General features: G+C 67.2%; 52 protein-coding genes and 2 tRNA genes (1 of these 54 only partly in view). 34 read left to right on the forward strand and 20 right to left on the reverse strand.

The genetic code is table 11. From position 1 onward, the window contains the following. Positions 1-344: 344 nt before the first annotated feature. The 6 genes from trpE to H4O10_RS19235 all read left to right on the forward strand — a co-directional run bounded on the left by trpE (position 345) and on the right by H4O10_RS19235 (position 5887). Positions 345-1820: an anthranilate synthase component I gene (gene trpE / locus H4O10_RS19210; protein ID WP_033833582.1), complete on the forward strand. Its 1476-nt coding sequence runs from the start codon at positions 345-347 to the stop codon at positions 1818-1820. A 66-nt stretch (positions 1821-1886) separates the two neighbouring features. Continuing rightward, positions 1887-2666 carry an SIMPL domain-containing protein gene (locus H4O10_RS19215; protein WP_049402337.1) on the forward strand — a complete coding sequence of 260 codons (780 nt, stop codon included), beginning with the start codon at positions 1887-1889 and terminating at the stop codon, positions 2664-2666. 2 nt (positions 2667-2668) lie between these two features. Continuing rightward, positions 2669-3256, forward strand: coding sequence for an aminodeoxychorismate/anthranilate synthase component II (locus H4O10_RS19220; RefSeq protein ID WP_005414697.1), 588 nt, complete (start codon positions 2669-2671; stop codon positions 3254-3256). A 16-nt stretch (positions 3257-3272) separates the two neighbouring features. Then, on the forward strand, positions 3273-4304 hold the full coding sequence (gene trpD / locus H4O10_RS19225; protein WP_005411320.1) for an anthranilate phosphoribosyltransferase: 1032 nt from the start codon (positions 3273-3275) through the stop codon (positions 4302-4304). A gap of 75 nt (positions 4305-4379) precedes the next feature. Continuing rightward, positions 4380-5174, forward strand: coding sequence for an indole-3-glycerol phosphate synthase TrpC (gene trpC / locus H4O10_RS19230; protein WP_005414695.1), 795 nt, complete (start codon positions 4380-4382; stop codon positions 5172-5174). Next, entirely contained in the window at positions 5171-5887 is a 717-nt protein-coding gene (locus H4O10_RS19235) for a haloacid dehalogenase-like hydrolase (protein ID WP_005411318.1), read from the forward strand. Before trpC ends, H4O10_RS19235 begins: the two co-directional genes overlap by 4 nt. Before the next feature lie 116 nt (positions 5888-6003). Here H4O10_RS19235 and H4O10_RS19240 read toward each other — a convergent pair whose 3' ends face one another. Both H4O10_RS19240 and crp read right to left on the reverse strand, forming a co-directional pair. After that, the gene (locus tag H4O10_RS19240) at positions 6004-6765 is read right to left on the reverse strand and encodes a sulfite exporter TauE/SafE family protein (protein ID WP_005411317.1); all 762 of its coding nucleotides are present in this window, start codon (positions 6763-6765) and stop codon (positions 6004-6006) included. Positions 6766-6827: 62 nt separating this feature from the next. Next, positions 6828-7517: a cAMP-activated global transcriptional regulator CRP gene (crp, locus tag H4O10_RS19245; RefSeq protein ID WP_012481435.1), complete on the reverse strand. Its 690-nt coding sequence runs from the start codon at positions 7515-7517 to the stop codon at positions 6828-6830. Positions 7518-7666: 149 nt separating this feature from the next. Between crp and speD the strand changes: the two genes are divergently transcribed. Then, entirely contained in the window at positions 7667-8461 is a 795-nt protein-coding gene (gene speD / locus H4O10_RS19250) for an adenosylmethionine decarboxylase (protein ID WP_005411315.1), read from the forward strand. 168 nt (positions 8462-8629) lie between these two features. Continuing rightward, positions 8630-8950: a quaternary ammonium compound efflux SMR transporter SugE gene (sugE, locus tag H4O10_RS19255; protein WP_005411314.1), complete on the forward strand. Its 321-nt coding sequence runs from the start codon at positions 8630-8632 to the stop codon at positions 8948-8950. Positions 8951-9038: 88 nt separating this feature from the next. Here sugE and coq7 read toward each other — a convergent pair whose 3' ends face one another. Further along, positions 9039-9683: a 2-polyprenyl-3-methyl-6-methoxy-1,4-benzoquinone monooxygenase gene (coq7, locus tag H4O10_RS19260; RefSeq protein ID WP_005411313.1), complete on the reverse strand. Its 645-nt coding sequence runs from the start codon at positions 9681-9683 to the stop codon at positions 9039-9041. Between the two features lie 198 nt (positions 9684-9881). Between coq7 and rplM the strand changes: the two genes are divergently transcribed. Then, complete coding sequence (rplM, locus tag H4O10_RS19265; RefSeq protein WP_005414692.1) at positions 9882-10310, forward strand: 50S ribosomal protein L13; 429 nt, start codon at positions 9882-9884, stop codon at positions 10308-10310. Between the two features lie 2 nt (positions 10311-10312). Further along, positions 10313-10705, forward strand: a complete 393-nt coding sequence (gene rpsI / locus H4O10_RS19270) for a 30S ribosomal protein S9 (protein WP_005411311.1) — start codon at positions 10313-10315, stop codon at positions 10703-10705. 322 nt (positions 10706-11027) lie between these two features. On the opposite strand, the gene H4O10_RS19275 is transcribed toward rpsI, so the two are convergent. Then, positions 11028-11102 (reverse strand) — tRNA-Gln (locus tag H4O10_RS19275). Between the two features lie 55 nt (positions 11103-11157). Beyond that, positions 11158-11234, reverse strand: a tRNA-Met gene (locus tag H4O10_RS19280). A gap of 121 nt (positions 11235-11355) precedes the next feature. On the opposite strand from H4O10_RS19280, the gene H4O10_RS19285 reads away from it, so the two are divergent. The 3 genes from H4O10_RS19285 (at position 11356) to bfr (ending at position 12907) form a co-directional block, all read left to right on the forward strand. Beyond that, a complete protein-coding gene (locus H4O10_RS19285; protein WP_005411310.1) occupies positions 11356-11976 on the forward strand; it encodes an RNA pyrophosphohydrolase in 621 nt (206 codons plus the stop codon). Between the two features lie 108 nt (positions 11977-12084). Next, on the forward strand, positions 12085-12294 hold the full coding sequence (locus tag H4O10_RS19290; RefSeq protein ID WP_005411309.1) for a bacterioferritin-associated ferredoxin: 210 nt from the start codon (positions 12085-12087) through the stop codon (positions 12292-12294). A 142-nt stretch (positions 12295-12436) separates the two neighbouring features. After that, entirely contained in the window at positions 12437-12907 is a 471-nt protein-coding gene (gene bfr, locus H4O10_RS19295) for a bacterioferritin (RefSeq protein WP_005414691.1), read from the forward strand. A gap of 1 nt (position 12908) precedes the next feature. On the opposite strand, the gene H4O10_RS19300 is transcribed toward bfr, so the two are convergent. From H4O10_RS19300 to H4O10_RS19310, 3 genes are read right to left on the reverse strand one after another with little or no spacing between them, the layout of a single operon-like run. Then, positions 12909-15143 carry an ATP-binding protein gene (locus H4O10_RS19300; protein WP_049454131.1) on the reverse strand — a complete coding sequence of 745 codons (2235 nt, stop codon included), beginning with the start codon at positions 15141-15143 and terminating at the stop codon, positions 12909-12911. A gap of 1 nt (position 15144) precedes the next feature. Further along, on the reverse strand, positions 15145-17031 hold the full coding sequence (locus tag H4O10_RS19305) for an EAL domain-containing protein (protein WP_049454129.1): 1887 nt from the start codon (positions 17029-17031) through the stop codon (positions 15145-15147). A gap of 44 nt (positions 17032-17075) precedes the next feature. Beyond that, positions 17076-17693, reverse strand: a complete 618-nt coding sequence (locus H4O10_RS19310; protein ID WP_005411305.1) for a DUF4126 domain-containing protein — start codon at positions 17691-17693, stop codon at positions 17076-17078. Between the two features lie 179 nt (positions 17694-17872). Here H4O10_RS19310 and H4O10_RS19315 point away from each other — a divergent pair, with 179 nt between their 5' ends. The 5 genes from H4O10_RS19315 (at position 17873) to ampE (ending at position 21556) form a co-directional block, all read left to right on the forward strand. Next, entirely contained in the window at positions 17873-18616 is a 744-nt protein-coding gene (locus tag H4O10_RS19315) for a DUF6776 family protein (protein WP_005411304.1), read from the forward strand. Between the two features lie 4 nt (positions 18617-18620). After that, positions 18621-19085 carry a polymer-forming cytoskeletal protein gene (locus tag H4O10_RS19320; protein ID WP_005411303.1) on the forward strand — a complete coding sequence of 155 codons (465 nt, stop codon included), beginning with the start codon at positions 18621-18623 and terminating at the stop codon, positions 19083-19085. A 31-nt stretch (positions 19086-19116) separates the two neighbouring features. Further along, the gene (gene erpA, locus H4O10_RS19325; RefSeq protein WP_005411302.1) at positions 19117-19509 is read left to right on the forward strand and encodes an iron-sulfur cluster insertion protein ErpA; all 393 of its coding nucleotides are present in this window, start codon (positions 19117-19119) and stop codon (positions 19507-19509) included. Between the two features lie 119 nt (positions 19510-19628). Next, positions 19629-20534 (forward strand): NAD(+) diphosphatase, encoded by a 906-nt coding sequence (gene nudC / locus H4O10_RS19330; RefSeq protein ID WP_033833575.1) that lies wholly within the window; start codon positions 19629-19631, stop codon positions 20532-20534. Positions 20535-20668: 134 nt separating this feature from the next. Beyond that, positions 20669-21556: a regulatory signaling modulator protein AmpE gene (ampE, locus tag H4O10_RS19335; protein WP_005414686.1), complete on the forward strand. Its 888-nt coding sequence runs from the start codon at positions 20669-20671 to the stop codon at positions 21554-21556. A 509-nt stretch (positions 21557-22065) separates the two neighbouring features. Here the strand turns inward: ampE and H4O10_RS19340 are convergent. The 9 genes from H4O10_RS19340 to H4O10_RS19380 all read right to left on the reverse strand — a co-directional run bounded on the left by H4O10_RS19340 (position 22066) and on the right by H4O10_RS19380 (position 36309). Next, positions 22066-22491 (reverse strand): DUF2752 domain-containing protein, encoded by a 426-nt coding sequence (locus H4O10_RS19340; protein WP_033833574.1) that lies wholly within the window; start codon positions 22489-22491, stop codon positions 22066-22068. 43 nt (positions 22492-22534) lie between these two features. Beyond that, entirely contained in the window at positions 22535-22813 is a 279-nt protein-coding gene (locus tag H4O10_RS19345; RefSeq protein WP_005411298.1) for a CD225/dispanin family protein, read from the reverse strand. A 34-nt stretch (positions 22814-22847) separates the two neighbouring features. Continuing rightward, positions 22848-23135: a CD225/dispanin family protein gene (locus H4O10_RS19350; RefSeq protein WP_005411297.1), complete on the reverse strand. Its 288-nt coding sequence runs from the start codon at positions 23133-23135 to the stop codon at positions 22848-22850. Between the two features lie 182 nt (positions 23136-23317). Then, entirely contained in the window at positions 23318-25207 is a 1890-nt protein-coding gene (locus H4O10_RS19355) for an MFS transporter (protein ID WP_033833573.1), read from the reverse strand. Between the two features lie 98 nt (positions 25208-25305). Continuing rightward, complete coding sequence (locus H4O10_RS19360; RefSeq protein ID WP_049454427.1) at positions 25306-26100, reverse strand: SDR family oxidoreductase; 795 nt, start codon at positions 26098-26100, stop codon at positions 25306-25308. A gap of 156 nt (positions 26101-26256) precedes the next feature. Then, positions 26257-28434, reverse strand: a complete 2178-nt coding sequence (yccS, locus tag H4O10_RS19365) for a YccS family putative transporter (protein ID WP_033833572.1) — start codon at positions 28432-28434, stop codon at positions 26257-26259. A gap of 168 nt (positions 28435-28602) precedes the next feature. Continuing rightward, a complete protein-coding gene (locus H4O10_RS19370) occupies positions 28603-31725 on the reverse strand; it encodes an efflux RND transporter permease subunit (RefSeq protein ID WP_005411292.1) in 3123 nt (1040 codons plus the stop codon). A 31-nt stretch (positions 31726-31756) separates the two neighbouring features. Then, positions 31757-34990: an efflux RND transporter permease subunit gene (locus tag H4O10_RS19375; RefSeq protein WP_049454423.1), complete on the reverse strand. Its 3234-nt coding sequence runs from the start codon at positions 34988-34990 to the stop codon at positions 31757-31759. A 74-nt stretch (positions 34991-35064) separates the two neighbouring features. Beyond that, the gene (locus tag H4O10_RS19380) at positions 35065-36309 is read right to left on the reverse strand and encodes an efflux RND transporter periplasmic adaptor subunit (RefSeq protein WP_012481427.1); all 1245 of its coding nucleotides are present in this window, start codon (positions 36307-36309) and stop codon (positions 35065-35067) included. Positions 36310-36497: 188 nt separating this feature from the next. Between H4O10_RS19380 and H4O10_RS19385 the strand changes: the two genes are divergently transcribed. The 11 genes from H4O10_RS19385 (at position 36498) to H4O10_RS19435 (ending at position 48347) form a co-directional block, all read left to right on the forward strand. Continuing rightward, entirely contained in the window at positions 36498-37817 is a 1320-nt protein-coding gene (locus H4O10_RS19385; RefSeq protein WP_111118630.1) for a M20 family metallopeptidase, read from the forward strand. Between the two features lie 552 nt (positions 37818-38369). Continuing rightward, complete coding sequence (gene queF / locus H4O10_RS19390; protein ID WP_012481425.1) at positions 38370-39188, forward strand: NADPH-dependent 7-cyano-7-deazaguanine reductase QueF; 819 nt, start codon at positions 38370-38372, stop codon at positions 39186-39188. Between the two features lie 285 nt (positions 39189-39473). After that, positions 39474-39767, forward strand: coding sequence for a LysM peptidoglycan-binding domain-containing protein (locus H4O10_RS19395; RefSeq protein WP_005411287.1), 294 nt, complete (start codon positions 39474-39476; stop codon positions 39765-39767). Between the two features lie 45 nt (positions 39768-39812). Next, the gene (locus H4O10_RS19400; protein WP_049452924.1) at positions 39813-40316 is read left to right on the forward strand and encodes a hypothetical protein; all 504 of its coding nucleotides are present in this window, start codon (positions 39813-39815) and stop codon (positions 40314-40316) included. Between the two features lie 342 nt (positions 40317-40658). Continuing rightward, positions 40659-42881: an NADP-dependent isocitrate dehydrogenase gene (locus tag H4O10_RS19405; protein ID WP_049452926.1), complete on the forward strand. Its 2223-nt coding sequence runs from the start codon at positions 40659-40661 to the stop codon at positions 42879-42881. A 314-nt stretch (positions 42882-43195) separates the two neighbouring features. Next, positions 43196-44158 carry a hypothetical protein gene (locus tag H4O10_RS19410; RefSeq protein ID WP_005411283.1) on the forward strand — a complete coding sequence of 321 codons (963 nt, stop codon included), beginning with the start codon at positions 43196-43198 and terminating at the stop codon, positions 44156-44158. Then, positions 44151-44699, forward strand: a complete 549-nt coding sequence (locus H4O10_RS19415) for an ATP/GTP-binding protein (protein WP_024957689.1) — start codon at positions 44151-44153, stop codon at positions 44697-44699. Before H4O10_RS19410 ends, H4O10_RS19415 begins: the two co-directional genes overlap by 8 nt. Continuing rightward, positions 44692-45108: a roadblock/LC7 domain-containing protein gene (locus H4O10_RS19420; protein WP_049452927.1), complete on the forward strand. Its 417-nt coding sequence runs from the start codon at positions 44692-44694 to the stop codon at positions 45106-45108. Before H4O10_RS19415 ends, H4O10_RS19420 begins: the two co-directional genes overlap by 8 nt. A gap of 53 nt (positions 45109-45161) precedes the next feature. Further along, complete coding sequence (locus H4O10_RS19425) at positions 45162-45521, forward strand: hypothetical protein (protein WP_005411280.1); 360 nt, start codon at positions 45162-45164, stop codon at positions 45519-45521. A 146-nt stretch (positions 45522-45667) separates the two neighbouring features. Continuing rightward, complete coding sequence (gene aceK / locus H4O10_RS19430) at positions 45668-47398, forward strand: bifunctional isocitrate dehydrogenase kinase/phosphatase (RefSeq protein ID WP_049452932.1); 1731 nt, start codon at positions 45668-45670, stop codon at positions 47396-47398. Positions 47399-47459: 61 nt separating this feature from the next. After that, positions 47460-48347: an energy transducer TonB gene (locus tag H4O10_RS19435; RefSeq protein ID WP_049403515.1), complete on the forward strand. Its 888-nt coding sequence runs from the start codon at positions 47460-47462 to the stop codon at positions 48345-48347. A gap of 34 nt (positions 48348-48381) precedes the next feature. On the opposite strand, the gene H4O10_RS19440 is transcribed toward H4O10_RS19435, so the two are convergent. From H4O10_RS19440 to trxA, 3 genes are all read right to left on the reverse strand, one after another. After that, positions 48382-49956, reverse strand: coding sequence for a sensor domain-containing diguanylate cyclase (locus tag H4O10_RS19440; RefSeq protein WP_049403516.1), 1575 nt, complete (start codon positions 49954-49956; stop codon positions 48382-48384). A gap of 209 nt (positions 49957-50165) precedes the next feature. Then, on the reverse strand, positions 50166-51911 hold the full coding sequence (gene rho / locus H4O10_RS19445) for a transcription termination factor Rho (RefSeq protein ID WP_005414668.1): 1746 nt from the start codon (positions 51909-51911) through the stop codon (positions 50166-50168). Between the two features lie 228 nt (positions 51912-52139). Beyond that, entirely contained in the window at positions 52140-52469 is a 330-nt protein-coding gene (gene trxA, locus H4O10_RS19450) for a thioredoxin (RefSeq protein WP_005411275.1), read from the reverse strand. Between the two features lie 511 nt (positions 52470-52980). Here trxA and rhlB point away from each other — a divergent pair. The 5 genes from rhlB to ung all read left to right on the forward strand — a co-directional run. Next, positions 52981-54705: an ATP-dependent RNA helicase RhlB gene (gene rhlB / locus H4O10_RS19455; RefSeq protein ID WP_049452102.1), complete on the forward strand. Its 1725-nt coding sequence runs from the start codon at positions 52981-52983 to the stop codon at positions 54703-54705. Positions 54706-54813: 108 nt separating this feature from the next. Beyond that, a complete protein-coding gene (gene ftsE, locus H4O10_RS19460; RefSeq protein ID WP_005411273.1) occupies positions 54814-55500 on the forward strand; it encodes a cell division ATP-binding protein FtsE in 687 nt (228 codons plus the stop codon). Positions 55501-55503: 3 nt separating this feature from the next. Then, the gene (gene ftsX, locus H4O10_RS19465) at positions 55504-56451 is read left to right on the forward strand and encodes a permease-like cell division protein FtsX (RefSeq protein WP_005411272.1); all 948 of its coding nucleotides are present in this window, start codon (positions 55504-55506) and stop codon (positions 56449-56451) included. Positions 56452-56458: 7 nt separating this feature from the next. Next, positions 56459-57301, forward strand: coding sequence for a response regulator (locus tag H4O10_RS19470; RefSeq protein WP_005411271.1), 843 nt, complete (start codon positions 56459-56461; stop codon positions 57299-57301). 9 nt (positions 57302-57310) lie between these two features. Beyond that, positions 57311-57501: the 5' end (the start) of a uracil-DNA glycosylase gene (gene ung / locus H4O10_RS19475; protein WP_005414662.1), read on the forward strand. The gene runs 523 nt beyond the window's last position; 191 of the gene's 714 nt are visible here — the first part of the coding sequence; the start codon lies at positions 57311-57313; its stop codon lies beyond the right edge, outside the window.

Raw genomic sequence — 57501 nt, forward strand, 5'->3', positions numbered from 1 at the left:
CGGGCATTTTTATGGTGGTTCATCCGGGCTCTTTGGGGACTGGATAGGTGTGGTAACCACCATTTTCCAAAGATGCCCCGGATGAACAACCTACCGAGAGATCACAACTAACAGTCGACTCTACCGGCTCCCGCGCCGGTCGCCGCCACCGGTCACCGTGGCCGGCCCCGCCCGTCCCGTGGTTCAGTTTTTTAGGGTTCCCCAGCCGTCCAAGCTGCGATACAGTCAAGGGGTGTCCAGCCTGACGACCCCGCATACCCTTTCTTCCGCACGCCGTTGGTGGCGATGGTGGCCCGTTGCCGTCGTCCGCCCCCATAACGCTGTGTCCCGGAAGGAAAGTCGTCTTGAACTCGCACGCTCAGTTTCAGCAGCAGGCCGCTGAAGGCCACACCCACATTCCCGTCGTCCGCGAAGTGCTGTCCGACCTGGACACGCCGCTTTCGGTCTATCTGAAGCTCGCCGACGGCCCCAATACCTACCTGTTTGAATCCGTCGAAGGCGGCGAGCGCTTTGGTCGTTACTCGATCATCGGCCTGCCGGCGCGCCGCGTGTACGCCTTCCACGGCCACACGCTGACCGTGCGCGAAGACGGCCAGGTGGTGGACACCCGCGAGGTCGCCGACCCGTTCGCTGAAGTCGAGGCGCTGCGCAGCGCCCACTCGGTGCCGAAGCTGGAAGGCCTGCCGGGCTTCACCGGTGGCCTGGTCGGCTGGTTCGGCTTCGAGTGCATCGGCTACATCGAACCACGCCTGGCCCCGCCGGCCGGCCGCGATGAGCTGGGCACGCCGGACATCCTGCTGCTGGATTCCAACGAGCTGGCCGTGTTCGACAACCTCAAGGGCCGCCTGTACCTGATCGTGCACGCCGACCCCCGGGTCGAGGGCGCCTTCGAGCAGGCCCAGGCGCGCCTGGATGCGCTGACTGCCAAGCTGCGTGCACCGGGCGCCGGTTATCCCGCACCGCTCAACAGCGATGTGCTGGACGAATCCGATTTCGTTTCCGGGTTCACCCGCGAAGGGTTCGTCGATGCGGTCCAGCGCAGCAAGGAATACATCCGCGCCGGTGACATCTTCCAGGTGGTGCTGAGCCAGCGCCTGAGCGTGCCGTTCAAGGCGCGGCCGGTGGATGTGTACCGCGCGCTGCGTGCACTGAACCCGTCGCCGTACATGTATTTCCTGGATGTCGGCGACCTGCAGGTGGTCGGCTCCTCGCCGGAAATCCTGGTGCGCCTTCAGGATGGCAAAGTCACCGTGCGCCCGATCGCCGGCACCCGCCCGCGTGGCGCCACGCCCGAGCAGGACCTGGCGCTGGAAGCCGAGCTGCTGGCCGACCCGAAGGAACGCGCCGAGCACCTGATGCTGATCGACCTCGGCCGCAACGATGCCGGTCGTGTGTCCAGGGCGGGCACCGTGGAAGTGGGCGAGCAGTTCGTGATCGAGCGCTACAGCCATGTCATGCACATCGTCAGCGAAGTGACCGGGCAGCTGCAGCCGGGCCTGAGCTACGCCGACGTGCTGCGCGCCACCTTCCCGGCAGGCACCGTCAGCGGCGCGCCGAAGATCCGCGCGCTGGAAGTGATCCGCGAGCTGGAACCGATCAAGCGCAATGTCTACGCCGGCAGCATCGGCTACATCGGCTGGCACGGCGATGCCGATACCGCGATCGCGATCCGCACCGCGGTGATCAAGGACGGCCGCCTGTACGTGCAGGCCGGCGCCGGCATCGTCTACGACTCGGACCCGGACAAGGAATGGGACGAGACGATGAACAAGGGCCGCGCGCTGTTCCGCGCCGTCGCCCAGGCCGCCAAGGGCCTGTAAGCCTGCCTCGCCACGGCGCCGCGCCGTGGTCGTTCCGCTGTTCCCGTTCAAGACAAGGAGTACTGCATGAAGCTGCTGAGCGCATTGCTGTGGTCGTCACTGCTGGCCACGATGGCCCCGTCTGCGTGGGCGCAGGCCAATACCATTCCGTCGCAGCCGCACCTGCTGGTGAAGGGCGAGGCGCGTCGCGTGGTGATGCCGGACCGGTTCGGCCTGCAGTTGAACATCGAAGAGACCGACATGGATGCCGACGCCGCGCGCCGCCGCGTGCAGGACAACGTTGCCCGCGTGCTGGCACTGTTCAAGCAGCACAAGGCGGTGGAAGGCAGCGTGCGCGCGGACAACCTGCGGGTCGGTCCTGCCACGCGCTATGAGCAGAACCGGCAGGTTTTCATCGGCACCCGCGTGTCACGCCAACTGCGCGCCAGCTTCGCCAGCGTCCAGCAGATGCAGGACGTGCTGGGGGCGCTGAAGGCCAACGAGAACCTGCAGGTCAGCAGCGTGGCGCCGATGTACTCGGGCGAAGTGGCGCTGCGCCGCGAACTCAAGGGTGAGGCGGCGGCCCAGACCCGCCAGTCTGCGCAGGGCCTGGCCAAGGCCTACGGCACCCAGCTGCGCGGGCTGTACAGCATTTCCGATGTAGCGCCGAACTTTGCCTATGGCGTGCAGGCGGGCAATTGGCCCAGCAGTGGGGATCTGGTGACGCCGCCCTCGCCGCCCGCGCCCGAGGCACCGATGAACAGCATCGAGACCACGGGCTCGCGCCTGCGCGAGTCGGTGGAGGCCGGCCCCATCACCTACACCGAAAACGTGTACGCCATTTTCCTGATAAGCGACGGAACCTGACCATGTTGTGGATGATCGACAACTACGACAGCTTCACCTACAACCTCGTGCAGTACCTGCAGACGCTGGGCGCCGAGGTGAAGGTGGTGCGCAACGATGCAATGAGCGTGGACGAGATTGCCGCGCAGAAGCCCGAGCGCATCGTCATCTCGCCCGGCCCGTGCACGCCCAACGAAGCGGGCGTGTCGCTGGAACTGATCGAGCGCCTGGGCCCGACCACGCCGATCCTCGGCGTGTGCCTGGGCCACCAGGGCATCGGCCAGGTCTACGGCGGCACGGTCATCCGTGCCGGCAACATCATGCACGGCAAGACCTCGCCGATCCGCCATGAAGGCAAGGGCGTGTTCGCCGGCCTGCCGGACCGCTACCAAGCCACCCGCTACCACTCGCTGGTGGTGGACAAGAACAGCCTGCCTGATGTGCTGGAAGTGACCGCCTGGACCGAGAACGACGACGGCTCGATCGAAGAGATCATGGGCCTGCGCCACCGCCAGTTCCCGGTGGAAGGCGTGCAGTTCCACCCCGAGTCCATCCTCACCGAACACGGTCACGCCCTGCTGCGCAATTTCCTGCAGCGCCCGGCGGCCTGATCCAAGGAGCATTCCCATGAGCTTCTCCCCCCAGGAAGCCCTGCATCGCACCATCGAACACCGCGAAATCTTCTTCGACGAAATGGTCGACCTGATGCGGCAGATCATGCGCGGCGATGTCTCGCCGATGATGACCGCCGCCATCCTCACCGGGCTGCGCGTGAAGAAGGAGACCGTGGACGAAATCGCCGCGGCGGCCACCGTGATGCGTGAATTCGCCCGGCCAGTGCCGGTGGCCGATACCTCCAACCTGGTTGACATCGTTGGCACCGGTGGCGATGGCTCGCACACCTTCAACATCTCCACCTGCGCGATGTTCGTCGCTGCTGCTGCAGGCGCGCGCGTGGCCAAGCATGGCAACCGCAGCGTGTCGTCCAAGTCCGGCAGTGCCGATGCGCTGGAAGCGCTGGGCGCGGTGATCGAGCTGCAGCCTGACCAGGTGGCCGCGGCCATCGACCGGACCGGCATCGGCTTCATGTTCGCGCCGATCCATCACCCGTCGATGAAGGTCGTCGCGCCGGTGCGCCGCGAGATGGGCGTGCGCACCATCTTCAACATCCTCGGCCCGCTGACCAACCCGGCCAGTGCACCGTCGGTACTGATGGGCGTGTTCCATCCCGATCTGGTCGGCATCCAGGCGCGCGTGCTGCGCGAACTGGGTACCGAGCGCGCGATGGTGGTCTGGGGCCGTGACAACATGGACGAGATCTCGCTGGGCGCCGGCACCCTGGTCGGCGAACTGCGCGACGGCAAGGTGCGCGAGTACGAGATCCACCCGGAGGACTTCGGCATCGCCATGTCGGCCAGCCGCAACCTGCGCGTGGACGGTCCGGAACAGTCCATCCAGATGCTGCGCGCCGTGCTCGACAACGAGCCGGGCCCGGCGCTGGACATCGTCGCGCTGAATGCCGGTGCCGCCCTGTACGTGGCTGGTGTGGCCAGCGACATCGGAGACGGCCTGGCCCGCGCCCGTGCCGCCATCGCCAATGGCAGCGCCCGCCAGCGCCTGCAGCAGTATGTGGAGACCACCCGCGCGCTGGTTGCCTGAGCGCGCGGTTCAGCCTCACCCTCTCGATGGCCGATAATGGCCGTCCTCACCGCCCCCCGCACCGACCCGAAGACGATGAGCGACATCCTGCAGACGATCCTGGCCCGCAAGGCCGAAGAAGTGGCCCAGCGCCGCGCCCAGCGCCCGCTCGAGGAGCTGCAGGCCGCCGTGGCCAGCGCCCCGCCGGTACGTGGCTTCGTGCGCGCGCTGCAGGCGGCGGTGGCCAATGGCGACCCGGCGGTGATTGCCGAGGTGAAGAAGGCCAGCCCCTCCAAGGGCGTGATCCGCCCGGATTTCCGCCCGGCCGACATCGCCGTCAGCTACGAGTTCGGTGGCGCCAGCTGCCTGTCGGTGCTGACCGACGTGGACTTCTTCCAGGGCGCCGACGCCTATCTGCAGCAGGCCCGTGAAGCCTGCACGCTGCCGGTGCTGCGCAAGGATTTCGTCATCGACGCCTACCAGGTGTACGAGGCGCGCGTGCTGGGCGCCGACTGCATCCTGCTGATCGTCGCCGCGCTGGACGATACCCAGCTGGCCACGTTGTCCGAGCTGGCGCTGTCGCTGGGCATGGACGTGCTGGTGGAAGTGCATGACATCGACGAACTGGAGCGCGCGCTGCAGGTGCCGGCGCCGATGATCGGCATCAACAACCGCAACCTGCGCACCTTCGAGGTGTCGCTGCAGACCACGCTGGACATGCAGCAGGCGGTGCCGCGTGACCGCCTGCTGGTCACCGAGAGTGGCATCCTCGGCCCGCAGGACGTCGCGCTGATGCGCGATGCCGGCATCCATGCATTCCTGGTCGGCGAGGCCTTCATGCGCGTGGAAGAGCCGGGCGAGGGCCTGCGTCAGCTATTCTTCGCGGCATGACAACGCACTATCCGACGCCGCGCGACGATGCGCCGCTGGTGGTCTTCGATTTCGACCACACCCTCTACGACGGCGATTCGGGCACCCATCTGTTCGCCTCGCTGATCAAGCGCAACCCGCTGCGCATGCTGGCCGCGCTGCTGGTCACGCCGATCGCCGGGCCGTTGGTGGCGATGCTGCCGACCCGCCGAACGGGTATTTCGGTCTACGTGTGGATCGGCAGCTTCGGCCTGCACCGTGCGCGCGATTTCAACAAGGTGATCGATGCCTACGTGCTGCGCAACGAGGCGCAGATGCGCGCCAAGCTGCTGCCGCAGGCGCTGGAGGTGTTCGCTGCGCACCGCGCCAAGGGCGACCGTGTAGTGGTCGCCACCGGCGCACCGCCGGAACTGGCCCGCGCCATCCTGGCGTTCGTTGCCCACCAGGACGTGCCGGTGATCGGCACCGAGGTCGGCCCGCGACTGGGCGGCGTCGGCCCGACCCGCCACTGCCACAACGAAGAAAAGATGCGCATGCTGCGCGAGCGCGGCTACGGCAATATCGACATCGCCTACTCCGACAGCACCGCCGACCTGCCGTTGCTGCTGGCCGCCAAGGCGCCGGTGGTGGTGAACCCGAAGCGATCCAGGGTGGACTTCTTCCGCCGCGTGCTGCCGGCCGGCACCCGCATCCTCAACTGGGGCTGCGTGGACCGCGGCGGCGACAAGGCGTAGCCCGGGGCCGGATCCCGTCCGGGGCCTGACCCCATCGCACGATGACGGATCTGCCGGCCAGCGGCCGGCACTACCCTCCTCCGTCCCGGTAGTGCCGGCCGCTGGCCGGCAAACGCTCAATGCCCCAGGTACCCGTACACCGCATGGCCGATCTGGAACAGGCTGATCCCCAGCACCAGCACGCCCACGGCCACCAGCACCCAGCGCTCCTTCACCCGCTTGACCAGGATCGCCGCCACCGGCGCGGCCATCATGCCGCCGATCAGCAGGCCGGCGACGATCTGCAGGTGCTGCACGCCCATCGACAACAGGAAGGTCGCTGACACCGTCAACGTGACCACGAACTCGGCCGCGTTGACCGTACCGATGGTGGTGCGCGCCTGGCCGCCACGGGCGAGCAGGGTGGACGTGGCGATCGGTCCCCAGCCGCCACCGCCGCTGGCGTCCAGCAGGCCCGCGAAGAAGCCCAGCACCGGTACCCGGCGGATCTCGCCCTTGGGCATCCAGCGCCCCGCGGCGCGCGCCAGGATGATGATCGCCAGCACCAGCAGGTACAGGTAGATGAGGGGGCGGATGATGTCGCCGGGGATCTGGGTGAGCACGTACGCGCCCAGGGCGCCGCCCACCGCACCGGGCAGGGCCAGCCGCAGGAACAGGCGTTTATCGACATTCCCGGCGGCGAGGTGCGACACGCCCGAGGCGCCGGTGGTGAACACTTCAGCGGTGTGGATGCTGGCGCTGACCTGCGCCGGTGGCAGGCCCATGCTCAGCATCACCGACGAGGACACCAGGCCGAAGGCCATGCCCAGTGCGCCGTCAACCAGCTGCGCGCCAAGGCCGATGAGGATGAACCACCAGAATTCGCTGCTCAGTTCCATGCAACGAGCCTAGCGCGCGAAGGAGTGCGGACCAAGGTCCGCACCCACCGGGTGCTCAACGGTCAACGGGTGCCGTACAGCACCACGGTCTTGCCGCGGGCATGCAGCAGGCCGTCGGTCTGCAGCTTCTTCAGCACGCGGCCGGCCATTTCGCGCGAGCAGCCGACCAGGCGCGCCAGTTCCTGGCGTGACACGCGCAGCTGGCTGCCCTGCGGATGGCTCATCGCTTCTGGTTCCTGCGCCAGATCGTGCAGTGTGCGCACGATCCGATCGGTAACATCCAGGAATGCCAGGCGACTGGCCTTGCGGCTGGTATCGAGCAGGCGCTTGGAAATCTGCTGGCCCAGCGCATACAGCAGGCGCGGGGCGTCGGCCGACAGCGGACCGAGGAACAGCTGGTGCAGGCGCTCGTAGCTGATTTCGGCCAGTTCGCAGGCGGTACGGGTCCGCAGGATCACCTCGCGGCGGTCCGATTCGACGAACAGGCCCATTTCGCCAACGAACTCGCCGGCACCGAAGTAGCCCAGCACAAGCTCTCGATCGTCATCTTCCTCGGCCATGATTGAAACCGAGCCGCTGACAACGTAGTACAGGGTTCCCGCCGGGTCACCGGGTCGGAAGACGTCGGTACGGGTGGGATATCGCCGCCGGTGGCTGTGCGCCAGGAAACGATCGATGGTGGCGATATCCAAGGCCAGTGGACTGCTAGCTAGGCGCACGGTTGACACGATAGGGGCGCTCCCTCTGCGCATGAACGGATTCACGGGGTCGATAGCGGAGCTTAACCAGCGCAATTGTTAAGGGCAAACAGTGTGCCAGAACTCTTGCGTCTTCACGTTCCCCCCGGGGGCAGTTTGCCCCATAATTCCCCCTTTCCCTTCTTACACAGGAATCGACCGCCGTGGTCAAGCCGTTGCCTCGCCTGAGGCTGCAGGGTTTCAACAACCTCACCAAGGCGCTGAGCTTCAACATCTATGACGTGTGTTACGCGCGCACCGAAGAGGAGCGTCAGCGTTACATTGAATACATCGATGAAGAGTACAACGCCGACAGGCTGACTCAAATCTTGACCGATGTCGCCGAGATCATCGGCGCCAACATCCTGAACGTGGCCCGCCAGGACTACGACCCGCAGGGTGCCTCGGTGACCATCCTGATCTCCGAAGAGCCGGTGATCGACAAGAAGCTGGCCGGCAAGGAGCTGATCTCCGACGCCGTGGTCGCGCACATGGACAAGAGCCACATCACTGTCCACACCTACCCGGAAACCCATCCGCAGGAAGGTATCGCGACGTTCCGCGCGGACATCGACGTGGCCACCTGTGGCGTCATTTCCCCGCTGAAGGCCCTGAACTACCTGATCGAGAGCCTTGAGTCGGACATCGTGATCATGGACTACCGCGTCCGTGGCTTCACCCGCGATGTGAAGGGCAAGAAGCACTTCATCGACCACAAGATCAACTCGATCCAGAACTTCCTGGCCAAGAACATCAAGTCGCGTTACGAGATGTTCGACGTCAACGTCTACCAGGAAAACATCTTCCACACGAAGATGCACCTGAAGGACTTCGACCTGGACCAGTACCTGTTCGAGGAAAAGGCCAAGAACCTGTCGTTCAAGGAACGCATGAAGATCGAAGCGCTGCTCAAGCGCGAGATCGAAGAGCTGTTCCACGGCCGCAACCTGTCCGAGTAAGCCCCATGTGCGATGCCCGCAGGCATCGCCACCCAGGCGGGACGACCCGCCCCGTGGAACCAGTGCCCCGCACGCGTTACAGTTCCACGGTGATGTACCGACCCACGGCCCGGTGTGAAAACACCGGGCCGTTTCGTTTTTTTCAAAAAAGGTAAGGAGCCCCCACCCATGCCCTGGATCTACCTGCTGCTGGCCGGCCTGTTCGAGATCGGTTTCGCCCTCGGAATGAAGTACTCCGAAGGCTTCAGCAAACCCCTGCCCACCGCTGCCACGGTGGTATCCGCGCTGATCAGCCTGTACCTGATGAGCCAGGCGATGAAGAGCATCCCGGTCGGCACGGCCTACGCGATCTGGACCGGTATCGGTGCCATGGGCGTGGCGGTGCTGGGCATCTACCTGTTCAACGACAGCGCATCACCGGCCCGCCTGGCCTGCGTGGGCCTGATCGTGGCTGGTGTGATCGGCCTGAAGCTGGTCTCGCCGAACTGATTGATGGCCCGACCAACGGTCGGGTCCCACCGTCGGCCCCCCCCCCCGCACCTCCTGGTAGGCCCGCACCGTTGGTGCGGGCGACCCTTCAAATGCGGTAGGCGATGGTCTTCATCACCCTGGAGGCCAGTGCCATCACGCCCGGGATCGGGAACGGCAGGCGGCGAGCGCCGGCCTGCTCGGCGTGGTCCGCATGGCGGGCCTCGTCTTCCTTCATCACCGCGATGACCGCGCGGCTGCGCAGGTCGCCGGCCGGCAGGTCGACCAGGTGCTCGTCCAGGTGGGCCTCCACCTGGCGCTCGGTCTCGACCACGAAGCCCAGGTTCCAGCCGTCGCCGCGCAGCCCGGCCAGGGTGCCGATGGTGTAGCTGCCGGCGTACCAGAGCGGGTTGAACAGGCTCGGACGGCTGTCCAGTTCGGCCAGCCGGGTGGCGCACCAGGCCAGGTGGTCGGTTTCTTCCTGCGCCGCTTCCAGCAGGTGCTCCCGCGTGGCCGGGTCGCGCGCCACGGCGGCCTGGCCGAAGTACAGGCCCTGCGCGCAGACCTCGCCGACGTGGTTGATCCGCATCAGGCCTGCGGCATGGCGCCGCTCGGCGCTGTCCATGCCGGGCTCGCCGGTGTCCGTGGCGGGGTAGGGGCGGGCCGCCGGCGGATTGCCGAACACTGTGTCCAGGGCGCGCTGCGCCTCGGTCAGCAGGTGGTCCAGCGGAGTGGTCTGGCGGAGCACGGTCATGGCAGTACGCGGTGGGGCGGAAGACCCCCCGATTCTCGCCCGGCCCCGCGCCCCTGCCAACCCGGCCCAGGGGACGGGTTGCGCTCCCGCGGCAGGATGAGTACAATCCGGCCTCTTACGCTTCACCTTTTCACAACGCGTGGCAGAGTTCCGGCGAGCCTTTCGCCGCAATGAGCCCGACCTAACCTAGAGTTCTTCATGAGCACTTTCACTGCCAAGAACGAGACCGTCCAGCGCGACTGGTACCTCGTCGACGCCGAGGGCAAGACCCTGGGCCGTCTCGCCACCGAGCTGGCCCGCCGTCTGCGTGGCAAGCACAAGCCGGTCTACACCCCGCACGTTGATACCGGCGACTACCTGGTCGTCATCAATGCAGAAAAGATTGCCGTCACCGGCAAGAAGCTGCAGGACAAGATGTATCACCGTTTCACCGGTTACATCGGCAACCTGAAGACCGAGTCCCTGGCCCAGGCGCTGGAGCGCCACCCGGAGCGCGTGATCGAGATCGCCGTGAAGGGCATGCTGCCGAAGGGCCCGCTGGGTCGCCAGATGTACCGCAAGCTCAAGGTCTACGCTGGCACTGAGCATCCGCACGCCGCACAGCAGCCGCAGGTTCTGGATATCTAATCATGGCTATCACTCAAAACTACGGCACTGGCCGCCGCAAGTCCTCCACCGCTCGCGTGTTCCTGCGCAAGGGTTCGGGCAACATCACCGTCAATGGCCGTCCGCTGGACGAGTTCTTCGGTCGTGAGACCGCGCGCATGATCGTGCGCCAGCCGCTCGAGCTGACCAAGAACACCGAAAGCTTCGACATCCTGGTCACCGCCGCTGGCGGCGGCACCACCGGCCAGGCCGGTGCGATCCGTCTGGGCATCGCCCGTGCTCTGGTCGAGTACGACGAAACCCTGAAGTCCGAGCTGCGCAAGGCTGGCTTCATGACCCGTGACGCCCGTGAAGTCGAGCGCAAGAAGGTCGGTCTGCACAAGGCCCGTCGCGCCACCCAGTTCTCCAAGCGCTGATTTACCGCGCCTGGTTGGGCTCCTTCGGGAGCCCGCTGGATGGAAAAGCAAAAGCCCGGCTTCGGCCGGGCTTTTGTCGTTCCGGGGTCATGGATTTCCTGGTTGCCGGCCAGCGGCCGGCACTACCCGTGGTCTCGCGTGTCGGGAGGGTGGGGTCAGGGCCTTTCCCTGCGGAAAAGGATCCGGCCCCAGGGTTCTTTCTGGAGAAGAGCCCCGTTGTTGTTCAAGGGGGTGTGCCGAGAGGCGCGGGGACAAGGTGGAATGCGCGACCAGATGAAAAGCAAAAGGCCAGATCTTTCGATCTGGCCTTTTGCTTTTAATTTGGCTGCCCCGGATGGATTCGAACCACCGAATGCCTGAGTCAGAGTCAGGTGCCTTACCGCTTGGCGACGGGGCAAAACGTGCAACTATTTTCTCACTTTTCACGCTGAAAAACAACTTGATTTTCAGTGTGGTGGCTATGGGTGGACTCGAACCACCGACCCCAGCATTATGAGTGCTGTGCTCTAACCGGCTGAGCTACATAGCCTTGGTGAGCCCGCTATTCTGCGGATGTGTACCGCCCCTGTCAACACTTTTGTGTCGTGCTTGTGGGCCGACAGAGGGCATGGGATAGTCCCGGCCAGTAGATTTTCTTAGGAGTCCGCATCGTGATCGATCCGGACGGCTATCGACCGAACGTCGGCATCGTGCTGATGCGGCAGGACGGCCAGGTGTTCTGGGCACGACGCGTGCGCCGGGACGGCTGGCAGTTCCCGCAGGGTGGCATGAACACCGACGAGACGCCTGTCGAGGCCATGTATCGTGAACTGCAGGAAGAGACCGGCCTGCTGCCCGAGCATGTGGAAGTGCTCGGGGCGACGCCCGGCTGGCTGCGCTACAAGCTGCCGGCGCGGGCCATCCGCCGCAATGAGCGGCAGGTCTGCATCGGCCAGAAGCAGGTCTGGTTCCTGCTGCGCCTGACCGGCGACGAATCCCACGTGAAGCTGGACCACACCGACTCGCCCGAGTTCGACCACTGGCGCTGGGTGGACTTCTGGTACCCGGTGGAGCATGTGGTGATGTTCAAGCGTGGCGTCTATGCGCGTGCGTTGCGACATCTGGCGCCGCTGGCCCGCGGGGTGGCCGGGCAGGGGGTTACCGCCATGCCCAAGAGCGCCGCCGAAGCCTGGATGCCTGGCCATACCGCCGGGCACGACCGCCCACGCAAGCGCCCTCGGACCCGCGGCTATTGGCCGAAGAAGGCCACGGGCGATGGCCCGGCCAGCTGACGGGCTGAACGGTATCGAGAATGGTTCAGGTCTCTGATTGACAACCATTCTCGTTTCCATTGGAATAGCCAACAGGCCGCTTCTGGCCTGCCAGCCCGGTTCACGCCTGTGTACGTCTGCATCTGCAACGGAGTCACCGACCACCAGATCCGCGAAGCCGCCAGCCATGGCGTCAGTACGGTGGCCGAACTGACCATGCGTACCGGCTGTGGCGCTACCTGCGGTTCCTGCCTGGACATGGCCGGCGATCTGCTGGCCAAGGCGCGTGCCACCCACGATCTGCCGCTGCCGGTATTGGGTCTGGCCCAGGTCGCCTGATCGTCTCTTGGCGGCGCGTTGACGGCGCGCTTTCGCATTCTTCACGTGCGGCCGCACAGGCCAATGCGCACGATTCGCGTTCCTTCACGACTGCAGGCAAGGCGTTAAAGTGCCTGCGTTTTCAGCGTGCAGGAGCATCCCCATGAAGGGCGACACCAAGGTCATCGAATTCCTCAACAAGGTCCTCTACAACGAGCTGACCGCGATCAACCAGTACTTCCTGCATGCCAAGATGCTGAAGAACTGGGGGATCAAGGAACTGGCCGAACACGAGTACAAGGAATCGATCGACGAGATGAAGCATGCCGACATGCTCGCCGACCGCATCCTGTTCCTCGAAGGCCTGCCGAACTTCCAGGCGCTGGGCAAGCTGCGCATTGGTGAGAACCCGACCGAGATCCTGCAGTGCGACCTGTCGCTGGAACGCGATGGCGTGGTCACCCTGCGCGAGGCCGTGGCGTATGCCGATTCGGTCGGCGACTACGTCAGCCGCCAGCTGTTCGTGAAGATCCTCGATTCGGAAGAAGAGCACATCGACTGGCTGGAAACCCAGCTCGACCTGATCGAGCGCATCGGTGAACCGAAGTACCTGCTGAGCAAGCTGGAAGAGTGAGTCAGCCGGCCTGGCCGGCGCGATGCTGTGCCAGGTAGCCCGTCAGTGCCACGCGCGCTCGGGCGAATTCCGCAACCAGCAGCGCCACCGCTACTGCGGGGCGCTGCAGGCTGCCGCTGCGGGCTTCGTGCTCGATGCGCTGCGCGACTGACGACAGCGACAGCGCGCCCACGTTCGCGCTGGATGACTTGAGGCTGTGCGCGACGGCCTGCAGGCGAGGCTCGTCACCGTTCTGCGCTGCCTGCTGCAGCTGCTGCACCATTGCCGGCGCATCCTCCAGGAACACCGAGACGATCTGGATGGCGCTCTCCCCGATCACTGCATGCAGTTCGTCCAGCACATCGCGGTCCAGCACTGGCTGCGGCTTGGAGCCGACTCGGCTGTCATCGTCCTGCAGAGCCGAGCCATGCTCGGCTGATGGAGCGCGACGGCTATCGGCCGTCAGCCGGGCATGGCTCGGCTCTATCGAAGGCCGTGCAGGTGATGCGGCTTTGCCGCCGCCCCAGCGCTGCAGCAGCGCATGCAGGGTGTCGCGTGCAATCGGCTTGGACAGATAGTCGTCCATGCCGGCCTGCAGGCAGCGCTCGCGGTCACCGGCCATGGCATTGGCGGTCATCGCGATGATCGGCAGGCGCGGGCGCCCGTTTTCCACTTCCTCGGCGCGCCAGCGGCGGGTGGCGGCATAGCCGTCCAGCACCGGCATCTGGCAATCCATCAGCACCACATCCACGTCGCCTTCGCGCAGGGCAAGCAACGCCTGCTCGCCATCGGCGGCGTTGCACACTTCGCACTGGAACACGCGCAGCAGCTGCTCGGCCACCATGCGGTTGACCGTGTTGTCCTCCACCAGCAGCACGCGCAGGTGCAGCGGTGGCAGCGTGGGCGTGGGCTGGCCCTGTCCGGCGTTGGCCAGCAGCGCGGCAGGGCGCGCATGCGCAACCGGTGCAGCCAGCAGTGCATGCAGCCCAGCGTCTTCGAAATGCGAGGGTAGCTGCCTCTGGCGTGGGCGTGGAGGAAGGGCATCGTCCTGCAGCCACAGCACCTGCAGCCCGTCGTCTTCGCCACGTTCGGCCAACGCCTGTTGCAGCGTCGCTTCACCGATGCGGCGCGCACGTGCATCGACCAGCAGCCACGCCGGTGCCGGTTGCCCCGGCCTCGGCACCGCGCGCAGGCGCTCGACCACGGCATCGAACTGCGCCAGGGCGTGCACCAGCAGTCCATGATGGGCCGCGATGCGCTCGATGCGTGCCTGCAGGATGGCATCGCTACTGAACAGCAGCAGCGCGTCTGGCGTGCGCGCCATGGCCGGCAGGTCGCCGGGCACCTTCAACAACGGGATCTCGAACCAGAACGTGGCGCCCTGGCCGGGCGTGGACTGCACGCCGATGCGCCCGTGCATCAGGTCGATGATGCGCTTGCAGATCGCCAGGCCCAGGCCGGTGCCACCGTAGATGCGGGTCGTTGAGGCATCGGCCTGGCTGAAGGACTGGAACAGGCGCGCCTGCAGTGCCTCGTCGATGCCGATGCCGGTGTCGATGATCTCGAAGCGCAGCTGGTGCTGGGCCGCGCCTTCGCCCAGCCGCTGCACGCGCAGCTGTACCTGGCCGCGCGCGGTGAACTTGATCGCGTTGGCCAGCAGGTTGCTCAACACCTGGCGCAGTCGTACAGGGTCGCCACGCACCGGCAGGCGTACCGACGGGTCCAGCTGCAGCCCCAGCGACAGGCCCTTGGCGTCGGCGGCGCGCTGCATCAGCTGCACCACGCCATCGAGCAGGTCGCGCAGGTTGAAGCTGGTGATCTCCAGTTCCAGCGCCTGCGCTTCCAGCCGCGAGTAGTCGAGGATGTCGTCGACGATGCGCAGCAGCTGCTGCGAGCTGGCCGAGGCGGTGGCCAGCATCTGCCGCTGGTCCTCGCCCAGCGGGCCGCGTGCGATCAGCTCCAGCATCGGCAGGATGCCGTTGAGCGGCGTACGGATCTCGTGGCTCATCGTGGCCAGGAACTCACCCTTGGCCAGCACCGCCGCCTCGGCGGCCTGCTTGGCCTGCAGCAGCTGCTGTTCCAGCTGCCCCTGTCGTTCGGTGGTGCGGCGCAGCTGGTCACGTTCGGCGGCCAGCAGGCTGCGCTCGCGTTGCAGCTGGGCCAGTGCCCGGTTGCGCGCGCGCAGCCGCAGGCCCAACAGCAGCGCGCTGATGGAGGCCGCAGCAAGGGCAACCAGCAGTGCGACCCACATCGGCACGTCAGAGCACCGCGTTGTGGAAGTCGAAGTTCAGATCGCTGCCGGCCGACTGCACCATGTTGCCCTGGATGTAGTCGACACCGCCCACCCACATCGCGGCGGCGGCCTGCGGATCTTCGATCTGCTGGCCGATGATCTGCTGCCCGGCGGCGTGCGCCCGCTCGATTGCCCGGCGCAGCTCTTCGCGCGTGGCCGGATTGGAATGGCTGCTGGAGAAGCGCGCGGCCATGCGCACGAACGACAACGGCAGCTGGGTCAGCAGCGCATCGGCTTCGCCCCCGGGTTCGAACTGGCTCAGGCAGAAGCGCACGCCGGCGCCGGCCATGCGCTGGCAGAACTGCTGTAGCGGCACGGTATGGATCAGCGCGTCGGGCAGGCGCACGTCGATCACCAGCGCGCTGCCGGGCAGGTCGCGCTGCTGCAGCGATTCCAGCAGCCAATCCGCGAACGCATCGCGTTGCAGGGTGCGTAGCGACTGCGAAACGAACAGGTTCAGTGGTTGCGTCGCGTGCCGGTAAAGGTCGAGAAGGCCCAGTGCATGGTCCATCACCTGCTGGTCGAGATCGGCGATGCGCCCGGCAGCCTCTGCGGCCGGAATCACCTGGCCTGCCGCCAGCAGCGTACCGTCGGCCTGGCGAAGGCGCAGCAGCAGCTGGTACTGCGCGGTGTTGCCGCCGGCGACGGCGACGATCGGCTGGTAGGCCAGCTCAAGCTGGCCTTCCAGCAGTGCCAGGTGTTCCTGCTCGCTGGTCACGTCGCGGTGCACGTGGCCGGCCACGCCGGCGCTGAGCAGCCGTGCCTGCAGGGTGGTGCGCTCGACTGCTTCCAGCGCGCTGTTGGCATCGTCAAAGCCCGGCGACAGCGGTGCATAGCCGACCACGCCCCGCAGATGCACCGATTCGTCATCGCGGATCACGAAGGCCCGCGCCGACAACTGCTCGCGCAGCGCAGCGGCAATGCCTTCCAGGCTGTCCTCGCTGACATCGCGCGCAAGCAGCAGGAAGCTGTTGTCGTTCAGGCGCGCCAGCAGGTGCGGGTGGCCGGCTTCTGCCAGGCGTTGCCCGGCCTGCACCATCAGGCGCTCGAAGGCGGCATAGCCATAGCGCTCGCGCAGGCCCAGTGCGCTGGATATCTCGACGAACAGCACGCCGCCCTGGTCGCGGTGGGCGAGCGCGGCGTTGAGCTGCTGCAGCACGTGATGCCGCGTCGGCAGCCCGGTTTCCGGATTGCTGGTGGCCGGGGTGCCGGATACGCCGGGCAGGGTTGCGGCCTGCGCCCGCGCACGGCGGATGCGGTTGGCCACGGCGGCGATCAGGTGGCGCGGGCGGATCGGCTTGCTCAGGTAGTCGTCGGCGCCACTGTCGAGCACCTCGAACTGGCGTTCCGGGTCCGGGTCGCCGCTGAGGAACACGATGGGCAGCAGCTGCAGTCCGGGCTGCTGGCGGATCAGCGCGGTCAGGCGCATGCCGTCCAGACCGGGCAGGTGCAGGTCCATCAGGATCAGGTCAGGGCGATGTTCCTTGATCGCCTGCAGCGCACCGTCGGCATCGCTGTGCACGATCGCCTGCATGCCGGCGCCATGCAGCACGCTCTGTGCGAACAGTGCCTGGGCGCGATCATCCTCGACGATCAGCACGCGGTAGGGCGAATCGGAGTGCAGCGGTGCCGGGTCATTGCCGCCGGCCTCGGCCAGCAGGGATGGGCCGGGCAGCGGCGGCGGTGCGCTGCCGATCGATGCGGGTGCGTCGGAGGCGGCCAGCGGCGGAACCGCTGCCGGCGCTGCGGCGACGGCGCTCGCCGGTTCAGCGGTCCAGCGTTGCCAATGATCGGCCGGAGGGGTTTCAGCGCGTCCCGGGCGGGCGCCCGCGGGGGATTCGTTTGCGGCCATCGGTGCTCCTGGTGTTCGCGTCCATTATGCGACAAGCCCGGCGATCAACCGGTGCCGGGCTGGCGTGGACTGTCGGGCGACGCACTGCGTGCCAGCCAGCGCACGCCCTTCCACAAGGTGCGCCAGACCAGCCACACCAGCAGCGCGCCCGCCAGGCTGCAGGCCAGCACCACGATCAGCGCGATCCACGGGTGTGCCAGGGCCAGGGCCAGGCCACCGACCACCACGGTGTCCTCGGCGGCGGAGGCCACCCAGTTGCTGGCAGGCTCGGGCGAGGTATTGAGCAGGGCGCGGGTGCCTGCCTTCAGGCCGTGGCTGGCCAGCGCGACACCTGCACCGGCAGCAAGTGCGCCGGTGCCCAGCTGCCCATCCGGCGACAGCGTGGCTGCGGCAAGGAAGGCACCTGCGGGTACACGTGCCAGGGTCTGCACCAGATCCCACGCCGAGTCGACGCCGGGAATCTTGTCGGCGAAGAATTCGGTCACCGCCAGCGCCGCCGAGGTGCCCAGCACCCACCACGATTCAGTGGCCTGCAGGGCCGGCGGCAGGTCGACCCAGCCGAGCAGGCCGGCCAGGCCGACACCGAACACGGTGAGGTAGACGCGGATGCCGGCCAGCCAGGCCAGCAGGATGCCGATCACGAACAGGTGGGCTTCGGTCATGGCGATGCTCCGGCGACGGAACTGTGCAGGGGACCACACTATCGACGATGGCATGCCTGAACGCCACAGACCGTGGCTCGCCACTGCGCAGGAAACCCACCCGTCCTGTCATACACTAGCCCGTCGTTTGCCACAGGGGCCGTACCGGTGTCGCCCTCGCGATGCCCCGGAATCCACCCATGACCAACCGTCCTCCCATGCGCGTGCAGGTCCGCCTGCCCGGCGCACCACAACCGCCGGCCGACCGTCGCCGCCTGCTGGTGATCGGCGGCATCTGGCTGCTCAGCCTGGTGCTGGCGGTGCTGGGTGGCTGCTGGATGGCAACGCCGCGCGATGCGCAGGGCCAGCGCCTGCAGGCTGCCGAGAAGCGTGCCGAGACGTTGCAGGCGCAGCTGACCGAACTGCGCCAGAAGCAGGCCACGCTGGAAGCCTCCGACCGCATCAGCCGCGCCGCCAACACCGAGGTGCAGTCCTCGCTGGCCGAGCGCGATGAAGAGATCGCCGGCCTGCGTGCCGACGTCGCCTTCTATGAGCGCCTGGTGGGTTCCACCAGCCAGCGCAAGGGCCTGAACACCCATTCGATCGAGTTCAGCCCGGAAGCGGCCGGCACCTGGCAGTACACCGCGGTGCTGACCCAGAACCTCAACCGCGGCGCCATCAGCCAGGGGCAGATGCGCTTCACCGTGGAAGGCGTCAAGAACGGCAAGCTGGCCACGATCAGCTGGGATGATCTGCATCAGCGCAGCAAGGTACCGGGACAGGATTACTCGTTCCGGTACTTCCAGCAGCTCACCGGCAGCGTGATGCTGCCGGCTGACTTCACCCCGCAACGCGTGCGGGTGACATTGGGGAGTGGTACGGGGGGGACCACCCAGGTATTCGACTGGAAACAGGCCGGTGCGCCGGCCAGCAAAGGGGAGTAGGCAGATGTTCGGAAGCAGCAAATCCAACCGTGAAGGCCAGCTGGTGGTGGATGCCCTGATCGGCAACCAGGTGGTGATCCGCGGTGATGTGGAATTCAGTGGTGGCCTGTACGTGGAAGGCCGCATCCATGGCAAGGTGATCGCCGCCGAAGGCGCCAGTGGCGCGACCCTGACGGTCGCCGAGCATGGCGTGATCGAGGGCGAGATCCGTGCCCAGGTGGTGGTCATCAGTGGCCGCCTGGACGGCGACGTGCACGCCAGCGAGAAAGTCGAACTGACCCCGAGCGCGCGGGTCAACGGCAACGTCCATTACCAGGTGGTTGAGATGAATGCGGGCGCCCAGCTGAACGGCCGCCTGATCCATGCCAGCGCCCCGATGGCCGCCCTGCCGGCCCCGGAAGCTGATGAGGCCACTGGCGGCAAGGGTGACACCGCCGCGCGCCGCAAGCTGGCCGAGGCGATGGCTTGAAAGCCATCGTCGGCACCCCCATGCTGACACCATGAGCACGCTAGTCTCCCTGCCCGGCGCCACCCCGGCCGCCGCGCCCGATTACCAGTCGCTGGAGCGCCCGCTGAACTTCACCGAGTCGGCGGCCGCCAAGGTCAAATCCCTGATCCAGGAAGAGGGCAACCCCGACCTGGCCCTGCGCGTGTACATCGAAGGTGGTGGCTGTTCGGGCTTCCAGTACGGGTTCGAGTTCGACGAGAACCGTGCCGAGGACGATCTGGCGGTACAGACCAGCGGGGTGACCCTGCTGGTCGACCCGTTGAGCCTGCAGTACCTGATGGGCGCCGAGGTGGACTACACCGAGAGCCTGACCGGTGCACAGTTCGTGATCCGCAACCCGAACGCAAAGACCACCTGCGGCTGCGGCAGCAGTTTCAGCATGTAGGCGGGGCGAGGGGCCTGCGTCCCGCGCGACAAGGTGTGTGGAGCAAGCTCCACACCCACAGACGGCTTCGGCAAAGCCTGCGGCTTGCCACCCGCATCGATTGGCGGCACGCTTGCAGGATGCCCAATACTCCTTCGCCGCTTTCCGGTTTCGCCTTCGTGGGCGAACCGCTGGAGCGCGCCGATGCCCTGCGCGAAGATGCCGATGCACTGGCGCGCCTGTGGCCGGGCGCGCACATTCTGGTGCTCGATCAGGACGGCAGCGCCTTCACCGGCGATGACGACCAGCCGCTGGCGCTGACCGGCGCCGACATCGGCGGCGGTCCCGGCTCCGCGATCTTCCTCGGCCTGCGCGGGGAACAAGCGTGGTTCTCGGTTGAAGCCGCCAGCGTCACCGTCACCGCACCACGTCGCCTCGACCTGCGCCAGGCCGCGCTGCTGTGGTCGGTGGCTGATGCGACCGCTTTCAGCTACGCACGTGGCATGTCCTACTGGCACTCGCGCACCCGTTTCTGCGGGGTATGTGGTGGTACCGTGGCGTTTGCCCGTGGCGGCTTCGTGGGGCGTTGCGCGCAGTGTTCCACCGAGCACTATCCGCGTGTCGACCCCGCTGTGATCGTGGCGGTTGAAAACCAGGGCCGCCTGCTGCTCGGCCGCCAGTCAAACTGGGCGCCACGTCGCTACTCGGTGCTGGCCGGCTTCGTCGAACCGGGCGAGACCTTCGAGCAGACCGTGGTGCGCGAAGTCCACGAGGAGAGCAAAGTGCGGGTGACGGCCTGCCAGTACCTCGGTTCGCAGCCCTGGCCATTCCCGGGTGCGCTGATGGTTGGCTTTCGCGCACAGGCGCAGGATGACCTGCCGACCGTGGACGGTGAGCTGGAAGACGCGCGCTGGTTCAGTGCCGACGAGGTCGGCGCAGCGCTGGCGCGCGATGTGGAGGACGATGGCCAGGGCATCCGCCTGTCGCCGCCGATCTCGATTTCGCGCGGCCTGATCGAGCATTGGTACCGGCAGCAGAAGGGCTGAGGCGGGCCGGCTGGGGTGATTGCATTGCCGCCACCTGAACACGGCACGGGTTACAGTCCGGTTCACCGCTGAGGGCGCCGCTGCGACAGGTAAGGTAGCGGCGCCGAGCGTTCTGTTTCGTAGGGAGACCTGCCATGTTCACCACTCTGGCCGCCGTGCTGGTGGCACTGGCCCTGGGCCATGTTGCTCCGGCCGCTGCTGCCTCGCTGCGCCGTTTCGACGGTTTCCGGCGTTGGCTGGGCTGGCTGGATGCGCGTGGTGGCAAGGCCTGGCAGGGACCGGCCGGCGTTGCCTTGGCCCTGCTGCCGCCGCTGTTGCTGATGGCGCTGCTGGCGTGGCTGTTGCGCGGGGTGCTGTTCGGCCTGCCGTCGCTGCTGCTGGGCGTGGCGGTGCTGGCCTGGTGCTGGGGCCCGCGTGACCTGGACCGCGATATCGAGGCCATCATCGATGCCGATGATGCGGCGACGCGGCAGGCTGCAGTGCGCAACCTGCAGTCGGCCGGCGGCAGCCTGCGCGAGGACATTCCGTCGCTGGTCGAGGCGACGGTGCTCAACGCACTGCGGCGCTGGTTCGCGGTGCTGTTCTGGTTCCTGTTGCTGGGCCCGGCTGGCGCGCTCGGTTACCGGCTGCTGGCGCTGATGGCGGAAAGCCCGATGCGTGCCCGCGTGCCGGTCGAGCCGCTGGCGCTGGCGCAGCGGCTGCTGGGCTGGATCGAGTGGCCGGTGGCACAGCTGATGGCGTTCTCGATGGCGCTGGTGGGCAACTTCGATACGGCGTGGAAGGCGTGGCGCCAGGCCCATGGCGAGCGCCTGACCGGCAACACCGGGTTCCTGGGTGCGGTGGCGCGGGCCAGCGTCAACGCCGAACTGCGCGAGGACGCGCACGACTACACCGAGGCGGGGCTGTTGCCGGTGTGGCAGCGGTTGCCGGACCTGCGTGATGCGATGAGCCTGGTGTGGCGGATGCTGCTGCTGTGGCTGGCGATCCTCGCCCTGCTGGTGATTGCAGGCTGGGTGACGTAGTTGCTTTGCAGGGCTTGCAGCCCTGCACCTGCAGAGGTAAACGCCAAAGCCAAAGCGGCTCTGGGTTGCTGAGGGTTGGGCGGGGCGGTGTGGGGCTGCAGGACACGCCGTAAACCCGTCCCTGGGGGCTCGATGGCGCCATCCATGGCGCCAACGGTCCTGCGGCCCCACACCGCCCCACCCCCGACAGTTTCCCGGTGACGGTGGGTCAACTGCGACTGCCGGTGGGTGTCGACCTTGGTCGACACGGTAGATCCACGCCATGCGTGGATGCGGAGCGAAGCGATCCGCTTTTGCTTTTGATCTTTTCTTTCTTTTCCGTGGTGGACGCGCACGGAAACTGTCCGTGGCCGGGCGGGTGGGCTGCGCAGGGGCGTGAGCCGCATGGATGCGGCGACCGAGCTTACATGGACGTACTCGCAGCGACCCCTGCGCAGTCCACCCGCCCGGCCTATCCCATGACCGACAAACGCCGCCCACCACGAGGGGCTGCGCCGTTGGCTGGAAACCTAGATCGGTGCCAGTGCAGTGAACGGTGCCCACGGCAGGTTGCGCAGCAGCGCATACCCGGGCAGCACCCAGAGCCAGAACACAGGATTGGCCAGCAACCGCATCAGCGGGTCGAGCACGCGTGGGCGGATGCCGGCGATGTTCAGCAGCATCAGCAACAGGAACGGCAGGCTGATGACCAGCAGCGGGTTCATCGCCATCGCGCCGGGCAGGTCGAAGTGGACCAGGGAGTACAGGCAGCGCGTGCTGCCACAGCCCGGGCAGTACAGGCCGGTCAGGGCGTACAGCGGGCAGCTCGGCAGTGGATTGCCGGCGACATACGGATTGACGTTGCGCAGCACCACCGTGGCACCCACGGCCAAGCCGGCGGAAGCCAGCAGCGGCGCCCAGCGGGCGAGTCGGGAACGAGCGGGAAGCGCGGACATGCAACAACGGATCCGGCGCAGGCGCCGGATCCGTCCAGGCGTATCAGTAGCCGCTGTTGCTCATCGCGCCCATGCCGCCGAGCACGACGAAGAACAGCACGTACAGCACGACCAGCACGGCCCAGGCAATGGCCGACCAGATGGCCCACTTCTTGGCCTTGGCGGCGGAGTCCTGGGCGCCGGCGATGTCGCCAGCGGCCAGCTTGCCGTTGACCTGTGCGGCGTAGACGATCGACACGATGCCGGCCGGCAGGCAGCAGAACAGGGTGGTCAGGATGGCCCAGACCAGGTTGTTCGGGACCTGCGGAGTAGCGGTATTCATGGGTTCAAGCTCCTTGATGGGTGGTGGTGGTGAATCATTGGTCGGAAAGAGCGCCCAGTACGGCCAAGCCGCCGAACAGCCCGAGCCACAACAGCAACAGGACCGGCAGGGCCACGGCCGAAGCCACCGCCCACCAGCCCGCCTTGCGCGACGCGCTGTAGGCCCCCGGCAGATCGCCAGCCGCGCGGCGGCCATCGACCTGGGAGGCATAGACGATCGACACCACGCCCAACGGCAGGCAGCAGAACAGCGTCGTCAGGATCGCCCAGACCAGATGGTTGGGGATGTAGACCGGACGGCTGAGCGGTGGTGGTTGATTCAAAGCGAGACTCCATTCCTTGGTGGCCGGCCTTGGTGAATCGGCCGAACCTCCCCCCTGTGGGTGCGTAATCTACCGCAACCGGCGTTGCATGTATGCGTTTACACGCACGACATGTCGTGTTCGCCACTGGACGGTGGCGTATGCGGGGGAGGTTGCCGGGCCTGCCTGTCAGTTCGATTCTGTCATGCGTGATCGCCGCGCAGGGCCCGCACCTGGGCTTCCAGCGCCTGGGCGTTGGTGGTGTGGCCGTCCATGGACGGTGCCGCCACTACCTCGACGGTGGCTCGGAAACGGCGCGGCACCCGCATGCGGCCGAGGCGGCTGTCGCGCCGGCTCCACATGCTCGACCACATGCCGCGCAGGGCCATCGGCACCACCGGCACCGGCCGCCGTTCGAGGATCTTCTCGACGCCGGACTTGAACGGGGCGATTGCACCATCCCTGGTCAGTGCGCCTTCCGGGAAGATGCAGACCAGCTCGCCTTCGGCCAACGCGGCGTCGATGTCATCGAACGCGCGTTGCATCAGCGCCGGGTCTTCGCGCGCACCGGCGATCGGGATCGCCTTGGCGGTACGGAAGATCCAGCGCATCACCGGGATGTTGAAGATCCTGTAGTACATGACGAAGCGCACCGGACGCGGAATCGTCGCCGACAGGATCAGTGCGTCCATGTAGCTGACATGGTTGCAGACCAGCAGCGCGGCACCTTCGTCGGGCACGTTGGCTTCGATGCCGTGCGGGCGCAGCCGGTACAGGGTGCGCACCATCAGCCAGCTGAGGAAGCGCATCAGGAATTCGGGAACGATGGTGAAGATGTAGATCGCCACCAGCGCGTTGGCGATGGCCAGCGCCAGGAACTGCTGCGGGATGCTCCAGTGCAGCAGCTTGTGCGCGGCCAGCGACAACAGGGCTGCGCCGACGATGAAGCCGGAATTCTGGATGTTCAGCGCCGCGAACACGCGCGACATCTGCGCCTTCGGCGTGCGGCTCTGGATCAGCGCGAACAATGGCACCACGAAGATACCGGTGAACAGGCCGATGCCGATCAGGTCGATGACGATGCGGATGCTACCGGACTGCTGCAGGAAGGTGCCGATGGTCAACCCGTGCACCGTCGCCTCGCCGCTGCGCGCGAAGTACAGGTCGAGCAGGAACGCGGTCATGCCGAACGCGCCCAACGGCACCAGGCCGATTTCCACCGTGCGTGCCGACAGCTTTTCGCACAGCAGCGAGCCGACGCCGGTGCCGACCGAGAACAGGGCCAGCGCAAAGATGTACAGGGTTGGTTCGCCGCCGAGGTTGGTCACCGCATAGGCCGGCAGCTGCGAGGTCAGCACGGTGCCGACGAACCAGAACCAGGACACGCCCAGGATTGAATTGCGCACCGCCTTCTGCTGGCGCGCCATGCGCAGCACCGCCAGCGATTCCGGCAGCGGGTTCCAGTTGATCTTCAGGTCCGGGTCGCCGGCATCGACCTTGGGAATCAGGCGGGCGGCGATGTTGCCGCAGATCGCCAGCGCGATGATCGCGCACGCGGCCACCACCGTGCCATGGCTGCCGGCCACGGTGAACACCAGGCCGCCGACGATCATGCCGGACAGGATCGACATCGAGGTGCCCATCTCGACCAGGCCGTTGCCGCCGGTCAGCTCTTCGGGCTTGAGCACCGAGGGCAGCACCGAGTACTTCACCGGGCCGAACAGGGTTGACTGCATGCCGGTGCAGAACAAGGCGACCAGCAGCACCGGCAGGCTCTGGGTAAGGAAGCCGGTGGCCGCCAGCGACATGATCACGATCTCCATGGTGGTGGTGATCACGATCAGTCGCGATTTTTCCAGTTTGTCGGCGATCTGCCCGGCCAGTGCCGAGAACAGGAAGTACGGCAGGATGAAGATGGCCGGTGCCAGCGTAGCGTACAGCCCCAGTTCTTCCTCCGGCACGGCCATGAACAGCAACATGCTGATGATCGCCTGCCGATACACGTTGTCGTTGAACGCTCCGAGCGCCTGGACGACGAAGAACGGCAGGAAACGGCGCTGGCGCAGCAGGGCGAACTGGTTGTGACCGGACATGGAGCCTCCTTGACCGGCGCAGCCTAGCATTCCTGCCTATCCGCTGTGGGTGCGGACCTGTGGGTGCGGACCGTTGGTCCGCACACCTGTCGATGGTCTCAGACGATATCGTCGACCACGCCGCCATCCACGCGCAGTGCCGCACCGGAGGTGGCGGAGGCCTGCGGCGAGGCCAGGTACACCACCATGTTGGCTACTTCCTCGACCGTGGCGGTGCGCTGGATCACCGAAGACGGCCGGTGTGCCATCACGAACTCGCGGCCGATCTGCTCCAGCGGCTTGCCGCTGCGCTGGCGTTCATCTTCGAACATCGCCGCGAAACCGTCGGACAGGGTCGGGCCGGGCAGCACCGCGTTGACGGTGACGCCACTGCCGGCCACGCGCTTGGCCAGGCCGCGCGACAGCGACAGCTGCGCGGTCTTGCTGACACCGTAATGGATCATGTCGGCGGGAATGTTGCGTGCCGATTCGGAGGAGATGAACAGCACGCGGCCCCAGCCGGCGTCGACCATCGCCGGCAGCAGTGCCCGCGACAGGCGCACGCCGGACATCACGTTGGTCTGCCAGTAGCGCTCCCAGGTGGCGTCTTCGGTCTCGAAGAAGTCCTCGGGGCCGAAGATGCCGGCGTTGTTGACCAGGATGTCGACCTTGGGCAGGCCGGCCAGCAGCACATCGACACCGGCTGCATCGGAAAGGTCGGCGGCGACGCCGATCACCTCGGCACCCGGAACGGTGGCGAGCAGGCGCTGGCGGGCGCGTTCGACACTGTCGCTGCTGCGGCCGTTGAGAATGACCCGCGCACCCGCCGCGGCAAGACCCTGGGCGATCGCCAGGCCGATGCCGGCGGTGGAAGCGGTAACGAGCGCGGTGCGGCCGGCGAGTTCGATCTTCATGGGGGGAGTCCAGGAGCAGGTGATCACCCAGTATCCGCGCAGGACCGTGATCGGGATGCAGCGCCAGGCGCAACACACGGTTGCACACGGTGCAGTAGATCCACGCCATGCGTGGATGGACTGCGGGTCGCGCCAGGCCATGCCCGGCGCCGGCCTTCAGGTGAGCGTGCGCACCGCCTCATTGGCCGCCGCCCGCACCTTCGGCAGCATCCGCAGCACCAGCGCCATCTGCGTGCGGATCAACTGCAGCTTCGCCGGCATCGCCTCGTCGATCTGCTCCAGTTCGGCCGCCACCGCGCGGTCGGCGTCGTTGTCATCCTCGCTGACCGGCCGCCGTGCCGTCAGGGCCGAGGCCAGCTGCTGCAGCGCTTTCCGCACGCGGTCACCGGCGGCCAAGGCCAGCGGATCGCCGGCGTAGCTGTCCACCTGGTCGCGGTGTGCACCCAGCGCCGACAAGTGCCCAAGCAGCGTGTTGGAGAGCGCCAGGAAGTGGAAGCCGGCATCCAGGTTGCGGCGCACATGACCGGGTTCGCGCAGCATGTTCGACAGCGCGGTGGACAGCGCGGCGTCGGCGTTGTGCATGTCGCGGCGGGCGATGCGATAGGCCAGGTCATCGCGCATGCCGCTGCGGTACTGGCCCAGCACCGAATCCAGGTAGCGCGCGGCGGTCTCCAGCACCCGCGCCAGCACAAGGTGCAGCTGACGGCCCTGCCAGTCGGGCAGGATCAGGAACGCGGCAGCAGCGGCGATCGCGCAGCCCAGCAGCGTATCGACCATGCGCGGCACGATCAGCACGAAGCCATCCCCGATCAGGTTGAAGCAGGTCAGGGCCATCACCGTGATCGCCGCCGAGGCCACCAGATAGCGGTCGGTGCGGGTGAAGAAGAACAGCAGCGCCGACAGCAGCGCGATCAGCAGCTGCACGTGCAGCTGCGGGAACAGCTGCAGCAGCGCCCAGGTGAGCACGAGGCCGGCCACGGTGCCGACGATGCGCTGCGCCAGGCGTTGGCGGGTGGCGCCGAAGTTGGGCCGGCACACGAACACGATGGTCAGCAGCACCCACGAGCCGTTCTGCGCATTGAACAGACGGATCGCGGCGAAACCGGCGATCAGCGCCAATGCCATGCGCAGGCCGTGGCGGAACAGGACCGAGCCGGGCGTGAGCTGCTGGCGCACGCGCACGCCCATCTCGCGCAGGGTATGCGGGTTGCTGTCGCGCAGGCGCGTATCGACATTGTCGAGACTGGCCTCGGAGCGTTCGGCGTCCAGCAGGCGGCGTTCGATGCTGCGCAGGTTGTGCACCAGCAGGTCCAGCGAACCCAGCAGTCGCTGCCACTGCGGGCGCTGCTGGTCGCGCAGGTAGGCCAGCGCATCGGCCAGGTCGCGCCCGGCCTGCTGGTTGTTTTCGCCATATACGAACGGGCGGCGCAGGCGGATCGCCTCGCCCAGGCGCGCGCAGGCCTGGCCTTGAAGATCGAGCAGGCGCTGGCAGCGGTACAGCACGTCGCTGTGGAAGAATGCATCGACCAGGGCGCCGTACGGGTAGTGCGAGGAACTGGCGCGCTCGTGGAAGTCCTGTGCCATGTAGTACAGGCGCAGGTACAGGCCGGAGTTCACGCCGGGCCGCCCGGAACGGCCGAAGCGGGCGAGAATCGCGGTCTTGGCCTCGTTCAACGCGCCGACCACGCGCCGGTTCTGCTCGGCCAGGTCGAGCTGGCGGCGTTGCAGGTCGGCCTCACGTACCGGTTCGAACAGGGCGGCCTTCAGCTGCAGGTAGCGGCCCAGCTCGATGTAAAGCCGCGCCACGCGCTCGCGCACCGGTCGGTTGGCGAACAGTGCGGTCCACAGGATCGACAGCAGTCCGTACCAGACGGCGCCCGCCAGCAGGTGGCTGACCGCTTGCAGCGCGGTATGCAGGTCGCTGGCACCGTGCTGCTCCAGCCCGATCATCGTGTAGATCGCCAGCGTTACCGTGGCCTGGGCGATGGATGCGTAGCGCTCGCCGAGCGCGCCCAGCAGGGTCAGGCAGAAGGTGGACAGTGCCAGCGCGCCGATGAAGATCCACGGCCAGGGGAACAGCCAGATCACCGACGCCGCAGCGATGCAGAAACACAGCAGCGACAGCGCCACCGCCTTGGTCCGGCCCCACCAGTTGTCGTCGGTCTCGGCGATGGCGCTGGCGATGATGCCGAGGAAAACGCCGGGCAGGGCGGTCAGCGCATCCAGCTGCCAGCACACGGCAAGCGCTGCGGTCAGGGCGATGAACACGCGCAGGCCGTAACTGGCCTTCTCGTGGGCCCACAGGCGGCTGAGGCGGGATTGGCGGGCGGGCATGCAGGCTCGGCGGAAGGATCTCCCACCATTATTGCGGGGTGCGCGTGAAATATGGAGGGCGGACCACCGCGGTAGTGCCGGCCGCTGGCCGGCAGATTTGCCGTACCGAGAAAGCCGGCCAGCGGCCGGCTCTACCCTTAGATCCACGCCATGCGTGGATGGGCCGTTCTACGCACGCTGCGCGCGCTTGAGCAGCTTCGCTTCGCGCTTGCGTGCGCGACGTGCCCGCCAGCGTTCGGCCAGGCACGAGAAGATCACGTACAGCGCCGGCGTGCTGAGCAGGGTCAGGCTCTGCGAGAACAGCAGGCCGCCGATCATCGCGATGCCCAGCGGGCGGCGCAGTTCGGAGCCTTCGCCCAGGCCGATCGCCAGCGGCACCGCCGCCAGGATCGCCACCATCGTGGTCATCATGATCGGGCGGAAGCGCACGATGCTGGCCTCGCGCGCGGCATCGCGCGGTGCCAGGCCATGCTCGCGCTGCGCCACCAGCGCGAAGTCGATCATCATGATCGCGTTCTTCTTGACGATGCCGATCAACAGCACCAGCGCGATCATCGAGATCACCGACAACTCGGTGTTGGTGCCGAACAACGCGAGCAGTGCACCCACGCCCGCCGCCGGCAGCGTGGACAGGATGGTGACCGGGTGGATCAGGCTCTCGTACAGCATGCCCAGCACCAGGTACACGGTCAGGATCGCGGCGAACACCAGAATCAGCATGTCGCTGGGGTCGGAGTTGAAGCCGAAGCCCGCATCATCGGCCAGGCGGATGTCACCGGGCATGCGCATGCCGGCCACGGTCGCGTCGATGATCGCCTTGGCCTCACCCATGCTCACGTTCGGAGCCAGGTTGTAGCTGAGGTCCATCGTCGTGTACTGGTTCTCGTGGGTGATCTGCGAAGGGGCCAGGCCGGGCATCTGCGTGGCCACTGCGGTGATCGGCACCATGTCGCCGTTGCGCGCACGCACGTACACCTCGTCCAGCGCGGCGGGGGTGGCGGTCTGCGAGGGCAGGGCGTTGACCACCACGCTGTACTGGTTGATGTCCGAATAGATGGTGGAGATCTGGCGCTGGCCGAACGCACCGTACAGCGCACCGTCGATGGCACCCACGGTGATGCCCAGGCGTGCGGCCTTGGCGCGGTCGATCTGGATGTTCTGGCGCAGGCCGGCGTTGTCCACGTCGGTACCGACATCGCGCAGCTTGGGGTTCTTCTTCAGCTCCGCCTGCAGCTTGGGCAGCCATTCCTGCAGCGATGCCAGGTCGTTGCCCTGCAGCGAGATACGGTACTGCGCGCCCTGGCTGGAACCGCCGCCATCGTTGCTGGGCAGATCCTGGATCGCGCGCAGGCGCAGCTGCAGGTCGGGGTAGCGGTCGGCCTTGGCACTCAGCCGTGCGAGTGCGTGCGCCGTGGTTTCGCGACGGCCATCGCTGCGCGACTTCAGCTCGATGTTGAACTGTGCGCTGGAGCCCTGGCGGCCGCTGCCCAGGCGCACGCCCACGGTCTTCACCGCGGGGTCGGCCATCAGCATGTCGGTGATGCGGCGCTGGCGGGCGACCATGTCCTCGAAGGACACCGTGGCGCTGGAATTGGCGCGGCCCCAGATCAGGCCGGTGTCCTGCGGCGGGAACGCGCCCTTTTTCACCGCGCCGAACAGGAAGACGGTGGCGCCGATCAGGATCAGCGGGGTCAGCGACAGCAGCAGCGCGTGGCGCAGCGAGAAGTCGAGGAAGACCGTGTAGATGCGAAGCATGCGCTCATGGCCGGCATCCAGCCAGCGGCCGAAGCGCGACGGCGGCGCGCTGTGGTCGTGCGCGCTGAGGAACCGGCTGCACAGCGCCGGAGTCAGCGTCAGCGAGACGATCATCGAGACCACGATGGCCGCCACCAGGGTGACGGTGAATTCGCGGAAGAACGCACCCATCATGCCGCTGGCGAACAGGAGCGGGATGAACACCGCCACCAGCGAGGCGGTGATCGAGACGATGGTAAAGCCGATCTCGCGCGCGCCGGTGAGCGCCGCCTGCATCCGCGGCATGCCTTCGTCGAGGTGGCGCATGATGTTCTCGATCACCACGATCGCATCGTCGACCACGAAGCCGATCGCGATCACCAGTGCCAGCAGGCTCAGGTTGTTCAGGGTGAAGCCCATCACGTACATCACCAGCGCGGCACCGGCCAGCGACAGTGGCACGGTCACCGCGGCGATCAGCGTGGGTGCCAGCCGGCGCAGGAACAGCGCCATGGTCAGCACCACCATCGCCAGGCTGATCAGCAGGGTGATCTGCACTTCATGCAGCGACGAGCGGATGGTCGGCGTGCGGTCGAAGTACGGCGTCATCGTGGTGCCGGGCTGCAGGTAATCGCGCAGGGTCGGGATCTGCGCCTTGACCCGGTCCACCGTCTCCACGATGTTGGCGCCGGCACGGGTGAACACGTACATCACCACCGCAGGTTTGTGGTCGAACCACGCGGCCTGGTAGGCATCCTGCTGGCCGTCGTAGACGTTGGCGATGTCCTTCAGGCGGATCACCCGGCCATCGCCCTGGGTCTTGACCACCAGGTCGGCGAAGTCGGCGGCACGCGCCACCGAGTCGTTGGCGATGATCGCGGTAGTGGTGTTGCCGTCGCTGAGGAAACCGGTGGGCGAGGTCACGTTGGCCGCGCGCACGGCGTTGCGCAGGTCATCGGCGGTCAGGCCGAGCGCGTTCATCAGGCGCAGGTTGACGTCCACGCGCACCGCCGGCGTAGAAGCGCCAGCGATGTCGACCGAAGCAACGCCGCTGATCTGGCGGATACGCTGGGCCAGCAGCGAGTCGGCGACGTTGTACAGCTCGTCGGCCGACTGCGTCTGCGAGGTCAGCGCGATGGCGATGACCGGGTCGTCGTTCGGATTCGCCTTCTGGTACATCGGCGAGCCCATGCCCGAAGGCAGGTCGGCCTGCGCCGAGTTGATTGCGGTCTGCACGTCCAGCGCGGCCGAATCGATGTTGTGGCCGCTCTGGAAGATCATGAACACCAGCGAGCTGCCTTCCGAGCTCGACGAGCGCATGCGGTCGATGCCCGGCAGCTGGCCGAGGTGGCGCTCCAGCGGCGCGGTGACTGTCGAGGCCATGGTCGCCGCATCCGCGCCGGACTGGCTGGCATGCACGAAGATCACCGGGATCTCGATGTTCGGCAGTGCCGATACGCCCAGGCGCAGGTAGCAGATCAGGCCGACCATGAACAGGCCGATGGCCAGCAGCGCGGTGCCGATCGGGCGGCGGATGAAGGGGCCGGACAGGTTCATCGTGCGGCCCACCGCAGCAGCGGGGCGTGGATCATGCCTGCGGCTCCTGCAGCGAACCGTTGCGCAGCGCGCGCTGTTCTCGGCGGCGCGCCAGCCACTCGGAGAAGCGTTCCATGTACAGGTAGATCACCGGCGTCGTGTACAGCGTGACCAGCTGCGACAGCAGCAGGCCACCGACGATGGCGATGCCCAGCGGGCGCCGCAGCTCCGAGCCGATGCCGGTGCCCAGCGCCAGCGGCAGCGCGCCGAGCATTGCCGCGGCGGTGGTCATCATGATCGGGCGGAAGCGCAGCAGGCAGGCGCGGCGGATCGCTTCATGCGCGTTGGCACCGGCGCGACGCGCCTCGATTGCGAAGTCCACCATCATGATGCCGTTCTTCTTGACGATGCCGATCAGCAGCACGATGCCGACGATGCCGTCCACCGACAGGCTCAGCCCGCACAGCATCAGCGCCAGCAGCGCGCCGACGCCGGCCGGTGGCAGCGTGGAGATGATCGTGATCGGGTGGATGTAGCTCTCGTAGAGCACGCCGAGCACGATGTAGATCACCACCAGCGAGGCCAGCAGCAGCCACACCACATCGGTCTGGCTGCCGGTGAATTCGGCGGCCTTGCCGATGAACTCGGCATGCAGGTGTGCCGGCATGTCCAGGCTGTCCTTGGTCTCCTGGATCGCACGCACCGCTTCGGACAGCGAATAGCCCGGCGCCACGTTGAACGAAACCGTTACCGCCGGCAGCTGCTGCTGGTGGCTGACCACCAGCGGCGCACTGCTGATCTTGCCTTCAGCCAGCGCCGACAGCGGGATGATGTTGCCGGCGCCGACCGTGATGCCGGTGTTCTGCGCGCCGATGCCGGTGGCGGTGGACGAGTTGGACGAGGTGACCTGGCCGAAGCTGGTGGCATTGGTGCCGGTCAGCGCGCCGGCGCCGTTGGAAGCCACGGCCAGCTGTTCCATCAGCGCGGTGCTGGTACGGAACTCCGGCGCCACTTCCAGCACAACCCGATACTGGTTGAGTTCGGTGAAGATGGTCGAGATCTGGCGCTGGCCGAACGCATCGTAGAGCGTGTCGTCGATGGTCTGCATCGGCACGCCCAGCACACTGGCCTTGTCGCGGTCGATGTTCAGTTCAAGCGCGCGGCCCTGGTTGGACAGGTTGTTGTCCACGTCGGCCAGTTCCGGGCGCTTGCGCAGCGCTTCGGTCAGTCGCGTGGCCTGCGTGGCCACTTCGGCGCTGTCCACGTCCGACAGCGAGTACTGGTATTCGGTGGCGGCCACGCGGGTATCGAGGGTCACGTCCTGCACCGGTTTCAGGTACAGGGCCACGCCCGGAATACCGGCTACCGCCTTCTGCAGGCGCGGCAGGATCTCATCCAGGCCATCACGCTGGCTGCGCTCCTTCAGCACGATCGACAGCTGGCCCTGGTTGAGCGTGGGGTTCATGCTGCCGGCACCGATGAATGCCGACACGCCGGTCACGTCCGGATCCTGGCGCAGGGCTTCAGCGACCTGCCTGGTGCGCTGTTCCATCTGCGGGAAAGCGATGTTCTGGTCGGCCTGCACCACGCCGGTGATCAGGCCGGTGTCCTGCTCGGGCAGCAGCCCCTTGGGAATCAACACGTACAGCAGCACGGTCAATACCAGCGCGCCACCGGCCACGGCCAGGGTCAGGCGCTGGTGGCCCAGCACCCAGTCCAGGCTGTGCTCGTACAGGCCGACGGTGCGCGTCCACAGGTTCTGTTTGCCGGCCGCCGCTGCGCGCTCATGCGCATCCTCGCCCTCGGGCAGGGCATCGGGCCTGAGCAGGTAGGCGCACATCATCGGGGTCAGCGTCAGCGAGATCAGCATCGACAGCACCACGGCGATGCTCAGCACACAGGCGAACTCGTGGAACAGGCGGCCGGTGACGCCAGGCATCAGCAGCAGCGGCAGGAACACCGCCACCAGCGAGACCGTCAGCGACAGCACGGTGAAGCCGATCTGGCGTGCGCCGATCTCGGCCGCTTCCTTGCCACTCTTGCCCTGCTCGATGTAACGCACGATGTTCTCGATCATCACGATCGCATCGTCGACCACGAAGCCGGTGGCCACCACCAGCGCCATCAGCGACAGGTTGTCCAGCGACATGCCGGCAAAGGCCATCACCGCGAAGGTGCCGGCCAGCGACAGCGGCACCGCCACCGAGGGAATGATCGTGGCCCACAGCCGGCGCAGGAACACGAAGATCACCGCCACCACCAGGCCGATGGTGAGGATCAGGGTGAACTGCACTTCATGCACCGAGGCGCGGATGGTCTCGGTGCGGTCGTTGAAGATCTCCAGGTGCACGTCGGCCGGCAGCACGCCCTGCAGCTGGGGCAGGATCGCGCGGATGCGCTCGACGGTCTGCACGATGTTGGCGCCCGGCTGGCGACGCACTTCCAGCAGCACCGCCGGCTTGCCATCGGCCCAGGCCGCCAGCTGGTCGTTCTCCACGCCGTCGACCACCTCGGCCACGTCGGACAGCCGCACCGGGCGGCCGTTCTTGTAGCTGATGATGGTGTCGCGGTACTCGGCGGCGCTGGCCAGCTGGTCGTTGGTGCCGATGCTGTAGGACTGGGTCTTGCCGTTCAACGAGCCCTTGGGCGCATTGACGTTGGCCTGGGTGAGCGCGCTGCGCAGCTGTTCCAGGGTCAGGCCCATGTTCGACAGCTGCGCCGGATTGACCTGGATGCGCACGGCCGGGCGCACGTTGCCGGCAATCGAGACCAGGCCGACGCCCTGCACCTGCGACAGGCGCTGGGCCAGGATCGAGTCGGCGTAATTGTTGACGTCGCGCAGCGGGCGCGTGTCAGAGGTCAGTTTCAGGGTGACGATGGCCGCGTCGGCCGGGTTCACCCGGTTGTAGACCGGCTGGTAGGGCAGCGACGAGGGCAGGGTGGCCTGGCGGATCGCCGCCTGCACGTCCTGCGCGGCGATGTCGATGTCGCGGTCCATCGAGAACTGCAGGATGATCGTGGACAAGCCAGCCGACGAGTCGGAGGTCATCAGCTCCAGCCCGGAGATCTGGCCGAACTGGCGCTCCAGCGGCGTGGTGACCAGCGAGGCCATGGTGGTGGCGTTGGCGCCGGGGTACTGGGTGGTGACCACCAGGCTGGGCGCATCGATTTCCGGCAGCGCCGACACCGGCAGCTTGCGGTAACCGAGGATGCCCAGCAGCAACAGGCCCGCCATCAACAGCGAGGTAGCGATCGGGCGGCGGATGAAGATCGTCGAAAAGCCCACGGACTGATCCTTGCTGGCACTTCAATGTCGGCGCCGGCGGGTCCGCCGGCGCGAGGGAGAACCGTGGCCTGCGCTCAGCGCGGACCGCCACCGCGACGGCCACCGCCGCCACCGTTCTTCTGTTCGGCCGCCTTCAGCTCGGCCTCGGTCGGTGCGGCCGGGGTTTCGCCCGGCTTCAGCGCGGTGACCTTGCTGCCCGGCTTCAGGCGGAACTGGCCTTCACTGACCACCCGCTCGCCGCCCTTCAGGCCTTCGGCGATCTGCACCTGGCTGTCGCCCACTTCCACGCCGCTGCGCACGGTCTGCATCTTCACCGTGTTGTCGCCCTGCACGACGTAGACGTACTCGCCATCCGGCCCACGCAGCACGGCCTGGGTCGGAATGACCACGCCGCCGGCAATCGTGCGCAGCTGCATGCGCACGTTGACGAACTGGCCCGGCCACAGGCCGTTGTCGGTGTTGTCGAACAGCGCGCGCGCCTTGAAGGTGCCGCTGTCGGCACTGATCAGGTTGTCGACCACGTCCAGCTTGCCGTCGCCGGACAGCACGTGCGAGTCGGCGCGGTCCAGTGCCGCCACCGGCACCGCGCCGGCGGCCTGCGCCTGGCGCACGTCGCCGAGCTGGCGTTCGGGCAGGTTGAACAGGACGTGGATCGGGTGGATCTGGGTCAGGGTGACCAGCGCGGTGCCGGCGTTGACCACGTTGCCCGCGTCGACCGCGCGGATGCCGGCGATGCCGGTGATCGGTGCGGTGACCCTGGTGTACTGCAGCTGCACCTGTGCCGAGCGCATGCTGGCCTCGTTCGCCGCGACTGCGCTTTCGTACTGTGCCACTTGGTTTCGCTGTGTATCCAGATCGGTCTTGGCGACGAACTGGCGGTACTCCGGCGCATTGGAGCGCTGGTAGTTGGAGCGCGCGGTGGCCAGCAGCGCCTCGTTCTGGCGCTTGGCTGCCGCGGCCTGGTCATAGCTGGCCTGGGCGGTGCGTGGATCGATCACTGCCAGCACGTCGCCCTTCTTCACTTCCTGGCCTTCGCGGAAGTTCAGGCTCATCAGCTGGCCACCGACCTGCGGGCTGACGGTGACGGTGTTCATTGCCGTCACGGTACCCAGTGCGCTGGCATACACCGGTACGTCCTGGTGCGTGGCCTGGACCACGGTCACCGGCACCGGGCCGGCATCCGGGTCTTCGCCACCCTGGCGCGCTCCCGCTGCCGGCTTTCCAGCCTTGTCCTTGCCCCCGCCGATGACGCGCAGGCCGACCACGGCCAGCACCAGAACCGCCACGACCAGCAGCACGATCTTCCAAACACGTGACATTACGAGGACTCCAAGAGGGCTGGACGGGGCGCGGCCCCGGTTGGCAATGCGCAAAGCATACCTGTGCCACATCACGTTTCCTGCATGACGGATGGGACGGGCGCTAAGACCGGATCCGGCCGCGGAGGTTCCCGTGGCGGCGGTGTTGCCCTACATTCAGCTGGACCCCTCTTGCTGTGGAGATTGCGATGCGCCGTTCGCTGCTGCTGTCCGCCCTGCTGCTGGCCCTGCCGGCCGTTGCCCACGCCCAGGACGGGCAACGCCCCGAAGTGACCGCCGCTGCCCAGCGCCTGCAGGCCAAGGTGGTTGAATGGCGCCGCGACTTCCATCAGCACCCGGAACTGTCCAACCGCGAGGTGCGCACCTCGGCCGAGGTCGCCAAGCGCCTGCGTGCGATGGGCTTGAAGCCGAAGACCGGCATCGCCCACCACGGCGTGGTGGCGATCATCGAAGGCGGCAAGCCCGGCCCGAAGATCGCGCTGCGTGCGGACATGGACGCGCTGCCGGTGACCGAGCAGACCGGGCTGCCGTTCGCCTTCAAGGCCACCGACCAGTACCGCGGCCAGACCGTGGGCGTGATGCATGCCTGCGGCCATGACGCGCACACCGCCACCCTGCTGGGCGTGGCCGAAGCGCTGGTGTCGATGAAGAAGGACCTGCCGGGCCAGGTGATGCTGATCTTCCAGCCGGCCGAGGAAGGCGCACCGCCGCCGGAAGAGGGCGGTGCCGCGCTGATGCTGAAGGAAGGCCTGTTCGCCGACTTCAAGCCGGAGGCGGTGTTTGGCCTGCATGTGTTCTCCAGCGTGCAGGCCGGTCAGATCGCCGTGCGTGGCGGTCCGCTGATGGCAGCCTCGGACCGCTTCGGCATCAAGGTGATCGGTCGCCAGACGCATGGCTCCGCGCCGTGGAACGGTGTCGACCCGATCGTGGCCACCGCTGATCTGGTCGGCACCGCGCAGACCATCGTCAGCCGCCGCGCCAACCTGTCCAAGCAACCGGCGGTGCTGACCTTCGGTGCGATCAACGGGGGCATCCGCTACAACATCATTCCCGATGAAGTGGAGATGGTCGGCACCATCCGCACCTTCGACGAGGGCATGCGCCAGCAGATCTTCGCCGATCTGCGCAACGTGGCCGAACACACCGCCGCCGCGCACGGTGCGAAGGCGGTGACCGACATCTACGAATCGGAAGGCAACCCGGCCACGGTGAACGACCCGGCGCTGACCGCGAAGATGCTGCCGAGCCTGCAGGCGGTGGTGGGCAAGGACAACGTCTACGAGCCACCGCTGCAGATGGGCGCGGAGGATTTCTCGCTGTACGCGAAGGAAGTGCCGGGGATGTTCTTCTTCGTTGGTTCCACCAGCGTGGGCATCGACCCGGCGACGGCGCCCGCCAATCATTCGCCGAAGTTCCTGCTGGATGAGAAGGCGCTGGATGTCGGACTGCGCGCGCTGCTGCAGGTGAGCCTGGATTACCTGCACGGTGCCGGCACTCCGGCGGGGTGAGGGTTTCCGGCAGGGCTTGCAGCCCTGCACCCGCTTGGATCAACGGCAACGTCAACGTCAAAAGCGGGCATTCCGTGGGATGGCGGGGTGGGTCCGGTTGAGGGGGACGCCGTAAACCCGTCCATGGGGGCTTGGCCGCGGCATCCATGCCGCGGACACCCCCTCAACCGGACCCACCCCGCCTTCGACAGTTTCCCGCGGCTGTTGGTGCCCGCTGCTGTTGGTGGGTGCCGACCGTTGGTCGGCACGGCGGACGTCATGAATGTCTGAAGGATCGGCTTCTGATTTTGATTTTCCTGATCTTTCCCGTGGTGGTGGTGGCGCGCAAGGAACTGTCAGGGGCCGGGTGGGTAGGCGGGGCGGGGGTGTCCGCGGCATGGATGCCGCGGCCAAGCCCCCAAGGACGGGTTTACGGCGTCCCCCGACCCGCCTACCCACCCGGCCAAGCCGATAGACCGCCTTCCACGACCAACCAACAAAACCACCACGGAGGGGCTCCGCCGTTGGCCGGCCCGGCCGAAGGCCCGCCGTCCGCGCGATACAATGCCCCCCATGAACACCCCACAGGATTCCAGCCTCGGTCGCGAGGTCAGTTACCCGTCGCAGTACGATCCCGGCCTGCTGTTTCCCATCCCCCGCAGTGGCGCCCGCGCCGAGATCGGCCTCGATGACGCCGCGCTGCCGTTCGTCGGCCATGACCGCTGGCACGCCTTCGAGCTGAGCTGGCTCGACCCGCGTGGCAAGCCGCAGGTGGCCGTGGCCACCGTGCAGGTGCCGTGCACGTCGCCGCGGCTGATCGAATCGAAGTCGTTCAAGCTGTACCTCAACTCCCTCAACAGCACCCGCATCGACAGCGCCGAGGCACTGCGCGCGCGCATCGTGGCGGATCTGTCGGATTGTGCCGGTGCGCCGGTCCAGGTCGAGTTCGGGCTGCCGGGCCTGCGCGAGACGCCGCTCGGTGAATCCATCGACGGGCTGGAGCTGGAGATCGACTGCTACGGCCCGCCGCAGGCGGACTTTCTCTCGGCCAATGCCGGTGAGGTGGTGGAGGAGACCCTGGTCTCGGCACTGCTGAAGTCCAACTGCCCGGTCACCGGCCAGCCGGACTGGGCGACGGTCAGCCTGCGTTACCGCGGGCCGAAGATCGATCGTGCCGGCCTGCTGCGCTATCTGGTCAGCTACCGCGAGCACGCCGAGTTCCACGAGCAGTGCGTTGAGCGGATCTTCAGCGAGGTGTCTGCGCGCTGCCAGCCGCAATGGCTGGAAGTGGAGGCGCGCTATACCCGCCGTGGCGGCCTGGACATCAACCCGTGGCGCGCCAGTCCCGGCATTGCCGCCCCGGCCGCGACCTACCGCGAACTGCGCCAGTAACCGCCGCAGGCGGTTGCCCGTTGTGCCGGGCCATGCCCGGCGAGCGCCGGCCAGCGGCGGGCACTACCATGATTCGCAGGCGGCTACGGGTAGTGCCGGCCGCTGGCCGGCAATCGGCCAAGGCCGGATCCCCCTGGCACAGCCGGCCAGCGGCCGGCACTACCGGGCACCGTCTCTCCCGATTGTTCAGCCGCCCCCGGGGGCGGCTTCACATCTGCACCATCCCCATTTAACAACCGCCATGGCACCGTGCGAGCCACGTAGTCATGCAGACGGGAGTTGTGGATGAGTACCGAGAAGAAAGCCGATTTCTCCGGCGTCAGCGCCAGCGTCGACAGTACCGCCGAGCAGGTGCCGAAGGCGGACTTCTCCGGCGTGAGCGCTTCGGTGGACAGCACCGCCGAGATCGTCAGCGGCGGCACCTATACCGTGCAGAAGGGTGACTCGCTGTCGAAGATCGCCAAGCAGCATCTGGGCGACGCCAACGCCTGGAAGAAGATCTTCGAAGCCAATCGCGATGTGCTTGACGACCCGGACAAGATCTTCCCGGGCCAGACCCTGAAACTGCCGCCGAAGTAAGCCGGCGATCAAACGCCGTCCGACAATCCCTGGGAGGAACCCCGAATGATCAAGACCACCCCGCTCCAGACCGCCCTGATCGCCGCCCTGCTGGGCAGCGTTGCCTTGGTCGGTTGCAAGAAGAAGGAAGAGTCGACCGACACCAACGCCGCTCCGGCCGCCACGGCTCCGGCCGAGCCGGCACCGATGACCGGTGCACCGCCGCCGATGGCGGAAGCTGCCGCGGTCAGCGTTTCCACCGTCACCGTGGGCAAGACCGCTGCCGCCGACAAATCGGTCGCCCCGGCTGCACTGTTCTCGCCGAAGGATGATGTCATCGTCTCGGTCAAGACCGATGGCGCCGCCAACAACGTCAATGTCGGTGCCAAGCTGACCTTCCAGGACGGCCAGGTGGCCGGCGAACAGACCGCGACCCTGAATGCCAGCGGCGCGGAGACCACCAACGTCACGTTCAAGAATGCAAAGGGCTGGCCGGCCGGCAAGTACCGCGCCGAGGTCACGGTCGATGGCAAGGCGGCTGGAACGCCGCAGGAGTTCGAGGTCAAGTAAGTCCTGCCGACTCTCTCCCGGCAGGACTCACGATGGACGCAGCCGCAAGGCTGCGTCCTTTTTTATTGGCCGGTGGCTGGCTTCATCCATGCATGGCGTGGATCCACTGACGGCGGCGTTCGCGCAGATCCACGCCGTGCGTGGATGGATCACAGCGTTGCCGGCGTGCAGTACCGCCGCGTATGGCGCGGCTTTGCCCCGCGCGGCTGAAAACGCGACAATGCAGGGGTTTCCCCGCCGCGCGCCCACCCTGACGGCGACGGGGGAAAGCGACACGGTTGCACGTGGCCCGGCGCTGGCGCCGGCCTTCCCCTGAGCATTGCTACAGAGTCCAAGTCCCCCATGTCCAAGATCCTCTACACGCTGACCGACGAAGCACCGTTCCTGGCGACCCAGTCGCTGCTGCCGATCGTCGACGCCTACACCGCCACTGCCGGCATCGTGGTGGAAACCCGTGACATCTCGCTGTCCGGCCGCATCCTGTCGCAGTTCCCGGAACTGCTGTCCGACGCGCAGAAGGTCAGCGACGACCTGGCCGAGCTGGGCCAGCTGGCGACCACCCCGGACGCCAACATCATCAAGCTGCCGAACATCTCCGCCTCGGTGCCGCAGTTGAAGGCGGCCATCAAGGAACTGCAGGACCAGGGCTATCCGCTGCCGGATTACCCGGAGACCCCGGCCGACGACCAGCAGCGCGACTACAAGGCGCGCTACGACAAGGTCAAGGGCAGTGCGGTGAACCCGGTGCTGCGCGAAGGCAACTCCGACCGCCGTGCACCGCTGTCGGTGAAGAACTACGCGCGCAAGCACCCGCACCGCATGGGCGCCTGGGCGTCGGATTCGAAGTCGCACGTCGCGCACATGGCCGCCGGCGATTTCTACGGCAGCGAGCAGTCGGCCACCCTGGCCAACGCCGGTGCGCTGAAGATCACCTTCCACGGCAAGGACGGCAGCGCCGTCGTGCTGAAGGAAAAGACCGCGGTCAAGGTCGGCGAGATCGTCGATGCCGCCGTCATGAGCCGCAAGGCGCTGGCCGCGTTCATCGGTGAGCAGATCGCCGATGCCAAGGCCCAGGGCGTGCTGTTCTCGCTGCACCTGAAGGCGACCATGATGAAGGTCTCCGACCCGATCATGTTCGGCGTGGCGGTCAACGAGTTCTACAAGGACGTGCTGGCCAAGCACGCCGACGTGCTCAAGCAGGCCGGTTTCGATGCCAACAACGGCATCGGTGACCTGGCCGCGCGCCTGCCGTCGCTGCCGGAAGCCACCCGCGCCGCGATCGAAGCGGACCTGGCCGCCGAGTACGCGCAGCGTCCGGGCGTGGCCATGGTCAATTCGGACAAGGGCATCACCAACCTGCACGTGCCGAGCGACGTGATCGTCGACGCCTCGATGCCGGCGATGATCCGCGACTCGGGCAAGATGTGGAATGCCGAAGGCAAGCTGCAGGACACCAAGGCGGTCATTCCGGACCGCTGCTACGCCGGCGTGTACCAGGCCGTCATCGACGACTGCAAGGCGCACGGCGCCTTCGACCCGGCCACCATGGGCTCGGTGCCGAACGTCGGCCTGATGGCGCAGAAGGCCGAAGAGTACGGTTCGCACGACAAGACCTTCCAGATTGCTGCCGACGGCGTGGTCAAGGTCACCGACGATGCCGGCAACGTGGTGTTCGAACACGCCGTGGAAGCCGGTGACATCTGGCGCATGTGCCAGACCAAGGACGCGCCGATCCAGGACTGGGTCAAGCTGGCCGTCGAACGCGCCCGCCTGAGCAGCACCCCTGCCGTGTTCTGGCTGGATGCCGCCCGCGCCCACGACGCGCAGGTCATCGCCAAGGTCGAGCAGTACCTGAAGGACCACGACACCACCGGCCTGGACATCCGCATCCTGCCGCCGGTGGAAGCCACCGCGTTCTCGCTGGACCGCATCCGCAAGGGCGAGGACACCATCTCGGTGACCGGCAACGTGCTGCGCGACTACCTGACCGACCTGTTCCCGATCATGGAGCTGGGCACCAGCGCCAAGATGCTGTCGATCGTGCCGCTGATGGCCGGTGGCGGCCTGTTCGAGACCGGCGCCGGTGGTTCGGCCCCGAAGCACGTGCAGCAGTTCGTCGAAGAGGACTACCTGCGCTGGGATTCGCTGGGTGAGTTCCTGGCCCTGGCCGCGTCGCTGGAACACCTGGGCAACCGCTACGACAACGCCGCCGCCCGCGTGCTGGCCAAGGCGCTGGACGAAGCCAACGGCCAGTTCCTGGACAACGACAAGTCGCCGTCGCGCAAGCTGGGTGGCATCGACAACCGTGGCAGCCACTTCTACATCGCGCTGTACTGGGCGCAGGCGCTGGCCGCACAGGACGAAGAAGCGGCACTGAAGGCACGCTTCGCACCGCTGGCCAAGGCACTGACCGACAACGAGCAGAAGATCGTCGAAGAGCTGATCGCGGTGCAGGGCAAGGCCGTGGACATCGGCGGCTACTACCGCCCGGACGTCGCCAAGGCGAGCAAGGCGATGCGCCCGAGCGCGACCTTCAACGCCGCGCTGGAGCAGCTGCGCGGCTGATCCAGCGCCGCTCGGTCGTGACACCGGAACCCGCGCTTCGGCGCGGGTTTCTTTTGGGCTCCGGGTCAGAACCCTTTTGCCATGCAAAAGGGATCTGACCCCATTCGACCCGCGTCCAGAACCGTGGTTCCCGTCGGCTGTCGGAATGTCGTCAACGAGGCATGAAACTTGCCCGCGATGGCCGTCGCAGAACTGATCGGACACCGTCTGCAACCGCCCTCGATCTGAGCAGTCGATCACGACGGCTGCCGCTGGCGATGCCCTAGCCTTGGCGACGCGAGGCCACCGGGGAGGTGGCCGCACGGGGAACACGGATGGCACGCGTGCTGGTAGTGGGAACCGACATCCAGGGCGAGCAGGCCCTGCTGCAGCGGCTGCGCGTGGCATCGGCCCTGCCGGACGGCCAGATCCGCCGCAGCCAGGACCTGGACGATTGCGACCTGCTGGTCATCCGCGATACGCCGGCGCTGCGCAACGCGGCCCAGCGCATGCGCCAGCAGCGTCCGCGACTGCAGTGCTGGATCGAAGACATCGGCGGCCAGCTGCGTGATGGCGACGGGCACCAGGACGTGCTTGATGACAGTGCCATCGGTCGCGCGCTGCGTCGCATGCAGTTGGCAGTGGAGCCCTTGGCCATGCACGCACCCGCACCGATCCGCCTGGCTGATGGTGCGCATGCCATCACCCGTCTGCTGCGCGAGCGGCTGCCGCTGCGACAGGGCCAGGCCCTGTTGAGTGATGCGGGCGAGCCACTGCTGCTGATGGACCTTGAGCATGACCAGGCCGTGCTGCTGCAGGAACCCGCTACGGCCCTGGTGGAGCGTTTGGCCGATGCCTTCGAACGCCTGCAGCTGGATGCGCTGACACCCGCACGCCTGCATGGCCTGGCCGGCGAGCGGCCACGCCAGCCACTGCGGCCGCTGCTGTGGCAATGGGCGCAACGCAGCCGCCATTGGCAGGCACTGGACGAGCGCCTGCGCGGTGCTTCGGTAAAGCTGCTGCGCTGGCCCGACTTCCGTGTGCTGGGCCATGACCATGATGGCTTCCGCCTGTGCTCGCTGCTGCTCAAGCGCGCGTGCACGGTGGACGAGTGCGCGATGTTGCTTGATCTGCCGCCTGCGGCCGTGCGCGATTTCATCCATGCCGCTTACCTGTGCGGTTACGCGCAGCTGCAGGCAGCACCGGCGGTACCGCTGCCGGAACGCGCTGCCGGCGCTGACAACGGCCTGCTCGCCCGCCTGTGGCGTCACCTGCGTGGGAGCGAACGCAATGCGTGAGCACAAGGTGGTGGTGCTGGGTGGCATGGGCAGTGGCAAGTCGACCCTGGTGCGCAGCATCGCGGCCGGCGCGGTGGTCGACACCGACGTGGCCAACAGCGACCGCCTCGGTGCCGACAAGGCCTCCACCACCGTCGCCCTGGACTATGCAGATATCGACCTGCCCAATGGCGAGCGGCTGCGCCTGTATGGCACGCCGGGCCAGCAGCGTTTCGATTTCCTCTGGCCGATCCTGCTGCAGGGCGCCCGCGGCGCCGTGCTGCTGCTGGATGCGCGGCGCGCGGGCGTGGTTGCCGAACTGGAGGATTACCTGCAGGTGCTGCGGCCGTTCGCATCGTCATTGGCGCTGGTGGTGGCCGTCACCCATCTCGACCAGGCACCGCACGCCGCGCTGGATGAGTGGCTCGCACGTGCGAGCCTCGATGATCAACCGCTGCCTTTGCTGGCAGTGGATGCCCGCGACCGCGAACAGGGATTGCTGCTGATGGATGTATTGATGGGCGAGATGGAAGCGCACGCACTGGTGGCCGCGCATGGCTGACGGACAGGTGGCGCTGTTGCCCGACGCCGGCCAGCGTGAGCGCCTGCAGCCCTTGCTGCGAGACCTGCAGCAGCGGGTGGAAGGCATACGCACGGTGGTGCTGGCCAGTGTGGATGGCTTCGCCCTGGTCAGTGCCGGCGCCGATGGGCGTGGCGAACGACTGGCAGCGATGACCAGCGCGATGCTGGCAATGGCCGCTGCGGTGGGCCGCGAGCTGGTGTTGGGCGATCTGCAGACGCTGATGCTGGAGGCTGTGGGCGGCAAGGTGCTGATGCTGGCGATCCAGGCTGAGGGGCGCGCACCGCTGCTGCTGATGGCGGCCTGCGACCAGCGCAGCGTGATCGGCCAGGTGCTGTGGCAGAGCAGGGAATGTGGCCAGGCGATCCTGGCCGAACTCGGCGGATCGTGAGCCCGGCCGCAGGGGAACGAGGGGCTCGAACCAACATCGACAAGGGGTGCGACGTGGCTGGACTGAATGAATCGTTGAACGCACTGATGGGCATCGACGGCGCGCAGGCAGTGGCGCTGGTCGACTATGAAAGCGGCATGCTGCTGGGCGAAGCCGGTGCCGGCATGGACATGGAAGTGGCCGCCGCCGGCAACACCGAAGTGATCCGTGCCAAGATGAAGACCGCCGCATCGCTGAACCTCAACGACAGCATCGAGGACATCCTGATCTCGCTGGGCAAGGCGTACCACATCATGCGCCCGGTGGCGAAGAAGAAGGGCCTGTTCTTCTACATCGTGCTGGACCGTACCAGGTCCAACCTGGCATTGGCACGGCGCAAGGTGCAGGACGTGGAAGCCGAACTGGCGATCTGAGCCAGTAGTGCCGGCTGCTGGCCGGCATCTGCATCGATCCATCGACGGTCCAGGTGCTGCCGGCCAGCGGCCGGCACTACCTCCGCGCTCGACGGCATCGCACACGCCAGCGTATAGTGAAGCCGGTCCTTCCGGGTGAGCCATGCATGTCCAGGCCTGACATCGCTGCCGAGCTGGCATCGCGCATCGCGGTAGCCATCCGCGACGGTTTCGAGCAGTACCACGCCCGCTTTGCGGCGATCACCGCGCGGGCGCGGCAGCGCTTCGAGCAGCGCGACTGGGCCGGCGCCCGGCAGGATGCGGTCGAGCGCATCGCCCTGTACGACCTGTGCATCGCCGAGCAGATGGATGCGCTGCGCCGCCTTGCCGGTGACGCGATCGGCGAGCGCGTGCTGTGGTTGCGGGTGCACGCCCGCTATAGCGCGCTGCTGCAGGGCCTGATCGACGCCGAGCTGTACAAGACCTTCTACAACACGTTGTCGCGGCGCCTGTTTGCCACCCGGGGCGTGGACCCGGCGCTGGAGTTCATCGCCTTCGATGTCGAACCCTCCGATGCCATCACCCACCCGGTGGAGCGGCATACCTACGCGGTTTCGCCGACGCGGCCGGTGGAGGCGCTGCAGCGGGTGCTGGCCGACTATCGCTTCGATATCCCCTATGCGCACCAGCTGCGCTGCGCCGCGGCCATCGCGGTGCGCCTGCAGGATGACCTGGCCCACTGGGGCGATACGCCGGTACGCAGCATCGAGCTGCTCGACACGGTGTTCTACCGCGAGCGCCGCGCTTACCTGGTTGGCCGCGTGTTCGGCGAGCACCGGTTCTCGCCGTGCGTGATTGCCCTGGTGAACGACGAGCGTGGCCTGCGCGCCGATGCGGTGCTGACCCGGCGCCGGGACGTGGCCCACCTGTTCGGCGTGTCACGCAGCTATTTCCAGGCCAACCTGGCCACGGTCGGTGATGCGGTGGTGTTCCTGCGCAGTCTGCTGCCGGGCAAGCCCATCGATGAGATATACACCGTGCTGGGCCGCGCCAAGCAGGGCAAGACCGAGCGCTACCGCACCTTCTTCCGTCATTTCAACGAGCACCCGCAGGAGCGGCTGGTGCATGCAGAGGGCACGCCGGGCATGGTCATGGCGGTGTTCACCCTGCCCAGTTACCCGCTGGTGTTCAAGCTGATCCGCGACCGTTTCGCGTGGCCCAAGGCGATGTCGCGGCAGCAGGTGGAAGAGAAGTACGCACTGGTGTTCAACCTCGATCGTGTCGGCCGCTTGCTCGATGCGCAGCCCTATCGTCATCTGCGCTTCCCGCGCGAGCGTTTTGCGCCGGCCCTGCTGGGTGAACTGCTGCAGCAGTGCGCCCAGAGCGTACGCATCGATGGCGATGAGGTCGAAGTCGCACTGTGCTATGTGCAGCGTCGTTTTCGTCCCTTGAATCTGTACCTGCGCGAGCAGGGTGCGGAGGCGGTGCGGGCGGCGGTGCTCGACTACGCTCAGGCCATCACCGACATGGCGCGCAACAACATCTTCCCCGGTGACATGCTGCCAAAGAATTTCGGCGTATCACGGCATGGCCGGGCCGTATTCTACGACTACGACGAGCTGTGCCTGGTCAGCGACTGCGTGTTCCGCGCCTGGCCGCAGCCGCGTACGCCGGAGGAAGCGATGTCCGATGAGCCATGGTTCCATGTCGGTCCGCGCGACGTGTTTCCCGAGCGCTTCGGCCCGTTCATGGGCCTGCCCGCTGCAGAGCTGGCAGCGGTGCGCGAGCACTACCGGCACCTGTTCGACCCGGGCTGGTGGCAGGGCCTGCAGGAACGCTTCGCCCGAGGTGACTATCCGGACACGCCGCCCTATGCTGGCGCGCACCGGTTGGCGTGAGCCAGCTGTCATGGGTGTTGGGACTGAGGTACTCTCGCCCTTCATCACCAAGGATCCGGCAATGATGCGTTCCCCATTGTTCCTCGCTCTCGCGTTGGCCGTCGGTGCCGGCGCTCCGCTGTTCGCCGGCGATGCCAGCGCGCAGACCACGCGCGCGGTGCGTGCCACCGCGGAGATGAGCATGGTGCTCTCTGGCCATATCGAGGTCACGCCCGAGGGCGCGGTCAGTTCGTTGGTACTGGACCAGAAGTCGATGCTGTCTCCGAGCATCGCGTCCTTCGTGGAGGGCACCATCGGTGGCTGGCGCTTCGAACCCACCCTGCGCGATGGCACGGCGGTGGCGGCACGTGCGCCATTGCGGGTGCGCCTGCGGGGCAAGGCCATGGCCGATGGTGGCTACGAAGTCAGCATGACCAGCGTCAACTTCAGCGAGTACGATGAGAAAGCCACAGATTCGGTGACCCAAGGTCGCATGGCGCCCCCGCGTTATCCGGAAGAGGTCTATCGGAGCGGCGGCCAAGGCGAAGTACTGCTGGTGGTCAGGATCGCGCGTGACGGCACGGTGGCCGATGTCGTTGCCGAGCAGGTGAACATGACCGTGGTCGGACGCGAGCGCACCCTTGCCAAGATGCGCGAAATCCTGGCCAGGGCCGCCGTCAGCAGTGCCCGCAAGTGGACGTTCAACCCACCGACCACCGGCGAAGCCAGCACCCGCGACAGCTGGACGGTACGCATACCGGTCAATTTCGGCCTGAACGATGATCCCAATGGAGCGGAGCGCTATGGCCGCTGGCGTGCCTTCATCCCGGGCCCACGGCAGGCCGTGCCGTGGCGGAAGGCAGATGCGATCGAGCAGGCCGGCAGCGACCTGCTGCCCGAGGGCGGCATCTACATGGTGGACGGCGCCAAGCGCGGCCTGCGCCTGCTGACGCCGCTGGAGCAGGGCTGACGATCACTGCGGAGCCGGCCAGCCCGGCTCCGCGTCAATCGGCGTAGGGGTAGACCACCACCCGGTTGCGGCCCTGCTCCTTGGCCAGGTACAGCGCCTTGTCGGCCAGCCGCAGCGCCTGCTCGGCATCGACATGGAAGCTGGGGAAGTGGGCCACGCCCAGCGAGACGGTGATGGTGCCGACCGGTTCAAACGGATGGTCGGCAATGTGCTGGCGCAGACGCTCGCCAGCCTGTCGCGCTGACTCGGCGCTGATGCCCGGCAACAGCAGCAGGAACTCCTCGCCGCCGGCGCGGCAGAGGATGTCGCTGTCGCGCGAGTAGCGGCGCATCTGGTTGGCGATGTGGACGATGGCAGCGTCGCCGACGTCATGGCCGTGGTTGTCATTGATCGATTTGAAGCGATCGATGTCCAGCGCCAGGATCGCGAACGGGATGCCCTGTATCTGCAGGGCATCCAGCGCCTGCTGCAGGCCGCGGCGGTTGAGAAGACTGGTCAGCGGATCGGTGCGGCTGGCGCGGTTGAGCGTGCCGATGCGGTCCTGCAGTGCATTGAAGCTGTGCAGTACCGCCTGCTTGAGCTGGGCGACCTCGAAGTACCACGCGCGGATGCCGCTGACGTGGTTGATCGCATTGCCAGTGTCTTCGCCGCCCTGCACGTTGCGTGCGAGCTGCCACAGCGGCATCGAGATGCGACGGGCGAACCACCAGGTGATCAGCAGCGACAGCAGGCCCAGCGGGATTGCGTTCCAGATTACCGCAGTCATCAACCGCGACAGCGGCTGCAGCGTTGCCTCGGTCGGGCGCTGGGCGATGATGCCCCAGCCGGTGGCCGCCACCGGCGCGTAGCCGGCCAGCATCGACACGCCCAGGTTGTTGCGCACCTGCTGCGCGCCACGCTCGCCGCGCACCACGGCCTTTACTGCGGGGTTGCCGACCACGTAGTCACCCACCCGCTTGCCATCGGCGTGGTACAGCAGGCGGCCATGGCGATCGACCACGTACAGGTAGGAACCATCACGGTAGTAGTGCTTGCCCAGCAGCGTGTGCAGTGCGCTGCGCTGGCGCAGGTACAGGGTGCCGCTGACGTAACCACGGTAGTGGCCCTGGCGATCGAAGATCGGGTGCGACAGCGAGACCAGCAGCTTGCCGGTGGCCGACTGGTACGGGTCGCTGATCATCGGCTGGCGCGCGGCCAGCGCGGCATTGTTGCCGACGCTGTGCAGCACTTCGCCCTGCAGCTGCAGGGTCTGCGGCGAGGTGGCGATCACCAGGCCGTCGGCATCCACCACCAGCGAAGAGTTGAAGCTGTTGGTCTGCAGCTGCAGGCGGCTGGCTTCGTCCTGGGCCTGTGCCGGGTCGAGGTTGCCCTGGCCGAGCCGCGTGGCGGCGTAGGCCAGTTCCTGCTGGGCAGCCAGCAGGAAGTTCTGGGTCGTTTCGGCCAGTTTGGTGGCGTAGACGCGGTTGGCCTCCAGAGTGTTGCCGACCAGCTGGTCGCGCTGCACCCGGTAGCTGGCCAGCAGGGTGTTGGCCAGCGCGATGATGGCGCTGAGCAGGGCCAGGGCGAGGATCAGCTTGCCCAGGTTGAGGCGGGGAGACAGCGTTCGCATGCGTCGACGGATCCGGCAGGAGGCTGGACCCGACCGGTTCTCCGGAAGGGGTGACAGCGGGAATCGGTGGCCAGGCCCTCGGGGCCGGGCAGGGCGTCGGGCGGATTATCGCCAAAACCGGGCGGCGGTGAAGTGAAGTGGGTCGCCCTGCAGGCAAAAAAAAACCTGCCGCAGCGAGCGGCAGGTTCTTTTCGATGCAATGCCGTGGATCAGCGCTTCATCGAACCGAAGAACTCGTCGTTGGACTTGGTGTTCTTCATCTTGTCGAGCAGGAACTCCATCGCGGCCATTTCATCCATCGGATGCAGCAGCTTGCGCAGGATCCAGATCTTCTGCAGCAGTTCCGGCTCGATCAGCAGGTCTTCGCGGCGGGTGCCGGAACGGTTGATGTCGATCGCCGGGAACACGCGCTTTTCAGCGATGCGACGGCTCAGGTGCACTTCGCTGTTGCCGGTGCCCTTGAACTCTTCGTAGATCACCTCGTCCATCTTCGAGCCGGTGTCGACCAGCGCGGTGGCGATGATGGTCAGGCTGCCGCCTTCTTCCACGTTGCGCGCGGCACCGAAGAAGCGCTTCGGGCGGTGCAGGGCGTTGGCGTCCACGCCACCGGTCAGCACCTTGCCCGAGCTCGGCACCACGTTGTTGTACGCGCGGGCCAGGCGGGTGATCGAGTCGAGCAGGATCACCACGTCCTTCTTGTGCTCGACCAGGCGCTTGGCGCGCTCGATGACCATTTCGGCCACCTGCACGTGGCGCGCGGCCGGTTCGTCGAAGGTCGAGCTGATGACCTCGCCGCGCACGGTGCGCTGCATTTCGGTCACTTCTTCCGGGCGCTCGTCGATCAGCAGCACGATCAGGTGCACGTCCGGGTGGTTGGTGGTGATGGCGGTGGCGACCTGCTGCATCATCATGGTCTTGCCGGCCTTCGGCTGCGACACGATGAGCGAGCGCTGGCCCTTGCCCTGCGGCGCCATCAGGTCGAGGATGCGGCCGGTGATGTCTTCCGACGAACCGTTGCCGCGCTCCAGGGTGAAGCGGCGGCGCGGGAACAGGGCGGTCAGGTTCTCGAACAGCACCTTGTTCTTCGACGCTTCGATCGGCTCGCCGTTGATGGTGTCGACGATGTTCAGCGCGAAGTAGCGCTCGCCGTCCTTCGGGAAGCGGATGCGGCCGGAGATGTGGTCGCCGGTGCGCAGGTTGAAGCGGCGGATCTGGCTGGGCGAGATATAGGTGTCGTCCGGGCCGGCCAGGTAGCTGGCTTCGGCCGCGCGCAGGAAGCCGAAGCCGTCCGGCAGGATTTCCAGCACGCCGTCGGCGGCGACGCCGTCACCATGGCGGGTCAGCACCTTCAGCAGGGCGAAGATCACATCCTGCTTGCGGGCGCGTGCCACGCCTTCGGAGATCTGCAGCTGCTCGGCGATTTCCAGCAGCTTCTGTGCCGGCATGCGCTTGAGGTCGCTCAGCGAATAGACCGGGAAGCCTTCCGGCACGTTGGCGTGCGGACGCGGCACGAAGGGCTGCTGCTCGCCGCCGTCGTTGGGCATGCCGTCGTCGCGGAAGCGGTTGTTGTTGCGGTCACGGTCGCGGCGGTTGCGGAAGCGGTCACGGCGGTTGCCCTGGCCTTGCCCCTGGCCCTGCTGGCCGTTCTGGTTGTACGGGTTCTGGCCCTGGTTCTGGCCACCGCCCTGGTGGTTCTGCTGCCGCGGCTGGCCGGATTCGCGACCCTCACCACCTTCGCCACCGCCACTGCTGGCAGGGGCCTCGGCGGCGGGCGCGCTCGGTGCGGGGGCGGGGGCCGGTGCCTCGGGCGCGGCGGCCAGCGGCAGGGTCGGCTGCGCCGGAGCGGCGCTGGTTTCGGCGGCTGCCGGGGCGGCGGCCTTGCTCACGCGGGGCTTGCGCACGCGCTTTTCGGCGGGCGCATCGGCGCTGCCGGTTTCGGAAGTGTTATCGGACAAGAGCGTTATTCCTCGCTTGAAGGTGCGAGCGCCCGGCTGGGGCGGCGAACGTTGGGAATGGGTCTGGAAGAAACTGCGTCCAGAGGGTGCGGCACGCGAACGCGGCCGGATGTGCCGACACTATCATCGGCCTGCGGCGCCGTGCAAGGGCTGCCGGGAACAGCATTCATCATGGACGCAGGGCGTCCGCCGGCAGCCGCGGGTGGCGGCTGCCGGAAAACAGCAGGATCAGGCCAGGGCCTTGTCCAGCAGGCCGGCCAGCTGGGCCTTGCCCACCGCACCGATCTGCTCGCCGACCTTCTCGCCGTCCTTGAACACGACCAGGTACGGGATCGAACGCACGTGGTACTTGGCGGCCAGCGCACGATTGTGGTCGACGTTGACCTTGGCGATCTTGGCGCGGCCCTGGTAGGCATCGGCCAGTTCGTCCAGCGCCGGGGCGATCATCTTGCACGGGCCACACCATTCGGCCCAGAAATCGACCAGCACCGGTTCCTTGGAATTCAGCACTGCGCTATCAAAGTCGGCGTCGCCGACATGTACAACCTTGTCGCTCATCTTGGTTTCTCGTCTTGGATTGCACCCGGCCATGCCGGAGGTGGGTGAACTGGGCCATGCCCGGTGGCGCGACCCTCGTCGTTGCCTCGCGGCGCACTGCCGCGGTGCGTTCGGCGGGATGCCTGGACGCTCACGGCCGGCAGTGTACCCCTATCGCAGGGCGGGGACAGGCGCCGGCTGGAACCCAGCGTATCGTGATCGCTTCGAAGCCCGGTATGTGTCGGATTTCACTGTCTTCCCGAAGATGGGGATGGCAGCGGGCGACACCAGCGGGACCGGCGGGGTCGTTCAAGTCCCGTGTGGCTGGATGAAGGCGCGCCGTCTCTCCAGCTGGTGAGACAGGGCATTCCGGTTTGCCGGCCCGAGTGCGTTAAACTGGGCCATTGTGCGGCGCGCGGACCGGGTGGTCCCAGCCTGCCAACCCGCCGCAGGGGCCGCAGTTTGCGACGGTGCCCCTAGACGATGAAGTGCCAGCCGCCCCACGGGCCGGCGGCCATACCAAGACGGACTCATGAGCGACAAACCGCTGACCGATTTGACCTTTTCCTCCTTCGAGCTGCACCCGGCCCTGCAGGCCGGCCTTGAAGGAGCCGGATTCACCCGCTGCACCCCGATCCAGGCGCTGACCCTGCCGGTCGCGCTGCCCGGCGGTGATGTCGCCGGCCAGGCCCAGACCGGCACCGGCAAGACCCTGGCCTTCCTGGTCGCTGTCGTGAACCGCCTGCTGACGCGTCCGGCGCTGGCCGATCGCAAGCCGGAAGATCCGCGTGCGCTGATCCTCGCCCCGACCCGCGAGCTGGCCATCCAGATCCACAAGGATGCGGTGAAGTTCGGTTCCGACCTGGGCCTGCGCTTCGCCCTGGTCTACGGCGGCGTGGATTACGACAAGCAGCGCGAGCTGCTGCAGCAGGGCGTGGACGTGATCATCGCCACCCCGGGCCGCCTGATCGACTACGTCAAGCAGCACAAGGTGGTGTCGCTGCACGCCTGCGAGATCTGCGTGCTGGACGAAGCCGACCGTATGTTCGACCTGGGCTTCATCAAGGACATCCGCTTCCTGCTGCGCCGCATGCCGGAGCGCACCACCCGCCAGACCCTGCTGTTCAGTGCCACCCTCAGCCACCGCGTGCTGGAGCTGGCCTACGAGCACATGAACGAGCCGCAGAAGCTGGTGGTCGAAGCCGAGACCATCACCGCCGCGCGCGTGCGCCAGCGCATCTACTTCCCGGCCGACGACGAGAAGATCCCGCTGCTGCTGGGCCTGCTGTCGCGCAGCGAAGGCGCGCGCACCATGGTCTTCGTCAACACCAAGGTGTTCGTCGAGCGCGTGGCGCGTTCGCTGGAAAAGGCCGGCTACCGTGTCGGCGTGCTGTCCGGTGATGTGCCGCAGAAGAAGCGCGAGAGCCTGCTCAACCGCTTCCAGAAGGGCCAGCTGGAAATCCTGGTGGCCACCGACGTGGCTGCGCGCGGCCTGCACATCGACGGCATCAAGTACGTCTACAACTACGACCTGCCATTCGACGCCGAAGACTACGTGCATCGCATCGGCCGCACCGCGCGCCTGGGTGAAGAGGGCGACGCCATCAGCTTCGCCTGCGAGCGCTACGCCATGGGCCTGCCGGACATCGAGGCCTACATCGAGCAGAAGATTCCGTCCGAGCCGGTCACCAAGGAACTGCTGACCCCGCTGCCGCGCCCGGAACGCCCGGCTCCGGCTGCAGGCGAGGAAGGCGAGGACAACGAAAGCGTCGGCCAGATCTTCCGCGAAGCGCGCGAAGCCCGCGCCGCCGAGGAAGAGCGTCGGGGCGGTGGCCGCAGTGGCGGCCGTTCCGGTGGTGGTGGTGGCCGTGGTGGCCGTGACGGTGAGCGCAGCGGCGAACGCCGTTCGCGTGGCCCGCGCAAGCCACGCGCGGAAGGCGAGCAGGGCGCTGCCGCGCCGGCCGCCGGTGCCGAAGGCGCCGCTGCCCAGGCCCCGCGTCCGCCGCGCCCGCCGCGCGCCGAAGGCGCACCGGAAGGTGCGGTGGACGGCGAGCACAAGCCGCGCAAGCGCCGCCGCCGTCGCCACGGTCGTCCGGTCGAGGGTGCCGAGGGCGTGCAGAACGCCACCGGCAATGGCGCCAGCCCGGTCACGCCGGTGCAGGTGGTGGCCAAGCCGGTGCGCACGGCTGCTGATACCGGCGATTCGTTCCTGACCCGCATCGGCCGCAAGATCCGCCGGATGCTGTCGGGTAACTAAGCCGTCGATGGTGGGTGCGGACCTTGGTCCGCACTGCCCCATGGGGTTGGGTAGTGCCGGTCGTGTGACCGTCTCCACGACGTCGCGCCGGTCCTGCATAATCGGGGCATGAGTGTCCTGCGCTTCGACAATGTCAGCAAACAGTACGCCGGTGGCCACGAGGCACTGACCGATGTCAGCTTCGAGGTCGCGCCGGGCGAGATGCTGTTCGTCACCGGCCATTCCGGTGCGGGCAAAAGCACCCTGCTCAAGTTGATCCATCTGGACGAGCGGCCCAGCCGTGGCGCGGTGGTGTTCGACGAGCGCAACCTGCTGAAGGTGCGTGGCGGCGATGTGCCCCGCCACCGTCGCGCGGTGGGTGCGGTCTACCAGGACCACCGCCTGCTGATGGACCGCTCGATCGCCGAGAACGTGGCGCTGCCGCTGATCCTGCGCGGCACCCGCCGTGGCGACATCAGCAAGCGCGTGCGCTCGGTGCTGGAACGGATGGGCCTGGGCCACCGCGAGAAGGCGCTGCCCTCGCAGCTGTCGGCCGGTGAGCAGCAGCGCGTCGGCATCGCCCGCGCCATCGTCGGTGAGCCCAAGCTGCTGGTGGCCGATGAGCCGACCGGCAACCTCGACCCGACCCTGGCGGCGGAGATCATGGCCCTGTTCGCCGAGCTGCCCGCGCGCGGCACCAGCGTGCTGGTGGTCAGCCACGACCTGCCGCTGCTGCGCCGCATGCGCAAGCGCGTGCTGATCCTCGACCACGGCCGGCTGGTGGATGACATCTCGCCGCAGGATCTGGCGGAGTAACGCATGGCGAAGAACGAAAACAGCGAAGCCGCCGCCCCCTCGCGCGTGGGCGTCTGGTTCCAGCACCACGCGCACAGCGTGGTGTTCAGCCTCGGCCGTGCCTGCCGCAAGCCGTGGGCGACCCTGCTGACGGTGATGGTCATGGCGCTGGCGCTGGCCCTGCCGCTGGGCCTGTCGATCGCGCTGGACAACCTCAAGCAGTTCGCCGGCAGCGTGCAGCAGTCGCGCGACATCAATGTGTTCCTGAAGGGCAACGTCGATGGCCCCGGCGCGCTGCGCCTGGCCGGCCAGCTGCGCGACCGCGACGACGTGGCCGAAGTGAACGTGCGCACGCCCGAGCAGGGCCTGCAGGAACTGCGCGACGCCGGCCTCGGCGAGGCGATCGACACACTCAATGACAACCCGCTGCCCTCGCTGCTGGTGATCACCCCCGGCCAGGGCAAGGACGACGCGCGCCTGGCACGCGCGCTGGAGAGCCTGCCCGAGGCCGACCTGGTGCAGCACGATGCACTGTGGCGCCAGCGCCTGGATGCCTGGCTGGCGTTCGGCGCGCGGCTGGTGCAGGTGCTGTCGGTCCTGCTCGGCGTCGGTGCCGCGCTGGTGGTCGGCAACACTGTGCGCCTGGACATCCAGGCCCGCCGCGAAGAGATCGGCGTGCTGCAGCTGCTCGGCGCCAGTGATGGCTTCATCCGCCGCCCGTTCCTGTACCTGGGTGCGTGGTATGGCCTGGGCGCCGGCGCGGTTGCGCTGGCGCTGATCGGCGCCGCCGGTGCCGCACTGCGCGTGCCGCTGGCCGAACTCTCGCGCAGCTACGGCAGCCCGTTCGTGCTGCACGGCCTGGACCTGCTGCACGGTGGCCTGGTCCTGCTCGGCACGCTGCTGCTGGGCTGGCTGGGTGCATGGCTGGTCACCGGCCACTTCCTGCGCCAGACCCGACCGACCGACACCTGAGACCGGCATGCAACCGCAAGCGCTGAAGCACCTTGAAGGGCCCGCGACGCGGGTGATGGTGGTCGATGGCTCGAAGCTGGTCCGCAAGCTGATCGCCGACGTCCTGCAGCGCGACCTGCCGGGCGTGGAGGTGATCGGCTGCGACAGCATCGAGGATGCGCAGCAGGCGCTGGCGCAGGGCCCGGTGGACCTGGTGACCACCTCGCTGACCCTGCGTGATGGCGACGGCCTGGCGCTGGCGCGGATGGTCCGCGAAGCGGCCGGCCAGGCCTACGTGCCGGTGATCGTGGTGTCCGGCGATGCCCAGCAGCATCTGGAGCAGCGTCGCTTCACCGAGTACGTCACCGACTATTTCGACAAGGCGCTGGGCCACGAGGCGCTGGCGACCTTCATCCGCGGCTATGTGCAGCCGCAGACCATTCCCGGCGCGACCATCCTCTACATCGAGGACAGCCGCGTGGTGGCCGAGGCCACCAAGCGCATGCTCGAACGCCAGCAGTTGAACGTGCTGCACGTGGTCAGCGCCGAAGAGGCGTTCACCCTGCTCACCGCCGAGTCGCTGGGCCGCAGCCGCCATCGCATCGACCTGGTGCTGACCGACGTCACCCTGAAGGGCGAACTGAGCGGCCGCGACGTGGTGCAGCGCGTGCGCGTGGACTTCGGCTACGGCAAGCGCCGCCTGCCGGTGCTGGTGATGACCGGCGACGGCAACCCGCATAACCAGACCGGGCTGCTGCAGTCCGGCGCCAACGACCTGGTACTCAAGCCGATCGAAGAACGGCTGCTGGTCACCAAGGTGCTGTTCCAGCTGCGCCTGGCCCGGTTGAACGATGGACCCCTGATTCGATGAAGTGGTGCAATGATTGATGAAGTAGCGGACACCCCGACGATCCAGCTGGAACCGAGCTGGAAGCAGCATGTCGGCGATTACCTCCTGCAGCCGCAGATGCGCGAGCTGTCCGGCTTCCTGCGCCAGCGCAAGGCCAGTGGCGCGGCGGTATTCCCGCCCGGCCCGCAGATCTTCGCCGCATTCGACGCCACGCCATTCGA

It is taken from the genome of Stenotrophomonas sp. I18B00994, assembly GCF_014145825.1.
GTDB lineage: Bacteria > Pseudomonadota > Gammaproteobacteria > Xanthomonadales > Xanthomonadaceae > Stenotrophomonas > Stenotrophomonas maltophilia.

Coding starts and splice junctions, on each gene's coding strand:
- rhlB (WP_049452102.1), top strand. CDS start 52,981: ATGAGCGACAAACCGCTGACCGATTTGACCTTTTCCTCCTTCGAGCTG.
- queF (WP_012481425.1), top strand. CDS start 38,370: ATGAACACCCCACAGGATTCCAGCCTCGGTCGCGAGGTCAGTTACCCG.
- H4O10_RS19440 (WP_049403516.1), bottom strand. CDS start 49,956: ATGCGAACGCTGTCTCCCCGCCTCAACCTGGGCAAGCTGATCCTCGCC.
- H4O10_RS19355 (WP_033833573.1), bottom strand. CDS start 25,207: ATGTCCGGTCACAACCAGTTCGCCCTGCTGCGCCAGCGCCGTTTCCTG.
- aceK (WP_049452932.1), top strand. CDS start 45,668: ATGTCCAGGCCTGACATCGCTGCCGAGCTGGCATCGCGCATCGCGGTA.
- H4O10_RS19395 (WP_005411287.1), top strand. CDS start 39,474: ATGAGTACCGAGAAGAAAGCCGATTTCTCCGGCGTCAGCGCCAGCGTC.
- crp (WP_012481435.1), bottom strand. CDS start 7,517: ATGCGCAGAGGGAGCGCCCCTATCGTGTCAACCGTGCGCCTAGCTAGC.
- H4O10_RS19420 (WP_049452927.1), top strand. CDS start 44,692: ATGGCTGACGGACAGGTGGCGCTGTTGCCCGACGCCGGCCAGCGTGAG.
- H4O10_RS19410 (WP_005411283.1), top strand. CDS start 43,196: ATGGCACGCGTGCTGGTAGTGGGAACCGACATCCAGGGCGAGCAGGCC.
- ampE (WP_005414686.1), top strand. CDS start 20,669: ATGTTCACCACTCTGGCCGCCGTGCTGGTGGCACTGGCCCTGGGCCAT.
- trpD (WP_005411320.1), top strand. CDS start 3,273: ATGAGCTTCTCCCCCCAGGAAGCCCTGCATCGCACCATCGAACACCGC.
- H4O10_RS19370 (WP_005411292.1), bottom strand. CDS start 31,725: ATGAACCTGTCCGGCCCCTTCATCCGCCGCCCGATCGGCACCGCGCTG.
- H4O10_RS19405 (WP_049452926.1), top strand. CDS start 40,659: ATGTCCAAGATCCTCTACACGCTGACCGACGAAGCACCGTTCCTGGCG.
- H4O10_RS19380 (WP_012481427.1), bottom strand. CDS start 36,309: ATGTCACGTGTTTGGAAGATCGTGCTGCTGGTCGTGGCGGTTCTGGTG.
- sugE (WP_005411314.1), top strand. CDS start 8,630: ATGCCCTGGATCTACCTGCTGCTGGCCGGCCTGTTCGAGATCGGTTTC.
- bfr (WP_005414691.1), top strand. CDS start 12,437: ATGAAGGGCGACACCAAGGTCATCGAATTCCTCAACAAGGTCCTCTAC.
- H4O10_RS19345 (WP_005411298.1), bottom strand. CDS start 22,813: ATGAATACCGCTACTCCGCAGGTCCCGAACAACCTGGTCTGGGCCATC.
- erpA (WP_005411302.1), top strand. CDS start 19,117: ATGAGCACGCTAGTCTCCCTGCCCGGCGCCACCCCGGCCGCCGCGCCC.
- H4O10_RS19305 (WP_049454129.1), bottom strand. CDS start 17,031: ATGGCCGCAAACGAATCCCCCGCGGGCGCCCGCCCGGGACGCGCTGAA.
- H4O10_RS19360 (WP_049454427.1), bottom strand. CDS start 26,100: ATGAAGATCGAACTCGCCGGCCGCACCGCGCTCGTTACCGCTTCCACC.
- H4O10_RS19435 (WP_049403515.1), top strand. CDS start 47,460: ATGATGCGTTCCCCATTGTTCCTCGCTCTCGCGTTGGCCGTCGGTGCC.
- trpC (WP_005414695.1), top strand. CDS start 4,380: ATGAGCGACATCCTGCAGACGATCCTGGCCCGCAAGGCCGAAGAAGTG.
- ftsE (WP_005411273.1), top strand. CDS start 54,814: ATGAGTGTCCTGCGCTTCGACAATGTCAGCAAACAGTACGCCGGTGGC.
- H4O10_RS19470 (WP_005411271.1), top strand. CDS start 56,459: ATGCAACCGCAAGCGCTGAAGCACCTTGAAGGGCCCGCGACGCGGGTG.
- H4O10_RS19400 (WP_049452924.1), top strand. CDS start 39,813: ATGATCAAGACCACCCCGCTCCAGACCGCCCTGATCGCCGCCCTGCTG.
- ftsX (WP_005411272.1), top strand. CDS start 55,504: ATGGCGAAGAACGAAAACAGCGAAGCCGCCGCCCCCTCGCGCGTGGGC.
- H4O10_RS19415 (WP_024957689.1), top strand. CDS start 44,151: ATGCGTGAGCACAAGGTGGTGGTGCTGGGTGGCATGGGCAGTGGCAAG.
- trxA (WP_005411275.1), bottom strand. CDS start 52,469: ATGAGCGACAAGGTTGTACATGTCGGCGACGCCGACTTTGATAGCGCA.
- H4O10_RS19340 (WP_033833574.1), bottom strand. CDS start 22,491: ATGTCCGCGCTTCCCGCTCGTTCCCGACTCGCCCGCTGGGCGCCGCTG.
- H4O10_RS19235 (WP_005411318.1), top strand. CDS start 5,171: ATGACAACGCACTATCCGACGCCGCGCGACGATGCGCCGCTGGTGGTC.
- H4O10_RS19240 (WP_005411317.1), bottom strand. CDS start 6,765: ATGGAACTGAGCAGCGAATTCTGGTGGTTCATCCTCATCGGCCTTGGC.
- H4O10_RS19310 (WP_005411305.1), bottom strand. CDS start 17,693: ATGACCGAAGCCCACCTGTTCGTGATCGGCATCCTGCTGGCCTGGCTG.
- H4O10_RS19320 (WP_005411303.1), top strand. CDS start 18,621: ATGTTCGGAAGCAGCAAATCCAACCGTGAAGGCCAGCTGGTGGTGGAT.
- rplM (WP_005414692.1), top strand. CDS start 9,882: ATGAGCACTTTCACTGCCAAGAACGAGACCGTCCAGCGCGACTGGTAC.
- nudC (WP_033833575.1), top strand. CDS start 19,629: ATGCCCAATACTCCTTCGCCGCTTTCCGGTTTCGCCTTCGTGGGCGAA.
- yccS (WP_033833572.1), bottom strand. CDS start 28,434: ATGCCCGCCCGCCAATCCCGCCTCAGCCGCCTGTGGGCCCACGAGAAG.
- H4O10_RS19220 (WP_005414697.1), top strand. CDS start 2,669: ATGTTGTGGATGATCGACAACTACGACAGCTTCACCTACAACCTCGTG.
- coq7 (WP_005411313.1), bottom strand. CDS start 9,683: ATGACCGTGCTCCGCCAGACCACTCCGCTGGACCACCTGCTGACCGAG.
- H4O10_RS19385 (WP_111118630.1), top strand. CDS start 36,498: ATGCGCCGTTCGCTGCTGCTGTCCGCCCTGCTGCTGGCCCTGCCGGCC.
- H4O10_RS19215 (WP_049402337.1), top strand. CDS start 1,887: ATGAAGCTGCTGAGCGCATTGCTGTGGTCGTCACTGCTGGCCACGATG.
- H4O10_RS19315 (WP_005411304.1), top strand. CDS start 17,873: ATGACCAACCGTCCTCCCATGCGCGTGCAGGTCCGCCTGCCCGGCGCA.
- rpsI (WP_005411311.1), top strand. CDS start 10,313: ATGGCTATCACTCAAAACTACGGCACTGGCCGCCGCAAGTCCTCCACC.